Origin of the sequence: Streptomyces sp. CWNU-52B (genome assembly GCF_047444975.1) — a bacterium.
In the GTDB taxonomy this organism is placed as follows: domain Bacteria; phylum Actinomycetota; class Actinomycetes; order Streptomycetales; family Streptomycetaceae; genus Streptomyces.
In genome coordinates this window covers 56,028-113,423 of the sequence record NZ_JBLFJV010000023.1, presented here as the reverse complement: position 1 = coordinate 113,423, position 57,396 = coordinate 56,028, and the positions used below count along the sequence as shown (strand labels likewise).

At 72.2% G+C, this 57,396-nt stretch carries 47 protein-coding genes (2 of these 47 running past the window's edge); 19 read left to right on the top strand and 28 right to left on the bottom strand.

The annotated features are described in order from the left end of the window. The 6 genes from ACLVWQ_RS22870 to ACLVWQ_RS22845 form a co-directional block, all read right to left on the bottom strand. Window positions 1–312 carry the 5' portion of an MFS transporter gene (locus ACLVWQ_RS22870; protein ID WP_414110984.1) on the bottom strand. The gene continues 1,056 nt to the left of window position 1, outside the view, so 312 of the gene's 1,368 nt are visible here — the first part of the coding sequence; its start codon is at window positions 310–312; its stop codon lies off the left edge, out of view. A 268-nt stretch (window positions 313–580) separates the two neighbouring features. Continuing rightward, on the bottom strand, window positions 581–1,726 hold the full coding sequence (locus ACLVWQ_RS22865; RefSeq protein ID WP_414110983.1) for an LLM class flavin-dependent oxidoreductase: 1,146 nt from the start codon (window positions 1,724–1,726) through the stop codon (window positions 581–583). Window positions 1,727–1,777: 51 nt separating this feature from the next. Next, on the bottom strand, window positions 1,778–2,998 hold the full coding sequence (locus ACLVWQ_RS22860; RefSeq protein ID WP_414110982.1) for an SfnB family sulfur acquisition oxidoreductase: 1,221 nt from the start codon (window positions 2,996–2,998) through the stop codon (window positions 1,778–1,780). A 2-nt stretch (window positions 2,999–3,000) separates the two neighbouring features. After that, window positions 3,001–3,555: an NADPH-dependent FMN reductase gene (ssuE, locus tag ACLVWQ_RS22855; protein WP_414110981.1), complete on the bottom strand. Its 555-nt coding sequence runs from the start codon at window positions 3,553–3,555 to the stop codon at window positions 3,001–3,003. A gap of 56 nt (window positions 3,556–3,611) precedes the next feature. Beyond that, complete coding sequence (sfnG, locus tag ACLVWQ_RS22850; RefSeq protein ID WP_414110980.1) at window positions 3,612–4,787, bottom strand: dimethylsulfone monooxygenase SfnG; 1,176 nt, start codon at window positions 4,785–4,787, stop codon at window positions 3,612–3,614. Between the two features lie 224 nt (window positions 4,788–5,011). After that, window positions 5,012–5,092, bottom strand: a complete 81-nt coding sequence (locus ACLVWQ_RS22845; protein WP_414111052.1) for a putative leader peptide — start codon at window positions 5,090–5,092, stop codon at window positions 5,012–5,014. 139 nt (window positions 5,093–5,231) lie between these two features. Here ACLVWQ_RS22845 and ACLVWQ_RS22840 point away from each other — a divergent pair, with 139 nt between their 5' ends. Beyond that, window positions 5,232–6,152: a LysR family transcriptional regulator gene (locus tag ACLVWQ_RS22840; protein WP_414110979.1), complete on the top strand. Its 921-nt coding sequence runs from the start codon at window positions 5,232–5,234 to the stop codon at window positions 6,150–6,152. Between the two features lie 39 nt (window positions 6,153–6,191). Here the strand turns inward: ACLVWQ_RS22840 and ACLVWQ_RS22835 are convergent, their stop codons facing one another. Then, window positions 6,192–6,359 carry a hypothetical protein gene (locus tag ACLVWQ_RS22835; protein WP_414110978.1) on the bottom strand — a complete coding sequence of 56 codons (168 nt, stop codon included), beginning with the start codon at window positions 6,357–6,359 and terminating at the stop codon, window positions 6,192–6,194. Window positions 6,360–6,583: 224 nt separating this feature from the next. Between ACLVWQ_RS22835 and ACLVWQ_RS22830 the strand changes: the two genes are divergently transcribed. The 4 genes from ACLVWQ_RS22830 to ACLVWQ_RS22815 all read left to right on the top strand — a co-directional run bounded on the left by ACLVWQ_RS22830 (window position 6,584) and on the right by ACLVWQ_RS22815 (window position 11,087). After that, complete coding sequence (locus ACLVWQ_RS22830; RefSeq protein WP_414110977.1) at window positions 6,584–8,113, top strand: SDR family oxidoreductase; 1,530 nt, start codon at window positions 6,584–6,586, stop codon at window positions 8,111–8,113. 124 nt (window positions 8,114–8,237) lie between these two features. Continuing rightward, a complete protein-coding gene (locus tag ACLVWQ_RS22825) occupies window positions 8,238–9,611 on the top strand; it encodes a cryptochrome/photolyase family protein (RefSeq protein ID WP_414110976.1) in 1,374 nt (457 codons plus the stop codon). A gap of 142 nt (window positions 9,612–9,753) precedes the next feature. Continuing rightward, window positions 9,754–10,338, top strand: coding sequence for a sigma-70 family RNA polymerase sigma factor (locus ACLVWQ_RS22820; RefSeq protein ID WP_414110975.1), 585 nt, complete (start codon window positions 9,754–9,756; stop codon window positions 10,336–10,338). Beyond that, complete coding sequence (locus ACLVWQ_RS22815) at window positions 10,335–11,087, top strand: anti-sigma factor domain-containing protein (protein ID WP_414110974.1); 753 nt, start codon at window positions 10,335–10,337, stop codon at window positions 11,085–11,087. Before ACLVWQ_RS22820 ends, ACLVWQ_RS22815 begins: the two co-directional genes overlap by 4 nt. Before the next feature lie 103 nt (window positions 11,088–11,190). Here the strand turns inward: ACLVWQ_RS22815 and ACLVWQ_RS22810 are convergent, their stop codons facing one another. Genes ACLVWQ_RS22810 through ACLVWQ_RS22790 form a run of 5 tightly spaced genes read right to left on the bottom strand, consistent with a single transcriptional unit; the run spans window position 11,191 to window position 16,709 of the window. After that, window positions 11,191–12,006 (bottom strand): DUF1295 domain-containing protein, encoded by an 816-nt coding sequence (locus ACLVWQ_RS22810; protein ID WP_414110973.1) that lies wholly within the window; start codon window positions 12,004–12,006, stop codon window positions 11,191–11,193. Beyond that, window positions 12,003–13,313 (bottom strand): class I SAM-dependent methyltransferase, encoded by a 1,311-nt coding sequence (locus tag ACLVWQ_RS22805; protein WP_414110972.1) that lies wholly within the window; start codon window positions 13,311–13,313, stop codon window positions 12,003–12,005. Before ACLVWQ_RS22805 ends, ACLVWQ_RS22810 begins: the two co-directional genes overlap by 4 nt. After that, window positions 13,310–14,578, bottom strand: coding sequence for a class I SAM-dependent methyltransferase (locus ACLVWQ_RS22800; protein ID WP_414110971.1), 1,269 nt, complete (start codon window positions 14,576–14,578; stop codon window positions 13,310–13,312). Before ACLVWQ_RS22800 ends, ACLVWQ_RS22805 begins: the two co-directional genes overlap by 4 nt. After that, entirely contained in the window at window positions 14,575–15,342 is a 768-nt protein-coding gene (locus ACLVWQ_RS22795) for a DUF1365 domain-containing protein (RefSeq protein WP_414110970.1), read from the bottom strand. Before ACLVWQ_RS22795 ends, ACLVWQ_RS22800 begins: the two co-directional genes overlap by 4 nt. After that, window positions 15,339–16,709, bottom strand: a complete 1,371-nt coding sequence (locus ACLVWQ_RS22790) for an NAD(P)/FAD-dependent oxidoreductase (protein ID WP_414110969.1) — start codon at window positions 16,707–16,709, stop codon at window positions 15,339–15,341. Before ACLVWQ_RS22790 ends, ACLVWQ_RS22795 begins: the two co-directional genes overlap by 4 nt. A 211-nt stretch (window positions 16,710–16,920) precedes the next feature. On the opposite strand from ACLVWQ_RS22790, the gene ACLVWQ_RS22785 reads away from it, so the two are divergent. Further along, entirely contained in the window at window positions 16,921–17,187 is a 267-nt protein-coding gene (locus ACLVWQ_RS22785; protein ID WP_414110968.1) for a GlsB/YeaQ/YmgE family stress response membrane protein, read from the top strand. A gap of 150 nt (window positions 17,188–17,337) precedes the next feature. On the opposite strand, the gene ACLVWQ_RS22780 is transcribed toward ACLVWQ_RS22785, so the two are convergent. Then, a complete protein-coding gene (locus ACLVWQ_RS22780; protein ID WP_414110967.1) occupies window positions 17,338–18,117 on the bottom strand; it encodes a GNAT family N-acetyltransferase in 780 nt (259 codons plus the stop codon). Window positions 18,118–18,210: 93 nt separating this feature from the next. On the opposite strand from ACLVWQ_RS22780, the gene ACLVWQ_RS22775 reads away from it, so the two are divergent. Together ACLVWQ_RS22775 and ACLVWQ_RS22770 are read left to right on the top strand one after the other, a co-directional pair. Further along, window positions 18,211–19,452 (top strand): MFS transporter, encoded by a 1,242-nt coding sequence (locus ACLVWQ_RS22775; protein WP_414110966.1) that lies wholly within the window; start codon window positions 18,211–18,213, stop codon window positions 19,450–19,452. A gap of 61 nt (window positions 19,453–19,513) precedes the next feature. Next, window positions 19,514–20,638 carry an acyltransferase family protein gene (locus ACLVWQ_RS22770; RefSeq protein WP_414110965.1) on the top strand — a complete coding sequence of 375 codons (1,125 nt, stop codon included), beginning with the start codon at window positions 19,514–19,516 and terminating at the stop codon, window positions 20,636–20,638. Between the two features lie 163 nt (window positions 20,639–20,801). Here the strand turns inward: ACLVWQ_RS22770 and ACLVWQ_RS22765 are convergent, their stop codons facing one another. After that, on the bottom strand, window positions 20,802–21,509 hold the full coding sequence (locus ACLVWQ_RS22765; RefSeq protein ID WP_414110964.1) for a chaplin: 708 nt from the start codon (window positions 21,507–21,509) through the stop codon (window positions 20,802–20,804). Window positions 21,510–21,847: 338 nt separating this feature from the next. On the opposite strand from ACLVWQ_RS22765, the gene ACLVWQ_RS22760 reads away from it, so the two are divergent. The 3 genes from ACLVWQ_RS22760 (at window position 21,848) to ACLVWQ_RS22750 (ending at window position 26,135) form a co-directional block, all read left to right on the top strand. Beyond that, on the top strand, window positions 21,848–23,488 hold the full coding sequence (locus ACLVWQ_RS22760) for an alpha/beta hydrolase (protein ID WP_414110963.1): 1,641 nt from the start codon (window positions 21,848–21,850) through the stop codon (window positions 23,486–23,488). Between the two features lie 68 nt (window positions 23,489–23,556). After that, a complete protein-coding gene (locus ACLVWQ_RS22755) occupies window positions 23,557–24,357 on the top strand; it encodes an HAD family hydrolase (protein WP_414110962.1) in 801 nt (266 codons plus the stop codon). A 281-nt stretch (window positions 24,358–24,638) separates the two neighbouring features. Further along, window positions 24,639–26,135 carry a PP2C family protein-serine/threonine phosphatase gene (locus ACLVWQ_RS22750; protein ID WP_414110961.1) on the top strand — a complete coding sequence of 499 codons (1,497 nt, stop codon included), beginning with the start codon at window positions 24,639–24,641 and terminating at the stop codon, window positions 26,133–26,135. A gap of 18 nt (window positions 26,136–26,153) precedes the next feature. Here ACLVWQ_RS22750 and ACLVWQ_RS22745 read toward each other — a convergent pair whose 3' ends face one another. Continuing rightward, on the bottom strand, window positions 26,154–27,653 hold the full coding sequence (locus ACLVWQ_RS22745) for a hypothetical protein (RefSeq protein WP_414110960.1): 1,500 nt from the start codon (window positions 27,651–27,653) through the stop codon (window positions 26,154–26,156). 232 nt (window positions 27,654–27,885) lie between these two features. Here ACLVWQ_RS22745 and ACLVWQ_RS22740 point away from each other — a divergent pair, with 232 nt between their 5' ends. Continuing rightward, window positions 27,886–29,028 (top strand): aminoglycoside phosphotransferase family protein, encoded by a 1,143-nt coding sequence (locus tag ACLVWQ_RS22740; RefSeq protein ID WP_414110958.1) that lies wholly within the window; start codon window positions 27,886–27,888, stop codon window positions 29,026–29,028. A 247-nt stretch (window positions 29,029–29,275) separates the two neighbouring features. Beyond that, complete coding sequence (locus tag ACLVWQ_RS22735) at window positions 29,276–31,273, top strand: N-acetylmuramoyl-L-alanine amidase (RefSeq protein ID WP_414110956.1); 1,998 nt, start codon at window positions 29,276–29,278, stop codon at window positions 31,271–31,273. Window positions 31,274–31,435: 162 nt separating this feature from the next. On the opposite strand, the gene ACLVWQ_RS22730 is transcribed toward ACLVWQ_RS22735, so the two are convergent. Beyond that, window positions 31,436–32,326, bottom strand: a complete 891-nt coding sequence (locus tag ACLVWQ_RS22730; RefSeq protein ID WP_414110954.1) for a (2Fe-2S)-binding protein — start codon at window positions 32,324–32,326, stop codon at window positions 31,436–31,438. Between the two features lie 293 nt (window positions 32,327–32,619). Between ACLVWQ_RS22730 and ACLVWQ_RS22725 the strand changes: the two genes are divergently transcribed. From ACLVWQ_RS22725 to ACLVWQ_RS22710, 4 genes are all read left to right on the top strand, one after another. After that, window positions 32,620–33,813: an ATP-grasp domain-containing protein gene (locus ACLVWQ_RS22725; RefSeq protein WP_414110953.1), complete on the top strand. Its 1,194-nt coding sequence runs from the start codon at window positions 32,620–32,622 to the stop codon at window positions 33,811–33,813. Further along, a complete protein-coding gene (locus ACLVWQ_RS22720; protein ID WP_414110952.1) occupies window positions 33,810–35,636 on the top strand; it encodes an IucA/IucC family protein in 1,827 nt (608 codons plus the stop codon). The genes ACLVWQ_RS22725 and ACLVWQ_RS22720 overlap by 4 nt, the downstream gene beginning before the upstream one ends. Window positions 35,637–35,767: 131 nt before the next feature. Then, window positions 35,768–37,639, top strand: a complete 1,872-nt coding sequence (locus ACLVWQ_RS22715; RefSeq protein WP_414110951.1) for an IucA/IucC family protein — start codon at window positions 35,768–35,770, stop codon at window positions 37,637–37,639. Next, the gene (locus tag ACLVWQ_RS22710) at window positions 37,636–38,868 is read left to right on the top strand and encodes a type III PLP-dependent enzyme (protein ID WP_414110950.1); all 1,233 of its coding nucleotides are present in this window, start codon (window positions 37,636–37,638) and stop codon (window positions 38,866–38,868) included. Before ACLVWQ_RS22715 ends, ACLVWQ_RS22710 begins: the two co-directional genes overlap by 4 nt. Window positions 38,869–38,879: 11 nt before the next feature. Here the strand turns inward: ACLVWQ_RS22710 and ACLVWQ_RS22705 are convergent, their stop codons facing one another. The 8 genes from ACLVWQ_RS22705 to ACLVWQ_RS22670 form a co-directional block, all read right to left on the bottom strand. Then, window positions 38,880–41,294 carry a glycosyl hydrolase family 95 catalytic domain-containing protein gene (locus ACLVWQ_RS22705; RefSeq protein WP_414110949.1) on the bottom strand — a complete coding sequence of 805 codons (2,415 nt, stop codon included), beginning with the start codon at window positions 41,292–41,294 and terminating at the stop codon, window positions 38,880–38,882. A gap of 110 nt (window positions 41,295–41,404) precedes the next feature. After that, complete coding sequence (locus tag ACLVWQ_RS22700) at window positions 41,405–41,902, bottom strand: hypothetical protein (protein WP_414110946.1); 498 nt, start codon at window positions 41,900–41,902, stop codon at window positions 41,405–41,407. 414 nt (window positions 41,903–42,316) lie between these two features. After that, window positions 42,317–43,285, bottom strand: a complete 969-nt coding sequence (locus tag ACLVWQ_RS22695; protein ID WP_414111051.1) for a universal stress protein — start codon at window positions 43,283–43,285, stop codon at window positions 42,317–42,319. 147 nt (window positions 43,286–43,432) lie between these two features. Then, on the bottom strand, window positions 43,433–43,675 hold the full coding sequence (locus ACLVWQ_RS22690; RefSeq protein WP_414110944.1) for a DUF397 domain-containing protein: 243 nt from the start codon (window positions 43,673–43,675) through the stop codon (window positions 43,433–43,435). Window positions 43,676–43,757: 82 nt separating this feature from the next. Further along, window positions 43,758–44,948, bottom strand: a complete 1,191-nt coding sequence (locus ACLVWQ_RS22685; protein WP_414110942.1) for a thiolase domain-containing protein — start codon at window positions 44,946–44,948, stop codon at window positions 43,758–43,760. Beyond that, entirely contained in the window at window positions 44,945–46,009 is a 1,065-nt protein-coding gene (locus ACLVWQ_RS22680) for a thiolase domain-containing protein (protein WP_414110941.1), read from the bottom strand. Before ACLVWQ_RS22680 ends, ACLVWQ_RS22685 begins: the two co-directional genes overlap by 4 nt. Then, window positions 46,010–46,954 carry a Zn-ribbon domain-containing OB-fold protein gene (locus ACLVWQ_RS22675; RefSeq protein WP_414110940.1) on the bottom strand — a complete coding sequence of 315 codons (945 nt, stop codon included), beginning with the start codon at window positions 46,952–46,954 and terminating at the stop codon, window positions 46,010–46,012. A 144-nt stretch (window positions 46,955–47,098) separates the two neighbouring features. Beyond that, window positions 47,099–47,899, bottom strand: a complete 801-nt coding sequence (locus tag ACLVWQ_RS22670; RefSeq protein ID WP_414110939.1) for a crotonase/enoyl-CoA hydratase family protein — start codon at window positions 47,897–47,899, stop codon at window positions 47,099–47,101. A gap of 168 nt (window positions 47,900–48,067) precedes the next feature. Here ACLVWQ_RS22670 and ACLVWQ_RS22665 point away from each other — a divergent pair, with 168 nt between their 5' ends. Further along, window positions 48,068–49,696: an acyl-CoA synthetase gene (locus tag ACLVWQ_RS22665; RefSeq protein WP_414110938.1), complete on the top strand. Its 1,629-nt coding sequence runs from the start codon at window positions 48,068–48,070 to the stop codon at window positions 49,694–49,696. A 28-nt stretch (window positions 49,697–49,724) separates the two neighbouring features. Here ACLVWQ_RS22665 and ACLVWQ_RS22660 read toward each other — a convergent pair whose 3' ends face one another. Continuing rightward, window positions 49,725–50,228: a hypothetical protein gene (locus ACLVWQ_RS22660; protein WP_414110937.1), complete on the bottom strand. Its 504-nt coding sequence runs from the start codon at window positions 50,226–50,228 to the stop codon at window positions 49,725–49,727. A gap of 180 nt (window positions 50,229–50,408) precedes the next feature. Between ACLVWQ_RS22660 and paaK the strand changes: the two genes are divergently transcribed. Further along, window positions 50,409–51,713 carry a phenylacetate--CoA ligase PaaK gene (gene paaK / locus ACLVWQ_RS22655; protein ID WP_414110936.1) on the top strand — a complete coding sequence of 435 codons (1,305 nt, stop codon included), beginning with the start codon at window positions 50,409–50,411 and terminating at the stop codon, window positions 51,711–51,713. 70 nt (window positions 51,714–51,783) lie between these two features. On the opposite strand, the gene ACLVWQ_RS22650 is transcribed toward paaK, so the two are convergent. The 3 genes from ACLVWQ_RS22650 to ACLVWQ_RS22640 form a co-directional block, all read right to left on the bottom strand. Further along, the gene (locus ACLVWQ_RS22650) at window positions 51,784–54,009 is read right to left on the bottom strand and encodes a sulfatase (protein ID WP_414110934.1); all 2,226 of its coding nucleotides are present in this window, start codon (window positions 54,007–54,009) and stop codon (window positions 51,784–51,786) included. 176 nt (window positions 54,010–54,185) lie between these two features. After that, window positions 54,186–55,754 carry an acyl-CoA synthetase gene (locus ACLVWQ_RS22645; RefSeq protein ID WP_414110933.1) on the bottom strand — a complete coding sequence of 523 codons (1,569 nt, stop codon included), beginning with the start codon at window positions 55,752–55,754 and terminating at the stop codon, window positions 54,186–54,188. A gap of 160 nt (window positions 55,755–55,914) precedes the next feature. Continuing rightward, window positions 55,915–57,396 carry the 3' portion of an acyl-CoA synthetase gene (locus ACLVWQ_RS22640; RefSeq protein ID WP_414110932.1) on the bottom strand. Its footprint extends 69 nt past the window's final position, so only the last 1,482 of its 1,551 coding nucleotides appear in the window; the start codon falls outside the window, past its right edge; the stop codon is at window positions 55,915–55,917.

Sequence of the window (57,396 nt, the reverse complement as noted above, 5' to 3'; positions counted from 1 at the left end):
GACGCCCTGCAGCACCTGGCCGAGCAGCAGCACCGGCAGGTTCGGCGCCACACCGGCCAGCAGACCGCCGGCCGACACCACGGCCATCAGCCAGATCAGCACCCGCTTCCCGCCGTAGCGGTCGCCGAGTTTGCCCGCGACGGGTGTGACGACGGCGCCGGTGACGAGCAACGTGTTGCCGATCAGGGCCCCTTCGGCGGGGCTGACCGCCAACTCGCGTTGCAGCAGCGGGAGCGCGGGCTCCACCACGGACTGCAGGGCGCCGAGGGCGAGGGCCAGGACACCGAGAGCGCCGATCGACGCTCTCCCCATGCGGGCCGGGGACACCACCTCTCGGGAACCTCGGGGCGGGGACGTGGATGTCTTCTCCGACATCTGTTGATCACTCCAGACACCGCTGGGGAAAGGGGAACGCGCGGGATGCGCGCGTCTCCCACACTTCCCTCCGGTGTCCCGCCGGGCATCGTGCCCGGTTGCCGTCTTCCCTTGGTGCCCCCGGACCAGCCGCTCGTCCGGCCTGATGCCTACGCACCAGGCCGGGTGGGCGGGCGAGGCGAGCGGGCGGGGAGGACGGCGGGGCTCAGCTCGCGAACGGTACCTGGGCCGTCGGGGCGGCCCGGGGTGCGAACGGGTGCTGCCACAGGCCCTGCGCGGCGAGCCGGGGCAGGACTCCCTCGCCGAACCAGTACGCCTCCTCCAGGTGCGGGTAGCCGGAGAACACGAACTCGTCGATGCCCAGGCGGTGGTACTCGGTGATGCGCTCGGCGACCTCGTCGTGGCTGCCGACCAGGGCGGTGCCCGCGCCGCCGCGTACCAGGCCGATGCCCGCCCAGAGGTTGGGGTGGATCTCCAGTCCGTCCCGGTTCCCGCCGCCGTGCAGGGCGAGCATGCGCTGCTGGCCCTCGGACTCGCTACGGGCCAGTCCGGCCTGTACGGACTTCACGGTCTCCGGGTCGAAGCCGGCGAGCAGCCGCCGCGCCTCCGCCCAGGCCTGTTCGGAGGTGTCGCGGGTGATGACGTGCAGCCGGATGCCGAACCGGACGGTGCGGCCCTCCTTCTCCGCCAGGGCGCGCACCCAGGCGATCTTCTCGGCGACCTGTGCGGGCGGCTCGCCCCAGGTCAGGTAGACGTCCACGTGCTTGGCGGCGACCTCTCCCGCGATGGGCGAGGAGCCGCCGAAGTACACCTCGGGGACCGGGTCGGGCACACGCGCCAGCCGGGCGTCCTCGACCTTGAGGAACTCGCCGTCCAGGTCGACGGATCCGCCCTCCCACAGGCCCCGGACGATCTGGAGGAACTCGCCGGTACGGCGGTAGCGGGCGTCCTTGTCGAGGAAGTCGCCGTACGCGCGCTGCTCGTGGCTCTCGCCGCCGGTGACGACGTTGAGCAGCAGCCGTCCGCCGGACTGGCGCTGGAAGGTGGACGCCATCTGCGCGGCGAGGGTCGGTGAGACGAAGCCGGGCCGGAAGGCGACCAGGAACTTCAGCCGCTCGGTGTTCTGGCTGACCATCGCGGTGGTGAGCCAGGCGTCCTCGCACCACGCGCCGGTGGGTGTGAGGGCGCCGACGAAGCCGAGATCCTCGGCCGCGCGGGCGATCTGGCTCAGATAGGCCACCGTCGGCGGCCGGTCCCGGCCGGACACCGTGGCCGGGGTGCCGTGGCCGCCCCCGACGACATGCCGGCTGTCACCGTTGGTGGGCAGGAACCAGTGGAAGGTGAGGGACACGGGTGCGTTCTCCGATCGGGGCGCGGGGCGGACAGGGGTGGCCGGCCGGGCTCAGAGGAGTCCGTGGCGCGGCGGCAGGGTGCCGTTCAGTACGTACCGGCCGATGTGCTGGATCTTCCAGCGCGCCGGGTCGTGCAGGGTGTGGGTGCGGGCGTCACGCCAATGCCGGTGCAGATTGAGGGAGTTGAGGGCGGACCGGGTGCCGGACACCTCGAAGAGCGCGCCCGACACCTCCACGGCGGTGGCCGCCGCGTGCGCCTTCGCGGCGGCCACCGCGATGGACGCCTCGGCCGCCGACTCCTCCGTGAGACCGGCGCGGGCCCTGTCGACCTCGCGGGCCGCCACGCCGAGCAGGGCCTCGGTGGCCCGGACCTGGACGGCCAGTTCCCCGAAGCGCTGGATCAGCAGCGGGTCCTCGGCCGCGGTGTCCACACCGCTCTCGAACCACGGGCGGCTCTTGGTGCGGACGAACTCCACGGCCGCGCGGAGCGCGCCCGCCGCGATCCCGGCGTCGATGGCGGCGTGCAGCAACTGGGCCACCGCGCCGTGGAGTTGGGGTCCCGTGAAGGTGAGATGGTGCGGGAGGACCCGGTCGGCCGGTACGGGCACGGCGTCGAGCCGGACCGTACCGCTGGCGGTGGTGCGCTGGCCCATGCCGTCCCAGTCGTCGACGACGTCGAGGCCCTCGGCGTCCCGGGGCACGTACGCGACGTGCAGGGCGTCGTCCTGCGTACGGGCGAGGACGGGGATCCAGTCGGCGAACAGGGCGCCCGTGGAGTAGTGCTTGACGCCGGTGAGGAGGTACGAGCCGTCCGGCCGGCGCGCCAGGCGGGTGCGGATGTCCTGGACGTGTTTCGTGCCGGCCTCCGACTGGGCGTTGCCGAAACGGCGCCCGGCCAGCACCTCGCCGAAGAAGAACGCGCGCTGCTCCACGGTGCCCTGACGGCGGATCACGTTGACGTAGACGAAGTGGCTCTGCGGGATCTGGGCGAGGCTGGCGTCGGCGGACGCGAGGAGCCGGAAGATCTCGGCGAGCGTCTCCTGGCGTACGTCGGCGCCCCCGTGCTCGGCGGGCACGGTGACGGCGAGCAGCCCGGCGTCGGAGATCCGGTCCAACTCCGCGCGCGGGAGCCTGCGTTCCGCGTCCCGGTCGGCGGCCCCGGTGCGGAACTCGTCGGCCAGGGCGGCGGCCACGGCCAGCGCCTCGGCGTCGTCGGCGATGACCTTGGCGGCGCCCCGCGCGGGGGTCCCGGCGGAGGTTTCCGCGGACATGGTCAGCTCGCCGCGGCGAGGATCGGCCTGCGGCCCAGCGCCTCGGAGAACTGGTCGAGCACCTGGGTCAGCGCCTCGCCGGCCGCCGGTGCCACGGTGAGCGTGCCGTCCTGGCCGACCGTGATGTCCTTGTCGAGGGTGAACCAGCCCTGGACGATGTGCCGGGCACCCATGGAGCTGAGCACCGGGCGCAGGGCGTAGTCGATGGCCAGCACATGGGCCGTCGTACCCCCGGTGGCCAGGGGCAGCACGGTCTTGCCGGTGAGGGCGTACTGCGGGAGCAGGTCGAGCAGGGCCTTGAGCACTCCGGAGTAGGCGGCCTTGTAGACGGGTGTGCCGACGACGACGCCGTCGGCGCGGGCGAAGAGCGCGGTGGCCTCGACGATCGCCGGATGCCGGAAGTCGGCGCCGAGCAGGGCCTCGGCGGGGATCGTGCGGACGTCGAGCGGGATCACCTCGTGGCCCTGCGCGGTCAGCCGGTTGTCGAGGTGGCGCAGCAGGCGGTTGGTGCGGGAGGAGGCGGAGGGACTGCCGGAGACGGACAGGACGGTGGCCATGGGTCCTCTTTCGGGAGGGGGAACTCTCTCGTGGTGGGCTGCGCGGCAGGACGGACTCAGACGTGGGCCGCCACGGATCCAGGTGCGGTGTCCGGGAGTTGGGCCTCCAGCTCGCGGACGAGGGGCAGTACGCGGCGGCCGAAGTACTCGACCTCCTCGTGGTAGTGCAGGAAGCCCAGGAGGAGGAGGTCGACGCCGAGGCGCTTGTAGGCGACGATCCGCTCGGCGATCTGCTCCGGGGTGCCGATCAGCCCCGTACGGAAGCCGTCGTTGTACTGGACGAGGTCCTCGAAGGAGGAGTCCTGCCACATGCCCTTGCCGTCGGCGGTGGACTGTCCGGCCTGCTTGGCCGCGGCGCCGAATCCCTCGACGGCCTCGCGGTCGGCGTGGGCCACGATCTCGCGCAGGGTCTCGCGGGCCTCGGCCTCGGTGTCGCGGGCGATCAGGAAGCCGTTGAGGCCGAACTTCGGCGGGGTACGGCCCACTTCGGCGGCGGACGCCCGTACGTCGGCGAGCTGTTCGACGACTCCGTCGAAGTCCTTGCCGTTGGAGAAGTACCAGTCGGAGACCCGGCCGGCCATCGCGCGGGCCGCGGAGGAGTTGCCGCCCTGGAAGATCTCCGGGTGCGGGCGCTCGGGCGTGTTGAGGGGCTTGGGCTTGAGGGAGAAGTCGCGCAGCCGGTAGAAGTCACCGGCGAGTTCGGTGTGGTCCTCGGTCCAGATCTGGCGCAGGGCCTGGATGAACTCCTCGGAGCGGCGGATGGGGGTCCCTCCCGGTTCGAGCGCAGCCGAGAACTGGGGGAGTTCGTCGTGTTCGAGCCAGGGCTCGCCCAGGGCGGTGAACTCGCCCTTGAACCAGCCGCTGACGACGTTGACGGCGAAGCGGCCGTTCGACAGGTGGTCGGCGGTGGCGCCGAGTTTGGCGAGGACGCCCGGGTGCCACAGGCCCGGGTGGACCGCGGCGATGACCTTGAGGCGCTGGGTGGCGAGCAGCAGGGCGAGGCTGAAACTGGTCGACTCGTGCTGGAACTCGGCGCCGTAGCTGGCCATGTAGCGGACCTGGCTGAGGGCGTAGTCGAAGCCGTTGTTCTCGGCGAGGACGGCGAGTTCGCGGTTGTAGTCGTAACCCCAGTCGGTGCGCTGTTCGATCGTGCTGGTGACCAGGCCGCCGCTGACATTGGGCACCCAGTAGGCGAAGCGGACGGGGTCTGCGGAAAGGTTCTCGGCAGGCATGGGGAACTCCTGTTGCGGGAATTCGGACGGACCGAATTCGGCAGGGGTTCGACGAGTGGCCGAGGTGCCGAATTCGGGCAGCGGAATGCGATTCACGGCCGGAGAAGCCCGAGAAGGGCCGGATAAGGCCGGTTCCATGGCTGGGGACAGCCGGAGAGGGAAGGCGGTGGGGCGCGGCGGAACCGCTACGGCTCAGCCCACCGGACGGTGGCGGATCCGGCGGATCAGGCCACGGGGCAACAGGCGGCGCTGGAGACGCGCGCGAGGTCGACATGGCGTCGCCGCGTGAGGTCCAGTCGCTTCATCATGTGCTCGATCGTGGCAGCCACCGGTCGGGACCGTCAAGGAATACCCGATCGGTCTCGCATCCCGGACCGGCGAATTTCACGAAGGTGTGACAGGGCATCCCTTGAACAGGGCGGTGCGGGCCAGCATTCTGACGAGGTGCGAACAGAGCAGCTGGAATACATCACGGCGGTCACGCGGCTCGGGTCACTGCGCCGGGCGGCCGAGGAACTCCACCTCTCGCAGCCGGCGTTGAGCGAGACCGTACGCAATCTGGAGCGGGAACTCGGAGTCGATCTCCTGGAACGGAAACGCTCCGGGGCGAAGATGAGCGCGGAGGGGCGGGAGCTGCTCCCCCACATCGTCAATGTGCTGGACGCGGTGGACCGGCTGCGGGGCGCCGCGGGCGAGCAGCACAGCATCAGCCGCATGGTGCGGGTCGGCACGGTGAACGCGGCGACGGTCCCGCTCCTGTTCCCGGCCGTACGGGAGTTCCGGGCCTCGCATCCGGCGACGCAGGTGGAGGTGGTCGGTGCCCAGCAGTCGGACATCCACCGGACCCTGCTGGAGGGCGGCTTCGACCTGGGTCTGGTGAACCATCTGGAGGGCGACGACCGGGAGGCCGAGTTCGACCACACGGAGCTGCTGTGGGGGCGTCCGGTGGTATGCGTACGGCCGGACAGTCCGCTCGCGTCGCTGTCCGTGGTGACCGTGTCCGACCTGCTCGCGCAGCCGCTCATCGCCATGCGCTCCGGCTATGTGATGCACCGGTTCGTGCACCGGCTGCTGAGGGGCCGTGAGCCGTCCTTCTCCTACTCCACCGACGGCGCGGAGATGGGCAAGCTGATGGTCGCGGAGGGGCTGGGCGCCACGGTGCTGCCCGACTTCAGTGTGATCGACGATCCGCTGACCCGGCAGGGAGCGATCACCTGCCGTCCGCTGGCCGGCGACTCGCCCCGGGTGCTGCTGATGCTCCAGCGGCGCAGGGCCGACTCGGTGCCGCGGGCCGCGCACGACCTGCACGAGGTGTTCGTGCGTCGGGCGGCCGCGCTCGGGGGGACGATGACCGAAGCGCCCTGAGGCGGCCCGGGGCGTCCGGACCGATGCCTTCCCCCGGTGTCAGTCGTCTTCGTGCGCCGGGACCACGACGAGGAACGTGTCCGACTCCAGATGCATCACGACCACCGCGGGTTCCCCCGCGGCACGGCACCGCGCCGCGTACTCCTCCGCGGGCCACGAGCCACGCGGGGCTCCCGCCGGAAACCGCTCCAGCACCTTCGCACCCATGACGGCCGCCCTTCCCTGTCGCCCGACGACGCTCCGGACGTTCGTCTGCCCCCGATCGGCGCATCCATGTGCCCACGCGTGTACCCGCGCATCACGCGTCTGCCGCCGCGTTCTGGGCACGGCCGCCCCGTGTGGCCCACTCGGCGCATCCGGCAAGGGCTCCGGCGGGGAAGGGATCACCGGGAGGACGCCGACGGCGACGCCGAACAGAAGGGCTGAACACCATGAGCGGTGACACCACCGGACCCGGACCGCACTGCCTGGTGACGGGCGCGACGGGGTACATCGGAGGACGGCTGGTGACGGAGCTCCTCGCCGAGGGACACCGCGTACGCTGCGTGGCCCGCTCCCCCGGCGCGCTCCGGGACTATCCCTGGGCGGGTGACGTCGAGGTGGTGCGCGGTGACGTCACGGACACCGACTCGGTCGCCTCGGCGATGCGGGACATCGACGTCGCGTACTACCTGGTGCACTCGCTGGGCACGGGCAAGGGCTTCGAGAAGACCGACCGCGAGGCGGCGCGGATCTTCGGCGAGCAGGCCCGCGCGGCGGGCGTACGCCGGATCGTCTATCTGGGCGGACTCACGCCCGCCGGGGTGCCCGAGGAGGAGCTGTCGCCGCATCTGCGGTCCCGGGCCGAGGTCGGCCGGATCCTGCTGGCCTCCGGGGTCCCGACGACCGTGCTGCGGGCGGCGGTCATCATCGGTTCGGGCTCGGCCTCCTTCGAGATGCTGCGCTATCTCACCGAGCGGCTGCCCGTGATGGTCACCCCGAACTGGGTCCACACCCGGATCCAGCCCATCGCGGTACGGGACGTGCTGCGCACGCTCGTGGGCAGCGCGCGGATGCCGGAGGACGTCAGCAGGACCTTCGACATCGGCGGGCCGGAGATCCTGACGTACCGGGAGATGATGACCCGGTACGCGGACGTGGCCGGGCTCCCCCGGCGGCTGATCCTGCCCGTGCCCCTGCTGACCCCGCGGCTCTCCAGCCACTGGGTCGGCCTGATCACCCCCGTACCGCGGTCCATCGCGCGCCCGCTGACCGAGTCGCTGCGCCACGAGGTCGTCTGCCACGAGCACGACATCGCCCGGTACGTGCCCGATCCGCCGGGCAGCCCCCTCCCCTTCGACGAGTCGGTGCGCCTGGCCCTGCGCCGGATCCAGGACGCCCGGGTCACCACCCGCTGGTCGAACGCCTCCCTGCCCGGCGTCCCCAGCGACCCGCTGCCCACCGACCCCGACTGGGCGGGCGGCAGCCTCTACACGGACCGGCGCGAACGCACGGTCGACGCGTCGCCCGAGGCCCTGTGGCGGGTGATCGAGGGAATCGGCGGGGAGAACGGCTGGTACTCCTTCCCGCTCGCCTGGGCCACGCGGGGCCTCCTGGACCGGCTGATGGGCGGTGTGGGGCTGCGCCGGGGCCGCCGGGACGCCGCGCGACTGCGGGTGGGCGACTCGCTGGACTTCTGGCGGGTCGAGGAGATCGAGCCGGGACGCCTGCTGCGGCTGCGCGCCGAGATGCGGCTGCCGGGCCTGGCCTGGCTGGAGATGTACGCCGGCACGGACGACACCGGCCGCGTCCGCTACCGCCAGCGGGCCCTCTTCCACCCGCACGGGCTGCTCGGCCACCTCTACTGGTGGGGGGTGTCGCCGTTCCATGCCCTGGTGTTCGGCGGCATGGCCCGCAACATCGCGCGGACCGCCGCCAGGACGGCTCCCGCGGTGACGCCGGCGCGCACGCCGGCCGGTTGACGCCGGTCCTTGACGGCGGTGCGCAGGCCGTACCCTTTCGCCCTAGCCTGTCCCGACACGCCCCGTCACACCGTCACCGCACAACGTCGGCTCCCGCCGCGTCCCGGAGTTCCGGAGTCCCCGCATGAACGTCTCGGTCGTCCTGTTCACCTCCGATCTGCGCCTGCACGACCATCCGCCGCTGCGTGCGGCGCTCGACGGCTCGCGCGCGGTGGTGCCCCTCTTCGTACGTGACCGGGCCGTGGACCGGGCCGGCTTCGCCGCTCCCAACAGGCTGGCCTTCCTCGCCGACTGCCTGCGGGACCTGGACGCGGGCCTGCGCGAGCGCGGCGGCCGGCTCGTGCACCGCTCGGGCGACCTCGTCGACGAGGTGTGCGAGGTGGCGGCGGAGACGGACGCCGCCGAGGTGCACATGGCCGCCGGGGTCAGCGCCTACGCCCACCGGCGCGAGGAGCGGCTGCGCAGCGCCCTGGAGTCCGCGGGGCGGCGGCTGCAGGTGCACGACGAGGTGGTCACCGCGCTGGCGCCGGGCGCGGTGACGCCGGCCTCCTCGGACCACTTCGCCGTCTTCACCCCGTACTTCCGGCACTGGGAGCGGCATCGGCAGCGCACCGTCCTCGGCGCGCCCCGCACCGTGCGTGTACCGGAGGGCGTCGGTTCGCAGCCGCTTCCCGTGCGCGGGGAGATGTCCGGTCTCTCCGCGGGGCTCGCCGAGGGAGGCGAGAGGGAGGGCAGGAAGCAGCTCACGGCCTGGCTCCGGAGCGCGATCGACGGGTACGTGGACGGCCACGACGCTCTGGCCCAGGACGCCACCTCGCGCCTGTCCCCGCACCTCCACTTCGGCACGCTGTCCGCCGTGGAGGTCGTCCACCGGGCACGCGGGGCGGGCGGTCCCGGCGCCGACGCCTTCGTACGGCAGCTCGCGTGGCGGGACTTCCACCACCAGGTACTGGCCGCGCGGCCCGGCGCCGCCACGGCGGACTACCGCACCCGCAACGACCGGTGGCGGTCGCCGTCCTCGGCCGGGCAGGAGATCGAGGACTGGAAGGCGGGGCGGACCGGCTATCCCGTCGTCGACGCGGCCATGCGGCAGCTGCGGCACGAGGGCTGGATGCACAACCGGGGCCGGATGCTGACGGCGAGCTTCCTCACGAAGACGCTGTACGTCGACTGGCGTGTCGGCGCCCGCCACTTCCTCGACCTGCTCGTCGACGGCGATCTCGCCGACAACCAGCTCAACTGGCAGTGGGTGGCGGGAACGGGCACCGACACCCGGCCCAACCGTGTCCTCAACCCGGTCCTGCAGGCCAAGCGGTACGACCCCGACGGCGCGTACGTACGGCGGTGGGTGCCCGAACTCGAAGGGCTCGCCGGGGCCGCCGTGCACGAACCGTGGCGGCTGCCGGCCTCCGAACGCGCCGCCTACGACTATCCGGAGCCCGTCGTCGAGCTCTCCGAAGGACTGGCGCGTTTCCGACACGCCCGCGGGCGCGACTGAGCCGCCCGCCACGCATGGCCGGGCACGCAGCGGACAGGCGGGCACAGGACAGGCGGGCAGAGAACGCCGCCACCGACCAATCCGCCGGTGCTCCGGCAACGGATTCCAGCCGTACGAAGCTCGCCTCCCGGAGGACTCCCTCGTGAAAGAAGCCGTGCACATCGGCAACAACCCCTCGGCCGAACCGGATCTGCAGGACCTGATGGGCAGTGTCGCCCTCGGTGACCAGCAGGCCTTCGCCGGGCTCTACGACGTCGTGGCGGGTCCCGTCTTCGGCGTCGTGCGCGCCGTGCTGCGCGATCAGGCCCAGTCCGAGGAGGTGGCCCAGGAAGTGCTGGTCGAGGTGTGGCGGTCCGCCGCACGCTATCGGCGCGACCGCGGCTCAGTGATCAACTGGGTGCTCACCCTCGCCCATCAGCGCGCCGTCGACCGGGTCCGCTCGGTCGAGGCCTCGGCGGCACGTGAACACAAGGCGGCCCTGCTCGACCACGCCCCCGAGTACGACGAGGTGACGGAACAGGTGGAAGCCCGGCTGGAACGCGAACAAGTCCGACGCTGTCTGCGCACACTCACCGACCTGCAGCGTCAGTCCGTCAACCTCGCGTACTACCGCGGGATGACCTACCGCGAGGTGGCCGAGTCCCTGGCGCTGCCGCTCGGCACGGTCAAGACGCGGCTGCGCGACGGCCTGATCCGCCTGCGTGACTGCCTGGGGGTGACCGCATGAGCACCGTCGACCTGCACACACTGACGGGCGCGTACGCGCTGCACGCGCTCTCCGACGAGGAGCGGGGCCAGTTCGAGCGGCACGCGGCGGACTGCGAGGCCTGCGCGCAGGAGGCCCTCGAACTGAGCGAGACCGCGGCACGGCTCGGTCTCGCGGTCTCCACGCCCCCGTCCGCCGCGCTCAAGGAACGGGTCATGCGGCGGATCACGACCGTCCGCCAGGAGAGCCCGCGCGGGGCGGCTCCGACGCGCACCGTGGGCGGCTCCGCCCGTGCCCGCCGGCTGTCGCGGTGGACGCTCGCCGCCTGTCTCGCCGGGGTGGCCGCGTTCGGCGGCACCGCGGTGTGGCAGTACGACCGGGCCGAGGACGCGCAGCAGCAGGCGCGGCAGTCCGAGCGGCGTACGGACTCCGTCGCGGCGGTGCTGGCCGCCCCGGACGCCAAAACCCGCACCGCCGACCTGGCGGACGGGGCCCGCGGCACGGTCGTCGTGTCCAGGACCCGTGACGAGGCGGTCTTCATCGCCTCCGGCATGGCGAGCCCGCCGAGCGGCAAGGTCTACCAGCTGTGGTTCGACGACGGGGGCACGATGAGGTCCGCCGGCCTGATGGACTCGCGCCGCACGGCGGAGGCGGTCCTGCTGGACGGGGCCGTGGACCGGGCGTCGGGGATGGGTATCACCGTCGAACCGGCCGGTGGCTCGGACCAGCCGACGTCGGCGCCCCTGGCGCTGATGAAGCTCCCGGCCTGAACGCCTGCCCGGCGTGCCGTCCCCTCCTCGCCGGGGAGGGAGGGGACGGCACGCCGGGCAGGGGCGGTACCTCTGACCAGGGACGGTACGGGGGCCGGGAACGTCAGCCGCGCGGATCCGGCCGCCGCGGCGGCCGCGGGAAGAACCCGCTGGTCCTCGCCCGGTACGCGGCGAAGCCCGGACGCTCGGACATGTGCCGCTCCAGCATGGGCTTCCCGCTGCCGTTGACGAGCAGGAAGCTCATCACAAGAGGCGCCACGACAGTCGCCCCGGCCACCGCCCCGATGTCGCAGGCCAGCAGGAACAGGCCCCACCACACGCAGAAGTCACCGAAGTAGTTGGGGTGCCGCGTCCAGCTCCACAGACCGCGGTCCATGATGCGGCCCCGGTTCGCGGGATCGGCCTTGAAGCGGGCGAGCTGGAAGTCGCCGACGGTCTCGAAGAACATCCCGAGCGCCCACAGCGCCACCCCGGCCCACACGAGTCCGCTCAAGGGGCCCGGCACGTACTGCGCGGCCTGGACGGGCAGCGACACCAGCCAGACGAGCGCCCCTTGCAGCAGGTAGACCTTGCGCAGCGCGTAGAGGTCGCGGTTGCCGGGGGCCTTGGCGAGCATCGCGTCGTAGCGCGGGTCCTCGCCGTGGCCCCGGCCGCGCCACCCGATGTGCGCGGCGAGGCGCAGCCCCCACGCCGAGGTCAGTACGGTCACCAGCAGGCGTCGCCCGTCGTCCCCCTCCCCGGCGGACGCGGCGAACGACACGAGGGCGACGGCGGTGAAGCCGATGCCCCAGGCGACGTCCACGACGCGGTGCAGGCCCTTGCGTACGGCGACGGCGAAGGTGACGAGCATGACGGCGAGCGCGGCGGCGGCCGCGAGGGCGAGGTTCTGGGCGAAGGCCGCCCAGGGGAAGCCGCTCATCGCCTGTCCAGCGCGGTGTACCAGGTCGCCGGGGTGTCCGGCAGGCCGCTGGTTCCGCCCGGTGCGGGGCGGACGCCGACGATCTGGTCGACGCCCATCCGGCCCTCCTCGAACGCGAGGGCCGCGCCGACCAGGTACAGCCGCCACACCCGGGCGGTCTCCTCCCCCACGAGCCGGACGAATTCGTCCCAGCGGTCCTCCAGGGTGCGGTGCCAGCCGCCGATCGTCCGGACGTAGTGCTCACGCAGCGACTCCACGGACCGCACTTCGAGGCCGGCGTCCTCCAGCAGCCCGACGGTCTGCCCCATGGGTCTCATGTGCATGTCGGGCGCGATGTACGCCTCGATGAACTCGCCCCCGCCCGGCGCGTGGCTCCCCCGCGACATCTGCTGGACGAGGACACGGCCCATGGGCCGCACCAGGCGGTGCAGCGCCGCGGCGAACGCCGGGTACTCGGCGTCTCCCACGTGCTCGCCCATCTCGACCGTGGCGACCGCGTCGTAGGCGCCGCCGACGATGTCCCGGTAGTCCTGGCACACCACGTCGACCTGGTGCTGAAGACCGCGCTCGCGCACCTGCTCCCGGATGTACGCGGCCTGTTCGCGGGCCAGGGTGACCGCGGTGACCTGTGCCTTGTGCCGCTCGGCGGCGTACAGCGTGAGGGAGCCCCAGCCGCAGCCGATGTCGAGCAGCCGGGCGCCCGGCACGAGATCCAGCTTGCGGCAGATCAGCTCCAGCTTGGCCCGCTGGGCGTCGGCGCCGGTGAAGTCGGGCTCGTCGCTCGTCCAGTAGCCGCTGGAGTAGGCCATGGTGTCGTCGAGGAGCAGCCGGTAGAAGTCGTTCGACAGGTCGTAGTGGTGGCTGATGGCGGCCCGGTCGCGGGCCCTGCTGTGCAGTCCGCCCCGCAGGCGTGCCTGTGACCTGGGGGTGGCCGGGCGCGGGCCGACGGCTCCCAGTCCCAGGGCGGTCCGGGCCGCCCTGAGCCGGTCGGCCGGGGTGAAGCGGGGCGTGTCCTCGCCCCGCTCACGGACGGCTCCCCAGACCGCTCGCAGTCCCTGGGCGAGGTCGCCCTCGACGTCGAGTTCGCCGGTGACGTAGGCCTGGGCGAGGCCCAGTTCACCGGGCTGCCACAGCAGCCGGCGCAGGGCGCGCCGTGAGCGTACGACGATCACGGGGGTGTCGGCGGGGCCGGTCTCGCTGCCGTCCCAGGCGCGCAGCCGGACCGGCGGACGGCCGCCGAGCGCGTGCTCGGCCAGCTCGGCGAGCCGGTGGGCGGCCCCGGGCCTGGCGGGGCGGTCGGTACTCATCGGGGCGGGTTCTCCTTCGTGAACAGGTAGTGCTGGACGTCGAGGTAGCCGGAGCGGAACCCGGCTTCCGAGTAGGACAGGTAGAAGGTCCACATACGGCGGAAGGTCGCGTCGAAGCCGAGCGCGTCGACGTCGTCGGTGCGGGCGGTGAAACGTTCCCGCCACAGGCGCAGGGTCTCCGCGTAGTGCGCGCCGAAGGCCTCGCGGCGGGTGGTGCTCAGCCGGGTGTGGTCGCGGACGGTCCGGTCCACCGCCTCGACGGAGGGCAGCTGGCCGCCGGGGAAGATGTACTTGTCGATCCAGGTGAAGGTGGACCGGGCGGCCACCATCCGCTCGTGCGGCATGGTGATGGCCTGCAGCGCGGCGCGGCCGCCGGGGGCCAGGCGGGCGTCGATCGTGCGGAAGTAGACGGGCCAGAACTCCTCGCCGACCGCCTCGATCATCTCGACGCTGACCACCGCGTCGTACGTCCCGGTGGCCTCGCGGTAGTCGCACAGCTCGACGCGGACCCGGTCGGCGTGGCCGGCCGCGCGTACGCGCTCGCGGGCCAGGTCGCGCTGTTCGCGGGAGAGGGTCAGGGAGGTGACGTGGGCGCCGCGGGCGGCGGCGCGCAGCGCCAGTTCGCCCCAGCCGGTGCCGATCTCCAGCAGGCGGGTGCCCTCGCCGACCTCGGCGAGGTCCAGCATCCGGTCGATCTTCCGGCGCTGCGCGGTGGCCAGCAGCGAGCGGGTGGCGGGGAAGCCGCGGAACAGGGCGGCCGAGTAGCTGAGGGTCTCGTCGAGGAAGAGGGCGAACAGTTCGTTGGACAGGTCGTAGTGGCGGCTGATGTTGTCGCGGGCGGCGCCGGGTGTGTTGCGCTGGCTGCCCGGCTTCTTGGGGGCCCACAGGGCGCGCAGTCGCTGCAGCGGTGCAGGGACGAGGTTCGCCAGGTCGCCGGCGAGGACGGTGAGGGCGCCGACCAGGTCGGGGGCGTCCCACTCCCCCGCCATGTACGACTCGCCGAATCCGATCAGCCCCTGGGTGCCGATCCGGCGGTGGAACGCCTCCGCGTCGTGGATCTCGACCAGCGGTCCGCCGAGGCCGAGCTGGGTCCCGTCGGGGAACCGCACACGCAGCGGCAGGCGTTCCAGCGCTCGGCGCACCACCGCCCGGGTGAGGGCGGTCCGGGCGCGCGAGGCCGTCGGCCGGGCGACGACGTCCGGCCAGAGCTCGGGATCCACGTCCATGCGCCGTCCGGCGATGGAGCCGGGCTCCGCTGTCCTCATTCGGCACTCTCCTGGGGTCGGTGGCGGGGGCGGGGCTGTACGGGCAGTCCCCGCAGGAAAAGGCGTATGCCGTGGAAACGGATGGCGACCGAGACGGCCGCGGTGGACCAGGGGTGACGCAGCGCCTCGCGGACCAGCGCTCCCGCGGTGGCGGGGCGGCGGGTGCCCCGGACGGTCGCGGTGAACGGCCGGGCGCCGTCGCGTTCCAGCCGCACGGCGAGGTCGAGGCGGTCGTCCGGCGCGGGCAGCCGCATGCGGTAGGCGCCGTCGACGGGGAAGAACGGCGAGACGTAGAACTCCTTGTCGACGCGCGCCACCGCGGCCTCGTCCGGGGTCAGCAGATAGCTGTGCCGCTCCCCGTAGGTGTTGTGCACCTCGGCGACGACGCACCGCAGTTCACCCGTGGTGTCGTGGCACCAGTAGAGGGTGAGCGGGTTGAAGACGTGGCCCAGTACGCGGGCGTGGGCGAGCATCGTCACCGGGCCGCCGCCGAGGTGGACGCCGCGCGACGCGAGGAAACGGTCCAGGCCCGCGCGGATCGTCGGGTCGTCGCCGCCGAAGTGGTCCCGGGGGTCGAACCCGGCCAGCGGGCGCAGGGGCCACGGCAGCCGGGGCGGCCGGTCGGGGTCGATCAGCCACAGGTAGGTGCGGTGGTGGAAGGTGTAGGCGGTCGGCGCGGTACGGACATGGGTCACCGTGCAGGGGTAGAGCGCGGCGGTACGGGTGCGGGTACCGGGGCTGCTACCGGGGCTGTTGCCGGTCACCAGGTCACCCCCAGTGCCTCGGCCGCCGTCACGCCGGAGCGGCAGCCGTCCTCGTGGAAGCCCCAGCCGTGGTAGGCGCCGGCGTACGCGGTGACGGCGGTGTTCAGCGTGGGGAGCCGCCGCTGGGCGGCCACCGACTCGGGTGTGTAGACGGGGTGTTCGTAGACCATGCGGGCCAGCACCCGGTCCGGGTCGACGCGGTCCTCGCCGCCCAGGGTGACGACGTACGTCTCGGGTGCGTCGAGGCGTTGGAGCCGGCTCATGTCGTAGCTGACCCTGACCCGGTCGGCGCCCGCGTCGCACGACGGCATCAGGTAGTTCCACGAGGCTCGGGCTCGGCCGGCGCGCGGCAGCGGCGAGGTGTCGGTGTGCAGGAGCGTGGTGTTGCGGGAGTAGCGGAACGCGCCGAGCACGTCCCGCTCCCGGCGGGTGGGGTCGGCCAGCAGCCGCAGCGCCTGGTCGGGGTGGACGGCCAGCACGACCGAGTCGTACGTCTCGGTGGTGCCGTCCTCGGTGGTGATCTCGGCGCGGTCGTGGTGCCTGCGGACGGCGCGGACCGGGGTCGAGGTGTGCACCGCGTCGACGTGCTTGGCGACCCGGTCCACGTATGCCCGCGAGCCGCCGGTCACGGTGCGCCAGAGCGGTGAGTGCCCGACCGACAGCAGTCCGTGGTTCGCCAGGAACCGGAACAGGTAGACGGCCGGATAGCGCTGGGCCGTCGCGGCGTCGCAGGACCACACCGCCGACACCAGAGGGGTCATGAAGTGGGCGACGAAGTAGGCCGAGAAGCGCCGCCGGGCCAGGAACTCACCCAGCGTGAGGGTGACCTCCGCGCCCCCGGTACCGTCCGCTCCTCCGGTTCCCCCGCCCCCCGCGTCCGCCTCGGCCAGCAGTCGTCGAGCCGCGCGGTGGAAGACCGGCACCTCGGCGAGCATGCGCAGGTACGGCAGCCGCAGCGCGTTCCCGGGCTGGGCGAGGAGTCCCGCGAGGCCCCGCGCGCCCGCGTACTCGAGGCCGCAGCCGTCGCAGCGCACGGACATGCTCATCTCCGACTCCTGCGTGGGGACGTCGAGTTCGGCGAAGAGCCGGAGCAGGTTCGGATAGGTGCGGCGGTTGTGGACGATGAAGCCGGAGTCGACCCGGTGCACCCGGCCGTCCGACGAGGTCAGGTCATGGGTGTGCGCGTGCCCGCCGAGCCGCTCGTCCGCCTCGTACAGCGACACTCCGTGCTCACGGCCGAGGACGTACGCCGCGGTGAGTCCGGCCACGCCCGAGCCGACGACGGCGGTGCGCCGTCCGGCCCGCCCGGTGCGCCCCGGCACGGCCTGCCCGCTCCGTGCCGTGGCGTCGTGTGACGCTGATCCCATCGTGCTTCCTCCCAGCCGCCCCCACTCGGAGCCGTCATGGGTAGTCCGAAGCTGCGGCAATCACGGATTGGCCGCGACGCGGGAGAAGATCACCCTGCGGACGTGGGGCCCGGCACGGCGGGAAAACGGGGGAAACAACGGGAATGCGCCCGGATCCAGGGGGCACTCCTCTCCATAAGAAGCATGACGAAGAGGCCTAAGAGGGGCTGAGATGGAGATCTCGGGCATAGTCAGTGCCATCGTGATCGGTATTGTCATCGGCGTGCTGGGCAGGCTCGTGGTTCCGGGCCGTCAGCGCATCGGCATCCTGTGGACGATCGTGGTGGGCATCGTGGCCGCACTCGTCGGCTCGGTGCTCGCGAACGCGTTCGACGTGGCCGACACCGACGGGGTGGACTGGATCGAGTGGCTGATCCAGATCGGACTCGCGGCGCTCGGCGTCGCGGCGCTGGACCGTTCGAAGGCGGGCCGTCGCTGACGGAGCGGATCAACAGGTCCCCTCAAGTATCCGTCCGCGCCCGCACTCGCGCATCCGCGAGGAGAGCGCAACCCGGCCCGGCGGCAGAGGCGTGGCACCGCGCGGGCGGCCTTCGGACCGGGCGCGCGGACCCCGGGTCCGGTCCGCGGGCTACGGCGCCTCGTGGACGTACGGGGTGGTCGTGGTGAGCGGGGCGAAACCCAGTCGCTGGAGAATGGGGCGACTCCGGTCGGAGGCGTCGACCTGCAGATAGCGGTAGCCGCGGTCGGCGGCGATGCGGGCCCGATGGGCGACCAGCGCGCGATAGATGCCGCGGCCGCGCCAGGCCTCGACGGTGCCACCGCCCCACAGCCCCGCGAACCGCGTGCCCGGGATCAGCTCCATCCGGGCCGAGCTGACCGGGACGTCACCGGCGAGGGCCACGACCGCGACCACCGTGTCCGGGTCCTCGGCGAGCTGGGCGAGCAGCTGGTGGCGGAGCCGGGCACCGGACGTACCGAAGGCCTGCTCGTGGACGTCGACCACCAGGTCGATGCCGGCCGCGTCGGTGACGGGCCGCAGTACGACGCCCGGCGGTGGCTCGGCATCGGAATTCAGCTCGCCGGTCTCGACGACCATCAGGGTCTCCGCCGGCTCGGGTGTGAACCCGGCGGCCAGCAGGCGCTCCCCCAGGTCGTGGGGCCGGTCGTGCCCGTACACCTTCCACTCGAACTCGCGGCCCAGCGCGCCGAAGTGCCGTGTCTGCTCCACGATCGCGGCGTCCGCGTCGGAGTCCGTGAGGTCCGACCAGAGCACGCCGTTCCAGCCCTGCTCGGGACCCACGTGCCGGACCACCTGGCCGACGCGCTCCACGACGGAGCCGGGGCCGAAGGGCTGCGCGCCCTCACGCATCTCCCGGTCGAACAGTGCGAGTACCGCTTCGTGATCCATCCCGTCACTTCAGCACCCGCGGGACGACCGGGCAACGGAGTTTCCAGGGGCGGGCTTGCCTTCACACTGATGTGAATGTTTCAGCCTGGCCCGATGACGACCGCCTCGCTCTCCGACGGCCCCGGTACGCCCTCCCCCGCCCCGCCCGGCCTGCCGCTGTCCGGGCTGCTCGCGCTGTCCACGGCGGCCTTCACCGCCGTACTGACGGAACTTCTCCCCGCGGGACTGCTGCCGCGGATGGCTCCGGATCTCGGGGTCTCCGAGGCACGGGTGGGCTACCTGGTGACCGGGTACGCGCTCGCGTCGTTCCTCGCCGCGATCCCGCTCACCGCCGCGCTGCGCGGACTGCCCCGGCGCCGCGTACTCATCGGCGCGCTGCTCGGCTTCGCGGCCGCCGACACCGTCACCGCGCTCTCCTCGTCGTACGGGCTGACGTTCGCGGCGCGGCTGGCCGCCGGAGCCATGGGCGGCACGCTCTGGGCCATGCTCGCCGGGTACGCGGCCCGGATGGTGCCCCCGGAGCGGCGCGGCCGGGCCATCGCGATCGTGCTGGCGGGCATCACGCTCGCCCTCTCCCTGGGGCTTCCCGCGGGCACGGCGCTGGCGGACGCGCTCGGCTGGCGGGCCGCGTTCGCCGCGCCCGCGGTGACGGCCGTCCTGCTGGTCGGGTGGATACGGCACCGGGTGCCGGGCTTCCCCGGGGAACCGCCCGGGGAGCGCGTGCCGCTGCTCCGTGTCGCCGCGCTGCCCGGGATCGGCACGGTGCTGTCCGTCACCCTGACGCTGCTCGTCGGCCATCAGGTGATGTACACGTACGTCGCGCCCTTCGCCGAGGACGCGGGGTTCGGCCGGACGGGGCTGGTCCTGCTGGTGTTCGGTGCCTCGACGGTCGCCGGGATCTGGCTCACCGGCGCCCTGATCGACCGGCATCCGCGGTGGAGCCTGCTGGGCGCGCTCGCCGTGTTCGCGGCGGCGATGCTCGCGCTGGGCGCCTGGGCCGGGCAGGCCGTCGTCCTGCTGGTCGCGGTCGCCCTGTGGGGTGTGGCGTTCGGCGGGGCGCCGACGCTGATCCAGACCGCCCTGGTCAACGCCTCCGGTACCGCGAGCGCCGACGTGGCCACCTCGCTCCTGACCACGGTCTACAACGCGGGGATCGCGGTGGGTTCCCTCACCGGGGGCCTGGTGCTGGAGAGTTCGGGCTCCGCGGCGCTTCCCTGGACGGCGTTCCTGCTGATCACGGTGACCCTGGCCACCGTCGCGGCGGGCCGCCGACACGCCTTCCCGGCGCGGCGGGTGGGGGCGAGCGGGGCGGGAGCGAACACGGAGCAGGACTGAGCCGTACGTGACGGGGCAGACGGCAGGGATCGGCTCACCGCCACCGAGGCCAGGAGATGTGGTGTCGCACCCCTTGTCAGCCCCCGCTCCCGCCACGCCGCAGGCGCCCCCCGCGGGTACGTCGGCCAAGCCGGCGGCCGCGCGCAGGGACCCGTACTTCGACAACGCGAAGTACCTCACCATCGTGCTGGTGGCCTGTGGTCACGCCTGGGAGCCGCTGACTCACGGAAGCCGGGCCGCGACCGCCGCGTATCTGACCGTCTACGCCTTCCACATGCCCGCGTTCGCGCTCGTCTCCGGCTATTTCTCGCGGAGTTTCGACATGGCGCCGGGGCGGGTGCGCCGGCTGCTGACGAGCGTCGTCGTGCCGTACCTGGTCTTCGAGACCGCCTACACGTTGTTCTACCGGTGGGCGCAGGACGATCCGGGCTATCCGCTGAGTCTGCTGGACCCCTGGTACGTGATGTGGTTCCTGGTCGCGCTCTTCATCTGGCGGCTGACCACCCCGCTCTGGCTGACGCTGCGTCATCCGGTGCCGGTGGCACTGGGGTTCGCCGTCCTGGCCGCCGTCTCACCGGATCTGGGCGGGGACATCTCGATCCAACGCGTCCTGGGGTTCCTGCCGTTCTTCGTGCTCGGTCTGACGCTGCGCGCCGAGCACTTCGAGCGGCTGCGGACCTGGCGCGTACGGCTGTTCGCGCTGCCGGTGACCGCCGCGGCGCTGGTCACGGCATACGTGGTGGCGCCGTGGTTCAGCGCCGGGTGGTTCTACCACCGGGGCAGCGTCACGGGTCAGGGCGTGCCGAACTGGGTGGGGCTGTTCTCCACTCCGGTGCTGTTCTGCGGGGCGCTGGTGCTGACCGCCTGCTTCCTGTCCTGGATCCCCGGCCGGCAGCTGTGGTTCACGGCGCTGGGGGCGGGGACGATGTACGGCTATCTGCTGCACGGCTTCGTCATCAAGTCGTCCCGCTTCTGGGACTGGTACGACCGTCCCTGGCTGCACACCCCGCTCGGTGAACTGGCCGTCACGGCGGCCGCCGTGGGGCTCATCACCGTGCTGTGCACCGGGCCGGTCCGCACGGTGTTCCGGTTCGTCGTCGAGCCCCGGATGGAGTGGATGTTCCGCCGCCGCGACGAGACCGCGTCGACGGACGCCCGCCCTGACAAGTCCGCACCGAACGGCTGACCCGCGCCCGGACCGGTCCCGGCCGGACAGGCACTGGTCGAAGGCCTCGCCGGAGTCGTCGTTGGCTCCGGTGAGGCCCTTCCCCTCGGGGGCACCGCTCGGCTGGGAATCGGTGCGGCGCCCACGCTCGGCACCGATTCGGCGCGCCCCCGCAGGAGGCCGGTCAGTGTCCGCCCGTGTCCTCGGACCGTCGCACGGGGGCGGCGGTCCGGGACCGGCGGTACAACGCGGCGCCGCCCAGCAGCAGCGCGGCGCTCGCGGCGACCGCGGGGGCCACCAGGTCCGTACCGGTGTGCGCGAGGACCGCCCGGGTGCCCTCCTGCGGCCGGGTCCGCGGCGCCTCGGGGACCTCGGGCGCGGCCGGAGCGGCGGGCTCCACGGGATGCTCCGCGGGCGGGGCCGGCTTCGGGGCGGACGGCGTGGCCGGGGCGTCGGGCCGGTCCACGGACGTGTTCGTGGACTCGTTGCCGATGGCGGGGTTGCCGATGCCGACGACGTTCACCGAGTTGCCGGTGACGTTCACCGGGAGCTGGACCGGGAGCTGCACGCCGTTGCCGGAGATCAGCCCCGGTGAGCCCTTCTCGCCGCCCTCGGCGACCGCCCCCGAGGAGCCCTTGTGACCTCCGTCGCCGCCCACGTTGGCGCAGGTGTTGCCCGCCGCGGGGTTGAGGAGCCCAACCACGTTCACCGTGTTCCCGCACGCGTTCACCGGGACGTGGACCGGGAGCTGGATGGTGTTGCCGGAGATCACCCCGGGCGAACGGGCCGCTCCGCCGTCGGCGGTGGAGTCCGCGAACGCCGGCATCGTCACGGCCACGGCGCCGGAGGCGGCGGCCGCGATGATCAAACCATTTCGGGCAACCCGCTTCATAGGTTCCCTGCCTTCCAGACATGAGCGCGGGCAGGCGCCCGCACCGTCTAAACGCGGGCGGGGCGCACAGGTTATGGCCGTCCGTCGCCGACCACCCTTCGAGCGAACGTCGGGCGAACAGCGAGCGAAGAGCCGTTCGGGAGGTCCGGCACGGCGACGTGGCGGCGGAACGGACCGCGCCCGACACCCCCACGGTTCCCGGCGGGCGGGCCGGGCGAACGGCGCAGGATAAGCCCTGCGCGACGGTCCCGCTCGCGGGGAGGCGTGGCCGCGGGTGCCCCCTTATCGTGATCGAGGGGGAATCCCCGGCTGCGGGCCGGGGCGTCCCGGGAGGCCTGATGCTGTCGACGCACCAACGCCGAGCCTTCGTCTGCGCCATGACGCTGGTCCTGCTGGGAGCAGGGCTGCCGTCGGTGGCCGCGGCTGCCACCGACCGCTCCGAGGGGTCCGACCGGCCCGGCCTGTCCCGCTTCTACGACCAGCGGATCAAGTGGTCGGCATGTCCGGGCGACGGGCTGCCCGAGGGCCTGCAGTGCGGAAAGGTGACCGTCCCCCTCGATTACGCGAAACCGGGTGACGGGACGCTCGATCTGGCGATGGCGAGGTTCAGGGCGACGGGCAGGTCCAGGGGTTCGGTGCTGCTGAACTTCGGCGGGCCCGGCGGACCGGGCGTCAGCGAACTCTCCGGCGGCGGCAAGGACTTCATGGGTCTCACGAACGGCTACGACGTGGTGACCTTCGATCCGCGGGGCGTCGGCCGGAGTTCCCCGGTCAGCTGCGGCGAGGGCATGACCGAGCCGGGCGCGGAGCCGCAGCCGGAATCGCAGTCGCGGTCGCGGTCGGCAGAGCCGCAGGCCGACGCGAGCGACGACCCGCGGGCCGCTCTCGAGGTGCTCCGGAGGATCGCCGCGGAGTGCGCCGAGCACTCCGGACCGGTGCTGGCGCACATCGGCACGGTCGACGCCTCGCGCGACCTCGACGTGATGCGCGCGGCCGTGGGCGACAAGAAGCTCAACTACCTCGGCTTCTCGTACGGGACACGGCTGGGCGCCGTCTACGCGGCCCAGTTCCCCGAGAGGGCGGGCCGCATGGTCCTCGACGGTGTGGACACCCTCACCGAACCTCTGAGCGAGCAGGGCGTCATCGGCGCCCAGGGCCAGCAGACCGCCCTGGAGGACTTCCTCGACTGGTGCACGGAGGACATCAACTGCGCCTTCGGCCAGGATCCGCGTATGGCCCGGGAGCAGGTGGTCGGGCTGATCCGGTCGATGGACGAGGACCCGGTGCCGTCCGACTTCGGCATACCGTTCTCCGGCCAGGACCTGGTCGGCGCCATAGGGCAGGCCCTCTACAGCAAGGAACTGTGGCCGGCCCTCTCGCAGGCGCTCACGTCGCTCGTGCAGGACGGGGACACGCGGGGCATCATGGGGTTCCACAGCGGGAACGGCCAGTACGGCGAGAGCCGCGAGAGCCGCGAGAACGGCAGAAACCGCGGGGCCGACGGAGACGGCGGCCTGGTCGACGAGGGAGACATCCCCCTCGACAACCTCCCGGCCGCGCTGCTGGCCGTCAACTGCGCCGACGATCCCGACCGGCCCACCGCGGCCCAGATCACCGAGAACCTCGCCGAGCTGCGTGCCACGTACGAGAAGGCGTCGCCGGTCTTCGGCCGGTACCGGCTCGCCGAGGCCCTGATGTGCTTCGGCCGCCCCAAGGGCACCACGTACATCCGTGACGAGGTACGGGACGTCGACTCACCGAAGATGCTCCTCGTCGGCACTCGCGGCGACCCCGCGACCCCGTACCGCTGGACCACGGAGACCGCGGACCGGCTCGGCCCGTCGGCCGTCGTCCTCGACAACAAGGGCGAGGGCCACACCGGTTACGCCTCCTCGAAGTGCGTGCACCGCACTGTCGACGACTTCCTGCTGTACGGAGAACTGCCGCCCGACGGCAGCTCGTGCGGCTCGGAGAAGTGACCCGCTCCCGAGGCGGCCGCCGGGGTGCGGGGATTGCCCCGGCGGGGCGGAGCGGCTAGGAAGATCGGATGACCCGCCCGCCCCTCCCCCGGCCCCGCCCCCTGTCTCTCCCGCTCCCGGTCTGCGGCCCCGAAGGGCCCTTGCGCGCCACGCCCTCCGCGCAGGACCCGGCGCCCGTCCGTGCCGTGCTCTTCGACTTCGGCGGCACGCTCTTCCAGATGGGCACGTACGCGGACCGGATCCGCGCCGTGCTGCGGCGCCCCGTCGGCGAGCGTGAGATGGACCGGCTTCTGGACGGTCTGGAGGCGGGGCTCACCGACCCGGAGGTGGTCGAGGCGCAGCGCGGCCGCGACGTGTCCTCGCGGGCGCACCGGTACGCCTTCACCACGTGGTACGCGTCGGTGCCGGAGCTGACGCCTCACGCGGACGCCCTCTACACGCAGTTGCGGGCGCCCGAGCACTGGGTGCCGTACGCGGACACGGGGTCCACACTCGCGCGGCCGGCCGCCGGGGGGATCGCGCTCGGCGTGGTCAGTGACGTGGGCTGGGACCTGCGGGCGACCTTCGCGCACCACGGTCTCGATCAGTACGTCTCGTCGTGGGTCCACTCCTACGTCCACGAGACGGAGAAGCCCGATCCCGTGCTGTTCGGGCACGCCTGCCGTGAACTGGGCGTCGCCCCCGCCGAGACGCTGATGGTGGGCGACCATCCGGCCAAGGACGGCGGGGCGGCCGGTGCGGGACTCCGCGCCTATGTGCTGCCTGCCGGAGCCGCACCGGGTGCGCGCCGGGGTCTGGACGCGGTGCTGCGGCTGGCCGGGGTGGCCGGGACGACCTCCGGCGGTGTCGGTGAGACCGGCGGTCGCTGAAGCGAGCGAACACTCGCACATATGCCCCACGAACGTATGCTTGAGTAGTTCGATCAACGCGGTGGCCGGTCCGTCAACTCACCTGCGTGACGTGCGAATTGAGCGCCGTATCGCGTACTGGATTCGTCCCGGTCAGACCCTCCAAGAGGACTACGGCATATGCCATCGGCACCACCGAACCGTGTGTTGCCAAATCCCTTACAGCGCGTCGCAGGCTGTGCAACAGTCGTAACGGTCCTTCCCTCTGCCTTGGTCGTACCGGGCCTGTATCGGAGTACGTCATGCCGTCCCATCTCTCGGCGGACCACCCTGCCGCTCAGCCGCCTCCGCGCGGCTCGGTCGACGCGCTCATCTCACAGACACGCCGGCTGCGGGGCGACATGGACGCCGTACGACGCGACGCCCCGGCGCACGGCACGGACCACGAGGGACGCTGGCAGCGCGCCCTGTGCGACCTGGCGATGCACCAGATCGACGATCTCGACGCACACCTGGCGCAACTGCGCGACGGCCCCCCGCCCGTGCCCGTCGAGCCCGGTGCGGAACCCCCCGCCCTCCGAGCCGCGCCGGCCGCGTCTCCCCGGCACGGCTCGCTGATCAGCCGGGTCGGCAGCGCCGAGTGGAACCTGCTGACGGACGAGGCGACCTGGTCCGGTGAGCTCTACCGGATCCTCGGCCGGGACCCCGCCGCTCCCCCGCTCACCCTCGACGAACTGCCCTCCGTCGTCCTCGACGAGGACCGCCCGAGGCTGACCGCCATGGTCACGGACTGCCTGATCGACGCCAAGCCGATCGACGGGGAGTTCCGTATGCTCCGGCCCGACGGAGGCGTACGGACCGTGCACATGATGGGCGAGCCCGTGCTCGACGCGGACGGCGGCACCGCCTCGATGTGGGCCGTGCTGCGCGACGTCAGCGAGCTGCGGCGCAGCCAGCGGACCGTCAGCGAGACCCACGACTCGCTCCAGCGTCAACGGCAGGTCGCGCAGACCGAGCGCCGTCTCGCGGTCGAACTGCAGGAAGCCGTACTGCCACCGTGGCCCGGATCGCTGCTGCTCCCGCAGCGGGGCCCGGGAACACTGGACCTGGCCGCCCGCTATCTGCCCTCCTCGGCCGGCGCGCTGATCGGCGGCGACTGGTACGACGCCCTGGAACTGCCCGACGGGGACACCCTGCTGAGCGTGGGTGACCTCACCGGGCACGGGGTCACCGTCACCTCGGGCATGGCGATGCTGCTCGGCGCGCTGCGCGGTATGGCCGTGGCGGGCACCGAGCCCGGCCGGCTCATGGCCTGGCTCAACCAACTGCTCGACGCCTCGGCCCAGCCGGCCCTGGGCAGCGCGGTGTGCTGCCGCTACCGGCCCGAGAGCCGGACCCTCGTCTGGGCCCAGGCGGGACACCCCGCCCCGCTGCTGTTCCGCAACGGGACGGGGCGCGCGCTGACTCCACCGGACGGGGTCCTGCTCGGCGCCACCTCGGGTGCCGTCTACGGGCAGGCCGAAGAGCTGCTCGAACCGGGCGACCTGCTGCTCCTGCACACCGACGGACTGGTCCCCCTGCGAGGGAGGCCCACCCGCCCGGACACGGCCGACACCGGCGCTTCCGCCGGGGCCGACACCGGAGAGGGCGCCACGGCCGTCAGCCGTCTCCTCGGCCTGGCCCCCCGCTTCCGGGAGGCCCGCACCGCACAGGACTGCGTACGGACCGTGGTGGAGGAGTTCGGCCAGCTGGAACGCGAGGACGACGCGTGCGTACTGGTGGCCCGGGTCTCCGCCTGAGCCACGGTCCCGGCCCCCTCATGCCCGTGCGTTGTTGGTGCCCCTCGGCTTCAACGAACCCTTGGGGAGCGACAGTTTGATCTCCTCACGCAGATCGTGGATCTTCGGGTAGCTGGAGTACTGGCCCGTCAGGCGGTACATCTCACGGAGCCGGTCCCAGGTGCGATGGGACGAGTTCGACCCCATCGACGTCAGGGCCAGCCGTGCGTACCGGTCGGCCTGTTCCGGATCGTCGGCGATGAAGCAGGCCGAGGCGAGCGAGATGTGGTCGAAGATCTTCGACCGGTCCCGGCCCTTCTCCCGGAGCGCCAGGGCCTCCTTCGCGTGGCGCTGCGCCACGGCCGCCGCGGACGGTTCGTGCTCCGCGAGCGTCCGGTAGGCCAGGGCCTGCATCCCGTGCATGTCCGCCTCGTCGAACAGCTGCATCCAGCTCGGCGGCGGCACGTCGCCGTCGTCCGAGACGAAGAGTTCCTCCGCCTCGCCCAGAGTGCGCCGCATCGCCTGGCCCTTGCCCAGCGACGCCTGCGCCCACGCCTCGATGGTGTGGAGCATGGCCTGCGTACGGGGCAGCATCTCGTCGCCGGATCCCGACCTGGCGAGCTTCATGAGGTCGAGCGCGTCGTCGGGCCGCCCGAGATGCACCATCTGGCGAGCCGCCCTGGAGAGCGCCTCGCCCGCGCGGGGCCGGTCACCGCCTTCGCGGGCCGCGTGCACGGCGATGATGAAGTACTTCTGCGCCGTGGGCTCCAGGCCGATGTCGTGCGACATCCAGCCCGCGAGGACGGCGAGGTTGGCGGCGACGCCCCACAGGCGCCGCTGCAGATGGTCGGGATGTCGGTAGGAGAGCATGCCTCCCACCTCATTGAGCTGTCCTACGACAGCCTTTCGTTGCAGGCCGCCACCACGGGCCGCGTCCCAGGCCCGGAACACCTCGACCGAGCGCTCCAGCTCCTCGATCTCCTGCGATCCGATGGGGGCGGCCTCGTAGCGGTCGAACCCAGCGGGGTCGGCATGCAGGGGATGGTCGGTTTCCGGGGCGTCGGCCGCGAGGGCCGGGTCGGAGTGCAGCCACTCGTGCATGGAGCTGCTGATTGCGGATCCTGCGGCGAGCGCGGCGCCCGCACCCACCAAGCCGCGTCGGTTGAGCATGAGGTCCATTCCCGTGAATTCGGTGAGGACCGCGGCAGTCCGCTCGGGCGCCCACGGCATGTCGTCGGGATGTTCCGCACTCCCGCCGCCCTGCCGTTTCCCCGTGCGCCCGTGCCGGACCAGACCGAGATCCTCGATGGTCACGACACGGCCGAGACGCTCGGTGAACAGTGCTGCCAGCACCCGCGGCACCGGATCGCGGGGGATCTCCCCCATGTCGATCCACCGCCGCACCCTGGAAGTGTCGGTCGCCAGCTGGGGGTGGCCCATGGCCGCCGCCTGCCGGTTGACCATCCTCGCGAGTTCGCCCTTGGACCAGCCGGCCAGGCCGAACAGGTCCGACAGTCGGGTATTGGGTTGTCCGCTCACGTCAAGCCCCCAGGTTCTCGGCTGAGTTGACAGTAACCGCCTGTCAGTTGCTGAGCGACTATTCGCCAGGGTTCGCCAGGGCACGCCAGATGGTGTGCCAGTGGGCGCCGGGTGTCAGGTAGGAACGCGCCACCCCGACCCGGTCGCCGAGGGACATTCCCCAGGGTGTACCGGTGCGACCGGGGCGGGTGACGCGGCAACTCGTCGGCACACGAAGGGATCTGTCTCGCCCATGTACACAGCATCGTCCTCCGTGTCCGCCCCACCCCGGTCGCTGCACGCCCGTCCGGTCGGCGGTGGCCCCTACCTCGACCCGACCCGGCCCACGGCGCCCGCCGTCCTCGGCGCCGGCCGGCCGCGGCGCGCCCCGGGGCTCGGTTCGCAGCCCCTCAGCGGGAGACTCGACTTGTCCGGCCCCCAGGGCGCCCAGTTGCGTACGGCGATCGCGTCGGTGCACCGGATCTGCCCGGAGTTCGCTCCGGTGCAGGTGCTGCGCCGCAGCGGACGCTCCGTGCTCCTGATCGGTACGACCGGACGCAGCACCGCCGTGGCGAAGTGTTTACTGGACCACTCCCCGGTGTGGACCGAGCGGATCCGGCATGAAATAGCGGCATACCGCTCGTTCGTGCGACACCGGCCGCCCGTGCGGGTGCCTCGCCTGATCGCAGCGGACCCGGACAACTGCACCTTGGTCATCGAGCGGATGCCGGGACGGGTGGCGGCGCTCAACCGCCATCCCGTGGAGGCTCCGCCTCGTGCGGACATCAGGGCGGCGCTCGGCGCGATCTGCCGGCTCAACACGTGGCGGCCGCCCGCGGGGACGTTCCAGGCCCCGCTGGACTACGCGGCGCGGATCTCCCGCTACCACGAGCTGGGGCTGCTCACCGACCGGGACATGGGCGACCTGCAGAAACTGGTGCACGGCATCGCGCACTCGGCCGGGCGACAGGGCATGGGCCAGTTCTGCCACGGCGATGCCCTCCTGTCGAACATGCTCCTGTCACCGGCCGGTCCGGTGCTGGTGGACTGGGAGCACGCGGGCTGGTACCTGCCGGGTTACGACCTGGCGACGCTGTGGGCGGTCCTCGGCGAAGCACCGGTCGCCCGTCGGCAGATCAGCCAGCTCGCCCAGTCGGCGGGACCCACGGCACGTGACGCGTTCCTGGTGAACCTGATGCTCGTCCTGACCAGGGAGATCCGGACGTACGAGACGGCCGTGCAGCGTTCGATGCAGGACACGACCCCGGCAGCACCGGGCCCGGCACACCCGGGCGCTGCGCCGTCCGGCGAGGAACAGCGGCTGCTGCTGAGGCGGCTGCACGACGACTGCCAGATGGCCCGCAAGGCCGTTCGCGCGGCGGTCGGTACTCGCTGACGGGGATGGTGGCCCGCGGCGCGCCCAGGACAGGGGCGCACCGCGGGCCCCTTCGCGTGTCGGCGGCCACCTCACCGACGCCGCGCAGGCCGGGTCGCCACCGCGTCGAAACCGGTGAAGCTCCGCCGCTGACGTGGGAAATCCTCTGCTGCTGGGAATGATTGACGGATCGTGGGAGAGCCGGTACCACTGACGCACGCCCGCCCTCGTACGCCCCGTCACTCTCGAACGTCCCAGGAGGCCCGTCTTGCGAGGATCCCCCACCGAGCCCAGCCCCGCCGCCCGGCACAGACGTGCCCGCCGGACCACGGTCGCCGTCGCCTCGGCCGCGCTCCTGCTGCCCCTGCTCGGCGCGGCCCCTTATGACAGCGGCGGTGACGGGCAGGCGTCCCTGTCCTCCTCCGCGTCTCTGCAGAATGCTTTCGCCGGCGCGGCCGACACGTACGGCGTACCGCGGAGCGTCCTCCTCGCCGTCTCCTATCTGCAGTCCCGCTGGGACACGCACGACGGCGCGCCGAGTGTCACGGGCGGCTACGGCCCGATGCATCTCACCGACGCCCGCACGGCGCTGGCCCGGACCGTGGCACCGCACCACAGCGACGGCAGGGAGGACGCCCGGGGCGACGAGTCTCGCGGTCCCCTCCTCCCCGACACGTCGGTCCCGCGGAGCGCCGAGCTGCCGGCCCGCCTCAAGACGCTGCCGAAGGCCGCCGAGCTGAGCGGCATCCCGGCGGAGCGGCTGCGTACGGACGCCAACGCGAACGTGGCGGGCGGCGCCGCCTTGCTGGCCGCGGCCCAGAAGCAGCTCGGTGAGCCGCTCAGCGCCGACCCGGCCGACTGGTACGGCGCGGTGGCCCGTTACTCCGGCGCCGACGACACGGCGACGGCGGCTTCGTACGCCGACGACGTCTTCGACGTGATCCGGCGGGGCGAGACGCGCACGACGGACACCGGGCAGCGGATCACGCTCGCCGCACGGCCGCGGCTTAGCCCGGCGACGGCGCAGGTGGGGCAGGCAGGGCTGCGAGCGCCTGCCGCGGGTGCCACCGAGTGTCCGGCGAGCGTGTCCTGCGAGTGGATCCCGGCTCCGTACGAGGAGTTCGGCGACGGCGACTACGGCAATCACGACCTGGGCGACCGGCCGGCGTCGCAGAGCATCAAGTACATCGTCGTGCACGACACCGAGGGCGCCTGGAACGGCGTGCTCAACATGGTGCAGGACCCGACCTACGTCTCGTGGCAGTACACCCTGCGCTCCACCGACGGGCACATCGCCCAGCACGTGAAGGCCAAGGACGTGGCCTGGCACGCGGGCAACTGGTACATCAACGCCAAGTCGATCGGCCTGGAGCACGAGGGATTCCTGACCGCGCCCGACACCTGGTACACGGAGGCGATGTACCGGTCGTCGGCGCGCCTGGTGAAGTACCTGTCCGCGAAGTACGGGATCCCGCTGGACCGGCAGCACATCCTCGGCCACGACACCGTGCCCGGTACGACGACCGCGACCATCCCGTCGATGCACACGGACCCCGGCCCGTACTGGGACTGGCAGCACTACTTCGCCCTGCTCGGCAAGCCGCTGCGGGCCGAGCCCGGTACGAAGGGCGGGCTGGTGACCGTGCTGCCGCGGTTCGCCGGGAACCGGCCGGAGTTCACCGGCTGCGTCACCCAGGGCGAGCCCTGTGCGGCGCACGGTTCGAGCGCCGTACGCCTCCGCACCCAGCCGCGCTCCGACGCGCCCCTCGTCAAGGACATCGGTCTGCGGCCCGGCGGCGACGACTCCACGACCGACGTGAACGACGTGGCCTCCCGTGTGTCCACCGGCCAGCGGTACGCGGTCGCCGGACGCGAGGGCGACTGGACCGCGATCTGGTACCTGGGCCAGAAGGCCTGGTTCGAGAACCCGAAGAAGCAGCCGACGGCGGTGAACGCGACCGGCGCCGTCATCACCCCGAAGGCCGGCCTGAGCGAGATCCCGGTCTACGGACGCGCGTACCCGGAGAAGGAGGCCTATCCGGCGGGAGTCCCCGTCCAGTCGGTGTCCCCGCTGCCGTACAAGCTGCTCGCGGGCCAGAAGTACACGGCCGGTGACAAGGTCCCGGGTGAGTACTTCTACGCGCCGACCTTCGACACGGCGCCGCACCGGGTGGTGCGTGGATCGGACATGTACTACGAGATCCAGTTCGGGCACCGGGTGGCTTTCGTACGGGCCGCCGATGTGACGGTGACGCCGTCCGCGTAGGGGCCACGGGCGTCCGCGGAGGAGCCGGCGGCGTCGGGATCGTCTCCTGAGAACACGTCAGGGGGCAGGCCCGGCGCCGCTGTTCGGTGTCCGGCCCTCGGCGTTCGGACGTCGGGCTTCGGACGTCGGCCCCGGTGCGGTGTGGGACGAGGTGCGGCGGGCTCAGGACTCGATGCGGCGCAGTCGCTCGGCGTCGCAGGTGCGCGGGCAGGTGGCGCAGGCCTCGGCGGGGCGGATCGTGTAGTAGAGGCAGCAGCCCACGCGGGTGCGGGTCGGGTGCCGTCTGCCGTCCGTGCCGGTGAGGTGGCGGAAGTCCGCCCCGCCGGGGAAGGGCGCGACGGCGGTCGGCAGCAGCGCGGTGGCGGCCCGCACGGCGTCCTGCTCCCGGCCGAGCACGCGTCCGAGATACCAGATGCCGGAGACGAGGTCGTCGGCCACCAGGCCCCACAGCGCCCGCGGGCCGCGCCGGACGTACGGGGCGATCGCGGAGAGCAGCGGCTCCATGTGGTCGGCGACCGCGATCCGCAACTCCGCCCGCAGGGCCCCCTCATGAGGCACCGTCAGCACGCCGGGGAGCATGGCGGCCGGGTCGTGCGGCAGGCAGGCCAGGTCCGTCCCGGGGCTGATCTCGAACGCGCCCGACGTCAGGTCGATCCGTACGCCCTCGGGCCGGACACGGGGCACCCGGCCCGTGAGGTACCAGACCCCGCTCATCAGCAGGCCCACCGACCACGCGTAGTCGTGGAGGGCTCGGGAGGCGGCGACATCGCGGCGCGGGACATGGTCGTAGCGCTCCCGGATGCGGGTGTCCTCGGCCGACAGGAACGCCTCCAGGGCTTCCTGATCCTTCGCCAGCTCCGCACCGCTCACACCCGTTCGGGTGAACCTCGCCACCGAGTACGCCGGACTCACCGGATCGGCCGTGTCCACCGGGTCGGCCACGCGCACCGTCAACGCCTCGCACACCTGGGCCAGTTGCCGGTACGCGCCCGAGAGCAGGCCGGACACGGTCGTGGCCGCGCCGGTCGACACGGCCTCCGGGGCCACGGTCATCGGTACTCCTGTGCATGGGGGGCAAAGCGAGAAAAGCAGGTAAGCCTTACCTTAGTATAGAGATCGCCAACAGCAGTGCGTGACCGCGCCCCCGGCGAAAAGATCAAGGGAGGCGCACGTCGCAGCGGATCCAAGCCGGTTGAGAAGACGAACATGCCTGACCTGATCTCACTCAATGTGATGGCGACCGAACAGGCCGCATCCACGCGGGCCGCACCCACAGGTGCGCTCTCGTGCACATCCCGGCGCCTGTCCTCAACCGGCCTCCCACGAGTGGAAGTTGTTCCCTCGCCATGCGTATGTACCTGCTCGCCCTCAACCCCACCGACTCCGTCACCGAGGGGTTCCTGCCCGCCGCGGCACGGCTGGGCATCGACATGACGGTCCTCACCGACCAGCCGGAGGCCCACCGGCGCGCGTATCAGCCACGTCCCGGGACCGAGATCCTGGAGTGCGACGTACGTGACGTCCGGTCCGTCGTCGGCCGGATCTCGGCACTCGGCCGCCCCGACGCGGTCTTCACCAACAGCGATCACCTGCAGACCCAGGCCGCCCTGGCCGCCGACTACTTCGGCCTGCCCGGCAAGGACTGGCGGGTCGCCCTGCGCACCAAGGACAAGGCACAGATGCGGCGCCATCTCGCCGCCGCCGGCGCGGACACGGTGTGGTCGGCGGAAGTCACCGCCACCACCGACGTGAGCTGCCTCGACGCGCCGTACCCCTGCGTCGTCAAACCGCGCGAGGGCGTGGCCAGCGAGGACGTCGTACTCGTCAGGACTCCGCAGGACCTCGTGACGCGCTGCGCGGAGATCCTGCGCCGCCGGGGCCCCGGGTCCGCGCTGGTCGTCGAGGAGTATCTGCCCGGGGAGCTCTACACCCTTGAGACCCTCGGTGACGGCCGGGTCCGCCATGTCCTGGGCGGTTTCCACACCGTGCTGTCCCCGCCTCCGTACTTCATCGAGGAGCGGCTGACCTTCGTCCCGGCCCATCCCGAGCCGGTCGTCGCTCAGGTACTGGGCCAACTCGACGCGCTCGGCGTCGGATTCGGCGCCTGCCACACCGAGTTCGTGGTCCACGAGGGCCGGGCGAGGATCATCGAGGTCAACTACCGGGCCATCGGCGACCAGTGCGATCTGCTGCTGGCCCACCTGCTGGAGATTCCGCTCTTCGAACACATCCTGCGTACGCATCTGGGTGAGCCGCTGCCGGCCCGGCTCGACGCCCGGCACGACGGCGTGGCTCGGCTGGAGTACCCGTGTGCCGAACGCGCGGGCACCCTGGTCGCCGCGCCGACCGCCACCGAACTGTCCGTGGACGGAGTGCGGTTGACCTACCGCCCCCTGCGCGAGATCGGCGAGCGGCACGAGGTGTATGGCACCAACCGCGACTTCCTCGGCGTGGTCCGGGCCACCGGAACCGACCAGCGAGCCGTGGACGGCGCGGTGGCACAGTTCCTGGCCGGACAGCGGTGGGAGATCCAGCCGTGACGGCGGACACCTTCCCGGTCACCGACGCCGCCCACCGTGACCTGGTGATCCGGGTGCTCGGCGCGCTGTTGCGCGAGGACGTGGTCGGGCTGCGCTCGGCCGGCAGGCTGGTGCGCCGGCCGGACGGCCCCTGGCTGCGACGGGCCGCCGGAGAAGGTGAGTTCCTCCTCCTGCCCGTCGTGGCGGACGGCTTCCAGTGCGAGTACGCGGCCCGGCTGCCGTTGCTCGTACGGGAATCCGAAGGACCACCCGCCCCCACGCCCACCGGCGCACCCGCACCCGCACCCGCACCCGCACCCGCACCGGTGTACTACGCGACGTGCGACACGATCCTCGCCGCCCTGCGCGGCCTCGCCGATCCCGTCGACCGGCAGGGGTTCGACGCCTTCGCCGAGGAGTGCCGGCAGACGCTCACCACCATGCGGCTGCACACCGCCGTCCGCGGCGAGGTGATGCGGAGACTGACCGACCGTCATGGCCCCGCGGCGACCGGGTGGCCGGGACTGCGCGGAGGGCTGGCGCACGACACCCTCGCCGCCCACCTCGACCATCCCGTCTACCCGACCGCACGCGGCCGATCCGGGCTGGACGCCGACCAACTTCTGGCGTACGCACCGGAGTTACATCCCACCTTCGCGCTGCGCTGGCTCGCCGTGCCCCGGGGCTCGGTCACCGGGGCGTTCCCCGAGCACTGGCCCACGCCCGCGCTGGTCGGCCTCTCGGAGCTCGACGGGACGCATGTGGCACTGCCCGTCCACCCGTTGGTCGTCGGCGCCCCGCTGGAGGGCGCCCTGCGCGCCACCGGTCTGACGGACCGGGCCGTGCTCGCCGAGCGCGCCCGTCTCGACGTCGTACCGACCCTGTCGATGCGCACCGTGGCCCTCACCGCGGAGCCGTCCCTGCACGTCAAACTCCCCCTGGCCACGGCCAGCCTGGGACTGCTCAACCGGCGGACCATCAAACCCGGCACCCTTGTCGACGGGGCCGCGGGGCAGCGGCTGATCGAGCAGGTCGTCGCCCGCGAGCCCCGGTTCCGGAACACGATCCTGCACGCCGACGAGACGGTGTACGCGCACGCCGGGCACGAACTGCTCGCCGCGCTGTTCCGGCGGTACCCCGACGGCCTCCAGGACTCCGTCGTCGTGCCGCTGGCCGCGCTGCTCGCCGAAGCGCCCGGCGGGCGGCTGGTCGTCGATCACCTGGCCGACCGGTTCTACGGCGGCGAGCCGCTCGCGCTGTTCGACGCCTGCCTGACCCTGCTCTTCGACTGGCAGACCACACTGTTCGCGTACGGGATCGCGCTCGAATCGCATCAGCAGAACATCTCCATGGTCCTCGACCGACCGGACGACGGCCGTACCCGGCTGCGTCTGCTGCTGAAGGACAACGACGGGCCGCGCATCAACAGCACACGGCTGACGGAGCGGTTGGGGGACGCGGCGCCTGGCGCCGGGGACTTCGCCGACCGCCGGACCTTCGGCCGGAGCGACGGGCCGGTCGTCGACCTGTTCACGACCATCACGGTCCATCTGTGCGCGGGCGCCCCCGCCTTCGGGCTGGCCCGGCACGGTCGTGCGCCGCTGCCCGTGCTGCTGCGGCTCGTGCGCGACCGGCTCACCGAGGCGATCGACCGGCTCGGTACGGGAGCGGGTGAGCCCGGTGCCGTACTGCGGGCCCACGTGCTGGAGGCGCCACGGCTGCCGGTCAAGGCGATGGTCACCGCCGGGACGCTCCTCACCAAGGAACGTTCGGGCGCTGCGGACATCAACAAGCATTACACCACCGGGCCCAACTACCTGTTGCGGACGGGAGCTTCGGCATGAGCGCCGAGGGCCGCCGCTGCCGGCCGCCGCCCCGCCCCGACCGGCGCCGCCGCCCCTGACGCCGTCGTCGTCGCCCCGATCACCGTACGCACGACCGTTCTTCGCTCTCTTTGCACCTGCTGGAGCCACCCATGCCCCCGCTGACCGAGTCCCTCGGTAGCACCGCCGTCCCCGTCTCCACCGCCGTTCCCGCAGCCGCCGCGGGCCTCGGTCCCGCTCCGGGGCCCACCGCGCGCGTTCACCTTCCTTCCGCGGACGAGGCCGTGGCGCACACCCTCCTCAACTGTCTGTTGCGCGAGGTGTCGGCGCCCGAGCAGCAGACGGCCCACACCGACGGCCGGCTGCTGCTGCGGCTGCCCCGCCGAGGCGTGCTGCTGCGGGTCGCGCTGCGGCGCACGTCGATGCTCGGCGCTCACCGCTTCACCGGCCCGGTGAGCGAACAGACGGCTGACGGCGGCTGGCGGGAGACCGGCTGGCGGCGGCTGGCGGAACTCACACAGGACGAGCTGTTCCTGCGTACCGGGGTGCGCAACGAGGAGTTCCTGGAGCAGATCGACTCCAGCCATCGGACCGTGGCCACGCTCCTCGCCGAACGGACGGGGGCCGGACGAACCGGATCGGTCCCCGGGCAGGCGCGGCCGGTCCCCGCGTCGGCGGACACGCCCGTCGCCGCCTATCTCGCCTCCGAGCAGTCCCTGCTGTTCGGGCACCGCTTCCATCCCACGCCCAAGGCACGCACCGGGGACCTGGCCGCCTGGCTCGCCCACGCGCCGGAGGCGGCCGCGGTCTTCCCCCTGCGCCACCTCGCCGTACGGAACCAGCTGATCGCGGAGGAGTCCGCGGAGCCGAACGCCCTGGACGCGTTCGACCGGCCGGGCGGGCACGATGCGCGGGACGGGCAGGACGGTGCCGCCGTCCCCGAGGGCTACCGGCTGCTGCCCGCGCACCCCTGGCAGTACGCGATGCTCCGCGAACACCCCACGCTGCGCGCGGCGCTCGCCCGCGGGGACGTCCTCGACCTCGGGCCGGGCGGCAGGCCGTTCGCCGCCACCGCCTCCGTCCGGACCCTCTACGACGGCGAGTCGTTCCTCAAGTTCAGCCTGAACGTCCGGATCACCAACTGCCTGCGTAAGAACGCCCGTTACGAGCTGTCCGGTGCCGTCGCGCTCACCCGTGTGCTGGGCCCGGTGCTCGCCGGCCTGGCCGACCGGTTCCCCGGCAGCGCGGTTCTGCGCGAACCCGCGTACCGCAGCCTCGCCCTGCCGGGCCCCGACGGAGCACCGGACCGCGAACTGCTCGAAGGTTTCGGCGTCATCGTCCGCGAGGGCCTGGCCCGGCGTCTGCTGCCCGGTACCACCCCGCTGCTCGCGGCGGCCGTCGCGGACGAGTACCCCACCAGTGACGCCCACGTCTCCCGTCTCCTCGACGGCGCGGGGCCACGACGAGCGCTCGACTGGTGGGCCGCCTACCTCAGGCTGCTCGTACCGCCCGTCCTCGCCGCCTACTTCGACCACGGGGTGGTGCTGGAACCCCATCTGCAGAACGTGCTGATCTGCGTCGACGGCGACGGCATGCCCGCGCAGGTCCTCTTCCGGGACCTGGAGGGCACCAAGCTCGTGCCCGAGCACCACACCGAGACCCTCGCCTCGCTGCCGCCCGAGGTGGCGGGACCGCTGACGTACGACGCGCAGCGCGGCTGGGACCGGGTCGTCTACTGCCTGCTCGTGAACCACGTCGCCGAACTGCTCGCCGCCCTCGCGGATCTGCACCCGCACACCGAGGCCGCGCTGTGGGCGGAGGTCCGCGGCACCCTGCGGACGTACGCCGACCGGTACGGCTGTCCGCCGCCGCTGGCCGCGCTGCTCGCGGGGGTGCCCCTGCCCGCCAAGGCGAACCTCCTCACCCGCTGGGGGCGCAAGGCGGACCGCGAGGCCGGTTACGTCCGACTGCCCTCACCCCTCGGCGAGGGCATCCCGCGCCGCACGACCGGGAGCACCCGATGACCTGCCTCACCGACGCCGTACGGGATCACGCGCTCGCCCTGCCCTCCGGCGAACTGCCTGCCTACGTCTACGACATGGCGGCGCTGAGGGAGCACGCCTCGGCCGTCCGGGACGCGCTGCCCGAGTGCGTCGAGCTCTACTACGCGGCGAAGGCCAACCCGGAGCCGGAGATCCTGGCCGCGCTCGACCCGTACGTGGACGGCTTCGAGGTCGCGTCGGGCGGTGAACTCGCCCATGTCGCCAAGGCGGTCCCGGGCCGGCCGCTGGCCTTCGGCGGGCCCGGCAAGACCCCCGACGAGATCGTGTCCGCGCTGGAGCTGGGCGTGGCGCGCTTCCACGTGGAGAGCGAGCACGAGCTGCGCATGCTGGCCGAACTGGCGCGCCAGGTCGTGCCGGACGGCCGGGTGGCGGTGCTGCCGCGCTTCAACCTGCCGGTGGAGCCGGGCTCGCTGGCGACCGGTGCTCTCACGATGGGCGGGCGCCCCACGCCCTTCGGGCTCGACCCGGCTCAGGCGGACACGGTCGTGGGTCTGCTCACCGACGGCACCTTTCCGCACCTCGAACTCCGGGGTGTGCACGCGCACTTGGCGAGCGGACTCCAGGCCCAGGAGCAGCTCGCGGTGGCCGGGTCGGTGGTGGGCTGGGCCGTGCGACTGGCCGAGCGGCACGGCGTGCGGCTCGCCGAGGTGAACGTCGGCGGGGGCATGACGGTCGACTACGCGGCCCCCGAGGAGCGGTTCGACTGGGCCGCGTACGGGGCCGGGCTCGCCCGGCTCGGCGCCCGGCACCCGGAGCTGACGCTGCGCGTGGAACCCGGGCGCGCGCTGACGGCGTACTGCGGCTGGTACGCGACCGAGGTGCTGGACGTGAAGCCCAGCCACGGCGAGGAGTTCGCCGTGGTGCGCGGTGGCACCCACCATCTGCGTACCCCGGCGACCAAGGGGCACGACCAGCCCTGCACCCTGCTCCCGGTGGCGGACTGGCCGCATCCGTGGCCCCGGCCGGCGGCGCGCGGCGAACGCGTCACGCTGACCGGCCAGTTGTGCACACCGAAGGACGTCCTGGCCCGGCACGTCCGCGCGCCGGAGCTGCGGGCGGGCGACCGGGTGGCGTTCGCGCTCGCGGGTGCCTACGCGTGGAACATCTCCCACCACGACTTCCTCATGCACCCACGCCCCGGCTTCCACTTCCTGGACCACCCGGTCGCTCACCCGGAGCTGCTCTCCTAGGGCTGCTCCTCCTAGGGCTGCCCGCCCCAGACGTACCTCCGTCCCGCCGTGGCCTTGAACGTGGTCTCGCCGTCCGGCAGCAGGTCGCTGCGGACGGTGAGGCGCCGGGTGCGGGACGCGGTCAGTGCGACGCGGGTGGCTCGCCCGTCGGCCCAGTCGATGTCGACGGTGGCGCCGCCGCGGGCGCGCAGGCCGCGTACCGAGCCGTCCCGCCAGGCGGCGGGCAGGGCGGGGAGGATCTCGATCGCGTCGTACTGGCTCTGCAGCAGCATCTCGACGATTCCGGCCGTCGCTCCGAAGTTGCCGTCGATCTGGAAGGGCGGGTGCGTGTCCCAGAGGTTCGGCAGGGTCGAGGACTTGAGCTGTTCGCCGAGCATCCGGTGCGCGTGGTCGCCGTCGCGCAGCCGGGCCCAGAAGTTGATCTTCCAGGCCTTGGACCAGCCGGTGCCGCCGTCGCCGCGCGCGCCGAGCGACACCTTCGCGGCGTCGGCCCACGCGCTGCCGGGCTCGATCTGCCGGCCGGGGTGCAGCGCGTAGAGGTGGGAGGCGTGCCGGTGGTCGTCCTGCGGGTCGTCCAGATCCACCTTCCACTCCTGGAGCTGCCCCCAGGAGCCGATCCGCAGGCCCGGGTCCAGGCCGGCCAGGGTCTTCTCCAGTTCGCCGCGGAACGCGGGGCTGTCGCCCAGGGTGCGGGCCGCCTCCAGGGTGTCGGTCAGCAGGTCGTGCACGATCTGCTGGGACATGGCGGCACCCGCGGTGAAGTCCCCGTGTTCCGGCGAGTAGCTGGGCGTGACGACGAGGGTGCCGTCGCGCGGATCGGTGCGCAGGTTGTCGAGCCAGAACTCGGCGGCCTCCTTCATCACCGGGTACGCGGTCGAGCGCAGGTACTCCACGGACTGACCGAACCGGTAGTGCTCGTAGAGCTGTCGGGTCAGCCACGCGGCCGCCTCGGGGAACCAGAAGGCGGTCGCCCAGTCGTGCACGCCGGTGAAGCCGTACGGGTTGGTCTCGTTGTGCACGACCCAGCCCCGTGAGCCGAACATCTCCGCCGCCGTACGGCGTCCCGGTGCGCGCAGCGCCTCGACGAAGCGGTCGTAGGGCGCGGTGGTCTCGGGGAGGTTCGCCGCCTCGGCGGGCCAGTAGTTCATCTGCAGGTTGATGTTGACGTGGTAGTCCGCGGACCAGGGCGGAGCGGTGCTGTTGTTCCAGACGCCCTGGAGGTTGGCGGGCAGTGAGCCGGGGCGCGAGGAGGCGATGAGGAGGTAGCGGCCGTACTGGAAGTAGAGGGCCTCCAGGGCGCGGTCCGTGGCCGTGGTGCCGCCGGTGTACTCCGCCAGCAGCCGGTCCGTGGGGAGGTTGGGGACCTCGGCGGCGCGAATGTCCAGCGCCACACGGCTGAACAGGGCACGGTGGTCCCGTACATGACGGGTCATCAGCACGTCGTGGCGTCCGCCGGCGCGGTCGAGGGCACGGTCGGCGGCGCGGGTGACGGCGGCGTGCGGGTCCTCGCCGCGGTAGTCGGGGTAGGTGTCGGCGTAGTCGGTGCCGGCGGCCAGCACGAACCAGGCGCTGTCGGCGCCGGTCACGGTGACGGTGCCGTCGGCGTTCGAGGTGACGGTGCCGCCTTCGGCGCGTACCCGGACCTGTGCCTCGAAGCGCAGCCCGTTGTCGGCGAGCGTGCCGCGCACGGTCAGGGTGCCGTCGGCGGCGGTGGCGGTGAAGTCGTCGCGGGGCGAGGTGTGGCGGAGCGTGCAGGTGACGCTGCCGGGCCGGTCCGCGCTCAGCCGTCCCACGATCACACCGTCGGGGTACGAGGCGAAGAACTCCCTCCGGTGGCGCACCTCCCGGTGGGTGTACACGACGGTCGCCACGGCGTCGGCGATGTCGAGTGCGCGGCGGTAGGTGTCCGGGGGCGTCGCCGGTGCGTCAGGGACGTCCACGCGGAGGTCGCCGAACGCCTGGTGGGCGCCGTATCCGGCCTTCGGCTGACCGAGTTCGCCGGCCACCGCCTCGGGGTCGAGACGGGTCTCGGCGTCGATGCGGTCCTGCACGCCGGTGATCGCGCCGGGACGGGCTTCGCGCCAGTTGCCGTGGTCGTACCCCTCGGCCGTACCGGGGCCGCCGGTCCAGAGGCTCTTCTCGTTGAACTGAAGCCGCTCGGAGGCGAGCGTGCCGAACACGGTGGCGCCGAGGGCGCCGTTGCCGATGGGCAGCGCCTCACGTTCCCAGTCGGCTGCCGGGGTGGAGTACCAGAGAGACGAGGGCCCCTGTGAGAGAGGCGGTGACTGGACCGAGCCCGGCGATACATCCGATGTATCAGCAGCCCTCGCCTCGACCGGGTCAAGGGCTTCAGCACCCAGGGCGAGGGCGGCGGCCCCACCAACTGCGGTTCTCAGGGTGGCTCTTCGGGAGATCTCCTGAGCCACGTGCGGATCGTGCACTTCGTGTGACGGAGACGACATGACCCTTGACGCTAGAGGTCCGATCACCTGAGCGGCAAGGGTCATGACAAAGAGAACGGCCGTGGCAGTGGGGCTCAGCCCTGCTGGAACAGCTCCGCGGGCAGCGGCTTCAGGAGCGCGTACAGGTCGTCGGTGATGGGGCGGTCCCAGGCGGCGATCGTCACCAGGACCTTGTCGCTGCGGTCGAACTGCACGCAGGAGATGCGCGTCTCGGAGAGCTTGAGGCGGCGCACGATGAGGAGGTTGTCGCCCTGCATCACCGGCATGTCCTCGGCACCGAGGACGGTGACCTCTTCGTCGTTCTCCAGCGCCAGCAGCAGCTGGGCGACCTCGAAGGGGACCTCCCCCTCGGGGACGTCCCGGGCCGGGGAGCCCTCCGGCAGATTGCCGATGATCATCGCGGGGCCGCGGCCGCCGAACAGGTCGTAGCGCAGGAACACACCCTGACAGCTGCCATCGGGTGCGGGCAGCAGGCCCGCGCCGAGATTGCCCGGCCAGTCGCCCGGATCCATGGCCAGAACGTCGAAGTCTGGCCCGGCGGGAGCGGCGCTGCGGCGGCGGAGGAAGGACATGCCGCAATGGTACGGGTACCGAGGGCCGAACCGCCGTGGGGTCGCCGGCTGCCGACGCGGGCGTACAGGACGAAACGCCGGACTCCAGGCCCTTCCGGCACCACCGGGTTCCGGGCCGACGACGCCGAACTGACGGCGGTGCGCGAGGGGGGCGCTGCCGTGCGGGCCCTGTTCGCGCACGCCGCGCGGCCAGGTGAGCCGAGCCCGGCCGACGCGACCCGGCCGACGCCTCCGCCGCTACCGCCGCCTCCGTGTCTGCCTCTGCCGCTCGGTGAGGGGCGCGCCCGGCCTTCGCGCCCGCCGGGTCTCGCCGGGGTCCGCCGGACCCGGTGGTGTCCGGCGGGCCCTCGCCCCCAGGGCTCCGCTCAGCCCTGAGCCATGGTCCCTGGGGTTCGGGCGTTGAACCCTCAGCTTTCAGCCCCTCGCCCCGCCCGTCCCGTCCACCTCGTCCCACCCGTCCACCCCGTCCGTCACATCGGACCCATCGGCCCCGTCCGCCCCGGCCGGCGGGATCACCGCCACCGGGCTCGCCGCGTGCAGCAGCACCGCCTGCGTGACCGACCCCATCATGCGGGCGGGGGCGAGCAGGCGCCGCCGGTGGCGGCCCACCACCACGAGGTCGGCGCCCTGGGAGGCCGCGACCAGCCGGCCCGCGGCGTCACCGGGCAGCACGTAGAGATCCACTCCGACGCCGGGGTGCCGCTCGGCGTGCGGAGCGACGAAGCCCGCGGCGAGGGCCCTCGTCTCCGACTCGATCGCGTCCTCGTCGACGACCGGCGCCGCGACGAGTTCACCGAACTGCACCGGCCAGGGGAACACGGCGGCCACCTGGACGCGTGCCTCGCGCCGGGCGGCCTCGGCGAACGCGAAGGCGAGCGCCTCGTCGTTCGGGCTGTCCACGTGCAGGCCGACGACCACTCGCGGTCCCGGCGTGACGAGTTCGGATTCGGGCACCTCGCGTCCGGGCCTGGGCACCACGACCACGGGGCACTCCGCGTCGCGCGCGGCGGCCGTACCGTTCGAGCCGAGCAGCAGGCTGGCGAACCCGCCGCGGCCTCGGGAGCCGAAGACCATCAGCTGCGCCTCGGCGCCGAGGCCGGGCAGCAGGGCCGCGGGAGCGCCGTCCAGCGCGAGGTACTCCGTGACCGGCGCGTCCTGCGCCAGGTTCTTCAGCCGGTCGCGGACCAGGTCGAGTACCTGGTCGGTGTCCGGCTCCGGCTGCACGGCGGTGAGTGTCTCGGGCCGCAGCAAGGGGCCGAACTCCCGCACGTGGACCACACGCAGGGGCGCCTCGCGCCGACGGGCCGCGTCGAGCGCCCAGTCGAGGGCGCGCAGACTGTCGTCCGATCCGTCGACCGCGGCGATGACCGGCAGGGTGTCGATGACCGGCTGGGTGTTCATGGAATTCTCGCCTCCGGAACGTCTTCATCCGCTTCCTGGGACAGCCTCGCTCAGGCGGGCCCCAGGAAGAGGTCGAAGATCGCGTGTCCGGAAAAAGGGACGGGAAACCCTCCCCCTCCCACCGGCTCCTCAGGTGAGGTCGAACTCCCCCTCCCGCGCCCCCGACACGAACGCGCCCCACTCCGCGGGCGTGAAGATCAAGGAGGGGCTTTCCGGGCGGCCACTGTTGCGCATCGCGATGAATCCCTCGACGAAGGCGATCTGGACATCCCCCAGACCCCTGCTGCTCGAGTGCCAGTCGGCGTTGCTGAGGTCAAGCTCCGGCTTGTCCCAGCCCGCGAGCGGGTACTGCTGGATGGTGCTCTCGGCCACGTCCGTGCTCCTCCCGGTCTCGTCGTCCGCGGCCAGCCTAGCTTTCGGTCACTGCCGCGCACAGGCCACGTAAGGGGGACTTTCAGGAGGTGGGCGGCTCGGCCGCGACCAGCCACATCGAGAAGAACTGGGAGCCGCCGCCGTAGGCGTGCCCGAGCACCCGCCGGGCGCCGTCGACCTGGTGTTCTCCGGCCTGGCCGCGCACCTGGAGCGCCGCTTCGGCGAACCGGATCATCCCGGAGGCGCCGATCGGATTGGTGGAGAGCACCCCGCCCGACATGTTCACCGGCAGGTCGCCGTCCAGTTCGGTGACGCCGGACTCGGTGAGTTTCCAGCCCTCGCCCTCGTCGGCGAAGCCGAGGTTCTCCAGCCACATGGGCTCGTACCAGGAGAACGGGACGTACATCTCGACCGCGTCGATGTCGCGGCGGGGGTCGGCGATGCCCGCCTGCCGGTACACGTCGGCCGCGCAGTCCTTGCCGGCCTGCGGGGAGACGAAGTCCTTGCCGGCGAAGAGGGTCGGCTCGCTTCGCATCGCCCCGCCGTGCATCCAGGCGGGCGGGCGCGGTGAACGGGCGGCCCCCGCGCGGTCGGTGAGGATCATCGCGCAGGCGCCGTCGGAGGACGGGCAGGTCTCGGAGTAGCGGATCGGGTCCCAGAGCATGGGCGAGGCCTGGACCTTCTCCAGCGTGATCTCGTGCTCGTGCAGATGCGCGTACGGGTTCTTGAGCGCGTTGCGGCGGTCCTTGTACGCGACCAGGGAGCCCACCGTGTCGGGGGCGCCGGTGCGCCGCATGTAGGCGCGTACGTGCGGGGCGAAGAAGCCGCCCGCGCCGGCGAGCAGGGGCTGCTGGAAGGGGATCGGCAGGGACAGGCCCCACATGGCGTTCGACTCGGACTGCTTCTCGTAGGCGAGGGTCAGCACGGTGCCGTGGACGCGGCCCGCGATCAGGTTCGTGGCGACGAGCGCGGTGGAGCCGCCGACGGAGCCCGCGGTGTGGACGCGCAGCATCGGTTTGCCGACCGCGCCGAGCGCGTCGGCGAGATACAGCTCCGGCATCATGACGCCCTCGAAGAAGTCGGGGGCCTTGCCGATGACGACGGCGTCGATGTCCGCCCACATCAACTCCGCGTCCGCGAGAGCGCGTCGGGCCGCCTCCCGGACGAGCCCCGCGATCGACACGTCCCGCCGGGCCGCGACGTGCTTGGTCTGGCCGATGCCGACGACGGCCACGGGCTCCTTGCCCGTCGCGGTACTCATCACGGTACTCATCGCGGGTCTCCTTCCAGTACGGCGACCAGGTTCTGTTGCAGACAGGGGCCCGAAGTGGCGTGCGCCAGCGCCCGGTCGGAGTCACCGCGTCCGATCCGGGCGGCCGCCTCACCGATGCGGATGAGGCCCGCGGCCATGACGGGGTTGGCGGCGAGCGCTCCCCCCGACGGGTTGACGTCGACCCCGTCGTCCAGGCGCAGGGCCCTGCGCAGCACCACTTCCTGGGAGCTGAACGGAGCGTGCAACTCGGCGGTGTCCAGGGGCCCTTCGAAGGCGCCGGCCCGTTCCGCAGCCAGGCGCGCCGACGGCGAGTCCGTCAGGTCCCGTACGCCCAGGCCGTGTGCCTCGATGCGGTGGTCGATGCCCCGTATCCACGCGGGCCGCTCGCACAGTTCGCGGGCCCGCTCCCCCGCGGCGAGGATCACCGCGGCGGCGCCGTCCCCGACGGGCGGGCAGTCGCCGGTGCGCAGGGGGCGTACGGCGTAGTCGCCCTGCGGCACCGAACCGCGCAGCTGGGCATGGGAGTTGTCCGTGGCGGCGGCGCGGCTGCGGGAGGCGACCGCGGCGAGCGCCGGTTCGTCCGTGGCGCCCGCGTCGATGAGCGCCTGGGCCTGGAGGGCGGCCAGGGCGACGGAGTCGGGCCACAGGGGCGCGACGTAGTACGGGTCGAGCTGCCGGGTCAGTACGTCGCGCACGGAACCGGGGGACGACTTGCCGTACGCGTACACGAGCGCGGTGTCCGCGTCGCCGGTCAGGAGCTTCGTCCACGCCTCGTACAGCGCCCACGCGCCGTCCATCTCCACATGCGACTCGGAGATCGGCGGCCAGGCTCCGACCCCGTCGAGTGCCATGGTGAAGGAGAAGGCCCGGCCCGCGAGATAGTCCGTGGAGCCGGAGCAGGTGAATCCGATGTCGCTGGTCCGCAGCCCGGTCCGGGCCAGGACCTGGTGCAGGACCGGCATGAGCATCTCCACCTCGGAGAGCTCGTCGCTGGTGCGCCGGTGGTCGGTCTGCGCGAATGCGACGACGGCGATGTCCCTGAGCGGCCTCGGCGCGGCCATCTACACCAGCTCCTTGTACGTCTCGTAGTCCGCGTCGGGTTCGCCGGTGGGCCGGTAGTGGTCGGGATGCCCGCCCTGGTCCGACCAGACCGGCTCGACCCGAAGTCCCATGCGCACCTGGTCGTAGGGGATGCCGCCGATCCGGCCGTGCAGGGCGAGGTCGGCGCCGTCGAGGGCGATGTGCGCGTAGACGTACGGCACTTCGATGTCGAGGTTCTTCGCCTTGATGTTGACGATGCAGTACGTCGTGACGGTCCCGCGCGGGCCCACCTCGACCTCTTCGGCGGTGGCCACCCCGCAGGTGGGGCAGGCGCCCCTCGGCGGGACGTACACCTTGCGGCACGAGGGGCAGCGTTCCCCGACGACCCGGCGTCCGGCGAGCGACTGGATGTAGGCGGACTGGGCGCGGCCGGGCGAGTAGGTGTAGTCGAGCCGGGCGGGCGTGACGATGCCCGTCACCAGGTCCTCGAACCGGCCGTCGCTGCCGGTGAGTTCAGCGGCACCGCCGTCGTACGGTTCGAAGCAGGCGATGTCCGTGACGGCGCCGGAGCGTTCCTCGGCCCAGCGGGCACGGACACGCATCCCGGTGGTCACGGACTCGGGTCCGCCGGGCGCGTCGAGGGCGTGCAGAAGGGCGGTGTCGGCTCCGTCCAGCCGCACCAGCACCCATGCGAACGGCGCGTCGAGGGGCTGGCCCCGGCGGGGTGCGTGGTTCCAGGCCCAGGTGGTGACGGTCCCGGTGGGCGCGACCTCGACGAGTTCGCCGATCTCCTCGGAGGTGACGGGGTCGTACTCGACGGGCGGCACCAGCGTCCGCCCGTCGGCGGTCCTCACCCCCAGCACGACGCGCTCGCGCAGCCCGGTGAGAAACGCGCTCTGGACCGGCCCGAGGGACCGGGTGAAGGGAAACTCGACGACAAGGGGGGCCTTCAGCACTTCGGGCACGGGGATCTCCTCACCCACGGGGAACTTTCGACCCCGGTCAGGGACACCCCTGACCGGGGCGGGGCTGTATCTGTGTGCGGCTCCGCCGCGTGGGCGCGACCGGCCACAACGGCGCCGCGGCCACGCACCGGCCTCCGGCGGGGCTCACTCCCGCCGATACACCGCCGGGCGCCGCTCCGCGAAAGCCCGCGCCCCCTCCTTCGCATCGGCCGTGTCGAAGATCGGCCACCCCCGCTTCAGCTCGGCGGCGAGCCCGTCCGACTCACCCAGCTCGGCGGTCTCGTACACCGAGGCCTTGACCGCCTCGACGGCGAGCGGCCCGCACGCGTTGACCTGCTCGGCGATGGCCAGGGCCTTCTCCAGGGCGGTGCCGTCGGGCACGACATGGCCGATCAGCCCGATGCCGGCCGCCTCCCGCGCCGAGTAGGGACGCCCGGTCAGCAGCATCTCCAGCGCGTGCGTACGCGGGATCTGCCGCTGGAGCCGCACGGTGGAGCCGCCGATGGGAAACAGCCCGCGCCGCACCTCGAACAGCCCGAACGTGGCGGACTCCCCCGCGACCCGGATGTCGGTGCCCTGGAGGATCTCGGTGCCGCCGGCCACGCAGTGGCCCTCGACCGCGGCGATCACGGGTTTGCGCGGCCGGTGATGGCGCAGCATCGCCTTCCAGTGCAGATCGGGGTCGGCCGTGAGGCGGTCCCGGTGCTGCTGCCCCGCCATCCCCTTGCCCGCGAGGGCCTTGAGGTCCATACCGGCGCAGAACGCGCCGCCCGCGCCGGTCAGGACGATCGAGCGGACGGCGTCGTCCTCGTCGGCCTCCACCCAGCCGTCGTACAGGCCGACCAGCATCGGCAGCGAGAGCGCGTTCTTGGCCTCGGGCCTGTTGAGCGTGAGCACCAGTGTGGCGCCTTCGCGCCGCACGGTGAGGTGTTCCGTGCCACCCATGACCGTCCTCCCGTCTCAGGAACGAGAACAGGTTGCAGGAGGCGAGGTGGCAGTTCAAGGGTTTTCTGACAGTCAGTCAGATTTCTTCTGCGCGGGCCCTTCACAGTTGTGGCTCGCTTTGCTCTGATGACCGGCGAAGCGGGACGCCTGCCGGGGTCTGGAGGAGCGGTGGAGTACAACCTTGCCGACCTGTTCGAGTCGGTCGTCGACGTGGTCCCCGACCGCGAGGCACTCGTGTACATCGACCATCCCGGTACGGGAGCCGAGCGACGCCTCACCTACGCGGAGCTGGACGCGGCGGCCAACCGGATCGCCCACCATCTGATCGACAGCGGTGTCCGCCCCGGTGAGCACCTCGGACTGCACCTCTACAACAGCGTCGAGTACCTGCAGACCGTCCTGGGGTGCCTGAAGGCGCGGATCGTGCCGGTCAACGTCAACTACCGCTACGTGGAAGAGGAGTTGGTCTACCTCTACCGGGACGCGGATCTGGTGGCGCTGGTCTTCGACGCGGAGTTCACCGAGCGGGTCGCCGGGGCCCTGCCGCGCGCCCCGGCGTTACGGCACCTCGTACGGGTGGGCGCCCCGGCACCGGACGCGCCCTCCGCGCCGTCCGTGCCCGCGGTGGACTTCACGGACGCCGAGGCCGCCGGATCCCCCGGGCGGGGCTTCCCGGCGCGCTCGGCCGACGACCAGTTCATCATCTACACGGGCGGCACGACCGGCATGCCCAAGGGCGTGATGTGGCGTCAGGAGGACCTGTTCTTCGCCGGGCTGGGCGGCGGCGCCCCGACCGGTGAGCCGGTGAAGACGCCGGAGGAGCTCGCCGAACGGGTCGCGGCCGGTGGCGACGGGATCACCTTCTTCCCCACTCCCCCGCTGATGCACGGCACGTCGACGCTCACCGCGTTCATCGGCTTCCACTTCGGCCAACGCATCGTGATCCACCGCAAGTTCGTGCCGGAGGAGGTGCTGCGGACCATCGAGAAGGAGAAGGTCACCAGCATGTCGCTGGTCGGCGACGCGATGCTGCGACCGCTGATCGACGCGCTGAGCGGGCCGCTGAAGGACACCGACTGCTCCTCCATGTTCAGCGTTTCCTCGTCCGGCGCGATCATGTCGGAGACGGTCCGCGCGCAGTTCCAGGCCCTCGTGCCGAACGTCCTGCTGCTCAACAACTTCGGATCCTCGGAGTCCGGCTTCAACGGCACGGCGACGGCCGACTCGGGCCCGGACCGCGGTTTCCGCATCCAGGTCAACTCCCGTACGCAGGTGGTGGATCCGGTCACGCACGAGCCGGTCGCCGTGGGCGAGCCGGGCCGTGTCGCCCAGCGCGGACACGTGCCCCTCGGCTACTACAACGACCCGGGGAAAACCGCCGAGACCTTCTTCGAGAAGGACGGCGAGCGGTGGGTGCTGCTCGGCGACATGGCCACCGTCGACGAGGAGGGCGTCGTCACCGTCCTGGGGCGCGGCTCGCAGTGCATCAACACCGGCGGGGAGAAGGTGTACCCGGAGGAGGTCGAGCAGGCGCTCAAGTCGCACCCCGACGTGTACGACGCGCTGGTGGCCGGGGTGCCCGACGAGAGGTGGGGCAACCATGTGGCGGCCGTGGTGCAGTTGCGCGCAGGCGCGGGGCGGCCCTCCCTGGACGACATCCAGGCGCACTGCCGCACGCGGCTGGCGGGCTACAAGGTCCCGCGACAGTTGGTGATCGCCGAGTCCATCCAGCGGTCTCCGAGCGGCAAGGCGGACTACCGCTGGGCACGGTCGGTGGCGGCGGAGGGCGCGCGCTAGCCGCTTCGGCCTCGGCTTCGGCTTCGGGTCACATGTCGAAGGGCCTGAGGTGTACGAGTTCCCGGCCGTCGCTCTCGTGCCGCACGGTCAGCTCCACGGCGACGGCGCCTCCTTCGGCATAGGGCTCCAGGGTCAGGTTCCCGCAGCGGTCGATGTCGTCCTCGACGCAGTCGGAGCGCACCTCCATGTCGGGGTAGGTGTCGGTCAGCCAGGCGTCGAGGCCGGTCCTGGCGATGCGGAACTCGATGTCGTACAGCGTGTCGATGCCGCGCTGCATCACGCAGACCGCGTCCTGGGCGCCGGCCGGCAGCCGCTCCTGGTCCGCGAACCGCAACGCCTCCCGGCACGGCACCTTCGCGCCCGCGGTCCTCGCGTCCTCCGCGTTCCCGGACCGGCCGTCCCCGTTCCGCGCGCCCTCGCCGTCGTCGCGCCCGGCGGAGGCCGTCGCCCAGACCGCCCAGCCGAGACAGGCCAGCACCAGTGCGGCGACCAGCCCGCCCACCCCGGCGGCCCTCTTCCCAGTACCTGACACCCGTGTCCCTCCGCCTCCCGGACCGTGATCGTCCGTCCGGAAGGGAAGAGGGGTGAACGGGGGATCCGGTTCCCGCCGCACGCCTTGACGACCGCCCGTACGGCTGGATTACTTGATCTCCGACGGCACGACCGAATGATCGGTCGTCCGTGATGGCGCATGGGTGAGGGAGAGGGGCCTGTGGCGAACTCGACGGACCTGCTGGACGCGGGTGAACGACTCGATGCGGACGGTCTGCGCGCACTCCAGCTGGAGCGGCTGAGGGCCTCCCTGCGGCACGCGTACGCGAACGTGCCGTTCTACCGCGCCGCCTTCGACAAGGCGGGTCTGCGGCCCGAGGACTGCCGCTCGCTCGGCGATCTGGCCCGCTTCCCCTTCACCACGAAGGCGGACCTGCGCGACAACTACCCGTACGGGATGTTCGCCGTACCGAGGGACCGTATCCGCCGTATCCACGCCTCCAGCGGCACCACGGGACTGCCCACGGTCGTCGGATACACCGAGAACGACCTGTCCATGTGGTCCGACATGGTGGCCCGCTCGATCCGCGCGGCGGGCGGCCGGCCCGGTGACACGGCCCAGGTGGCGTACGGCTACGGCCTGTTCACCGGCGGGCTCGGCGCCCACTACGGCGCCGAACGGCTCGGCTGTACGGTCATCCCCGCGTCGGGCGGCATGACCGCTCGCCAGGTCCAGCTGATCCAGGACCTGCGCCCCGGGATCATCATGGTGACGCCCTCCTACATGCTGACCATCCTCGACGAGTTCGAGCGCCGAGGCGTGGACCCGCGTCACACCTCGCTCCGTGTGGGCATCTTCGGTGCCGAGCCCTGGACGGAGGAGATGCGCCGGGAGATCGAGGAGCGGTTCGCCATCGACGCGGTCGACATATACGGGCTGTCCGAGGTGATCGGCCCCGGGGTGGCCCAGGAGTGCGTGGAGACGAAGGACGGGCTGCACATCTGGGAGGACCACTTCTACCCGGAGGTCGTCGACCCCCTCACCGGCGAGGTGCTGCCGGACGGCGAGGAGGGCGAGCTGGTGTTCACCTCCCTCACCAAGGAGGCCATGCCGGTGATCCGTTACCGGACCCGGGACCTGACCCGGCTGATGCCCGGTACGGCCCGGGTCTTCCGCCGGATGCAGAAGGTCACCGGCCGCAGCGACGACCTGGTCATCGTGCGCGGTGTGAACCTCTTCCCCACCCAGGTCGAGGAGATCGTCCTGCGCACACCGGGCGTGGCCCCGCACTTCCAGCTGCGGCTGACCCGGGAGGGGCGCCTCGACTCGCTCACCGTGCGGGCCGAGGCGCGGGCCGGTGCCACACCGGAGATCCGCGACGCGGCCGCGCGCGCCATCGCGGCGGCCGTGAAGGACGGCATCGGCGTCTCGGCGCGGGTCGAGATCGTCGAACCGGAGTCGCTGGAACGCTCGGTGGGCAAGATCAAGCGCATCGTGGACCTGCGGGACCTGCGCCCGCGATAGCCCGTCTCCCGGCCCTCCCCCGGCCCCCCGGTCCTCTCCCGGGAGGTCTCAGGGGACTCGCAGGGGACTTTCAGGGCCGGGGTGTCGAGCCGTACGCGGTCAGGAAGCGGTCGCGGAAGGAGTCCATCCGCCAGACCGGGGCCGTGTCGTCGGGCTTGAGCCCCTCGGTCCAGCCCCAGTCGTCGATCTTGTCGAGCACGGACTTGTCGTGGGCGACGATCGAGATCGGCACGTCCCGGCTGGCGTGGTTGCCGCTGACCCTGGCCAGGGGCTGGTGGTCGCCCAGGAAGACCAGCACGGTGTTCTTGTCGCCGTACTTGACGACGTAGTCGATGAGGCTGGTCACCGAGTACTGGATGGACTTGCCGTACTCCTCCTTGACCTTGGTCGAGTCGTAGAAGACGTCCGAGGCCTTCTTGCCGTCCTTCTGGATGTCCTCGTAGACCGAGCCGTCGCCGACCTCGTCCCAGGGGATGGTCTTGGGGATCGGCGCCCAGGGCTGGTGGCTGGAGGTCAGGATGATCTCCGACATCAGCGGCTTGTCGCGCTTCTTGCCGTGCTCCAGTCGCTGGTAGGCGCTCAGGGCGTACTGGTCCGGCATGGTCGACCAGCTGAACTTGGGGCCCTCGTACCCGAGTTCCCGCGAGTCGTAGACGTTGTCCAGGCCGTAGAACGACGCCTCGGGCCAGTTCTTCTGGACACCCGGCATGATGCCGACGGTCCGCCAGGCGCCGGTGCGCCGGAAGGCACCGGTGAGCGTCAGGTGCTCGCCGGCGGTGACGGTGCGGTAGCGGGCCTGGTTGCTGATCCAGAGCCCGGACAGGAAGGTGGAGTGGCCGAGCCAGCTGCTGCCGCCGTACGTCGCCGAGGTGAGCCAGCCGCTCTTGGCCGCGTACCCGGCCTTGGTCAGCTCCGCGGTCTTGTCGTCGAGCGTGGCGTCGACTCCGGGTGCCATGACCGGGTCCTCGATGGCGCTGCGGCCGTAGCTCTCGATGAAGCCGAAGATGACGTCCTTGCCGCGCAGATCGGTCAGGAGCTGGTCGCCCGGCGTCTTGGCGAAGGTGTCCTTCTTGGCCTCCTTGGCGAACTCCGCCTCGTCCTTCAGGGTCGCCTGCACCCGGTCCACCCGGTTCTGGACGGCCCCCGCGGTGCTGCGGGCCGCGAACTGCACCCCCGCGAACTGCACACCGAGCGCCGAGCAGGCCACCCACACGGTGCCAGCGACCAGCGTGGCGCGGGTCGCGCGACCACTGTGTCGGCCCAGCAGGTTGGCGAGCCGGACGACGGAGAGGATCATCAGCGCGAACACGCCGACGACGAGCGCGACGACCGCGATCACCACGCCGACCGCGCCCGCCTTGCCCATCGAGTCCTCGAGGTACGTCCGGGCGTCGTCGAACAGGACCCAGTCCAGTACGACGTTGAAGCCGCGTCCGAGGAATTCGTTGAAGCCGAGGTCGAGGAGGTTCAGGACGGTCAGCGCGCCCAGGCCCAGACCGGCGAGGATCGCCGCCACCAGCCGCGGTGTCCTCGGCAGGACCATGAGGACGGCCGCGCCGAAGATCGCTTCCACCGGCAGCCGGATGAACGTGCCGGGCCGGAAGCGGTCGATCTCGTTCGGCATGAGAAGCGCGAAGAGCACGAGGACGGCGGCGAGACCGGTGACGGTGAAGGTCACGCTCCGGGCCGCGGCGGGGTACTTGGCACGCCAGCCACGGGGTGCCTGCGGCGCCTCGGCCGTCGCGCCCTCCTCGGCCGGCGACGCCTCGGCCGGCCCTGCCGCCTGGCCCGCGGCTGCCTGCGCGGTGGTGGGCGTGCCCTCGTCGACGGGTACGGGCTCGCCGCCATCGGCCGCCGCGTCCGACGTGGCCGGGCCTTTGTCCAGGGGCTTGTCGGGGGTCGTCGCGGGGGTCGCGGTCCGGTCGGGATCCGCGGTCTTCTCGGGGACGGCGGGGTCGCCAGTTCCCTCGATGTCCTCGCCGTCCGCGACGTCCGCGGAGGCCCCGGCGACCACCTCGGTCTCCGTGGTCTCCGTGGTCTCCTCGGTCTCCACGTCCTCGGTTCCCGTCCCGGCCGCGGAGTCCTCCGGCCCCTCGGCCGGTGCGGGCTCGTCCTCGGTTTCAGCCGGCGTGGCCGCACCGGCCTCCCCGGCGGACGCGTCCGCCGCCTCCGCGCGCGTGCCCGGTATCCCGGCAGCCGCGCTCTCCGCCGGAGGCAACGGCTCCGGTGACTCGGGTTTCTTCGGGGTTGCCCGGTCGATGTCCGGCAACTGGTCTGAGTTCGTGGTGCTAGACAACCCGAAGGTCCTTCCGTACGAAACCCGGTGGTGACTGGGCGGGCCCGGCTCGGGTAGTCGGGCCGCCGTAACTGGTACGGCTCACCGGCGGATTCAGTTCAACCCGGCGGGAATCCGGTCACCGCCGATTCGGCAATCGGGTTCGCCCGATTCCGCAACCGGGTCCGGCCGCTGCTTCAGGCGCCGGGGCCGCCCGCGGAGGAATCCTTCGCGAAGCGGGCTCTCAGTTCCCGCTTCAGGATCTTCCCACTGGCGTTGCGTGGCAGTTCGTCCACGAACAGCACCCGCTTCGGCGCCTTGAAGTGAGCGAGCTTCTCTCGTGCGTGGGCGAGCAGTTCGTCCTCCGTGACGACACCGGCCTCGCCGCCCTCACCGCCCTCGCCGCCTTCACCGGCCTCGCCGCGGGGGACGACCACCGCGGTGACCGCCTCGATCCACCGCTCGTCCGGCAGGCCGATCACCGCGACCTCGGCCACCTCAGGATGGGTGTAGAGCGCGTCCTCGACCTGCCGTGAAGCGACCAGCACGCCACCGGAGTTGATGACGTCCTTCACCCGGTCTACGACGGTGAAGTATCCGTGGGCGTCCCGCACCACGAGGTCACCGGAGTGGAACCAGCCGTCCCGGAAGGCCTCGGCGGTCTCCTCGGGCTTGTCCCAGTAGCCCTCGCACAGCTGCGGCGACCGGTAGACGACCTCGCCCGAGGTGCCGTCGGGCACCTCCTTGCCGTCCTCGTCGACCACCTTGGCGTCCACGAACAGCACGGGACGCCCGCAGGAGTCCATCCGGCCCTTGTGCTCGTGCGGCCCGAGGACCATGGACAGCGGACCGACCTCGCTCTGGCCGAAGCAGTTGTAGAAGGCCAGCTTCGGCAGCCGGGCCCGCAGCCGCTCCAGTACGGGCACCGGCATGATCGACGCCCCGTAGTACGCCTTGCGCAGTCCGCTCAGGTCACGAGTCGCGAAGTCGGGCCGGTTCGACAGGCCGATCCACACGGTGGGCGGCGCGAAGAGGCTGTCCGCGCGGCCGGTCTCGACGAGGTCGAAGAGCTGGTCGGCGTCGGGCGCGTCGAGGATCGTGTTGCGCGCGCCGACCGCCAGGTAGGGCAGCAGGAACACATGCATCTGCGCCGAGTGGTAGAGCGGCAGCGAGTGCACCGGCAGGTCGCCCGCGCTCAGGTCGAGAGCGGTGATCGCGCTCAGGTACTCGTGCACCAGGGCGCGGTGGGTGAGCATCGCGCCCTTCGGGAGTGCCGTGGTGCCCGAGGTGTAGAGCAGTTGCACCAGGTCCTCGGTGCGCGGCTCGGGGCCGTCGTACGCGGGTGTCGACTCGAGCCGCGCCAGCAGCGAGTCCTCGGCGTCGCGCAGCGGCAGCACCCGGACGCCGTCGGGCAGCCGGTCCGCCAGGTCCGGGTCGGCCAGGACCAGCGCGCTGCCCGACTGGCCGACGATGTACGCGAGGTCGTCGCCGGTCAGGTTCTGGTTGACCGGCACATGGACGAGTCCGGCGCGGGCGCAGGCCAGGAACCCGATGAGGTACGCGTCCGAGTTGTGCCCGTAGGAGCCGACCCGGTCGCCCGGCGCGAGCCCCGAGGAGCGCAGCACCTGGGCCGCGCGGGACACGGCCTCGTCCAGTTCCGCGTACGTCCAGGTGCGTTCGCGGTAGGTGACCGCGACGCGTGCCGGGGTGCGCCGGGCGCTGCGCCGCAGCACCCCGTCGACCGTGCTGCCGTGTCCAGGCGTCATGGGACCTGATCCTGGGTCCGTCCGGGCAGCAGGTCAAGCCGGGCGGCACGGGGCCCGGAACAGGCGTGGCGCACGACCAGCCCGCCGGCGGACCTCACACGCACCGCGACGACACCACACCACACGGCACGGCACGGCACGGCACCGGAGGCAGGGGGCGTCACACCGGACGCGTACGGCCCTCCCAGTACGGCTCCCTCAGCCGCCGCTTGTACAGCTTGCCGTTGGGGTCGCGCGGCATCGCCTCGATGAAGTCGACGCTCCTCGGTCGCTTGTACCCGGCCAGTTGCCGTGCGCAGTGCCCGAGGATCTCCGCGGCCAGTGCCTCGCCCGCTGTGAAGCCGGGGGCGGGCTCGACGACCGCCTTCACCGCCTCGCCCCAGTCGTCGTGCGGAATCCCGAAGGCGGCCGCGTCGGCGACGGCGGGGTGGGTGAGCAGCGCGGCCTCGATCTCGGCGGGGTAGATGTTGACCCCGCCCGAGATGATCATGTCGATCTTGCGGTCGCGGAGGAAGAGATAGCCGTCCTCGTCGAGGTATCCCAGGTCGCCGACGGTGAAGAAGTCCCCGATCCGGTTCTTCCTCGTCTTGGTCTCGTCCTTGTGGTACGAGAATCCGCCGGTGCTCATCTTCATGTACACCGTGCCGAGTTGACCGGCCGGCACCTTGTTCCCTTCGTCGTCGAAGACGGCGAGTTCACTGATGGGCCACGCCTTGCCGACCGTGCCTGGCTTCTTCAGCCAGTCCTCGGCGGTGGCGAAGGCGCCGCCGCCCTCGCTGGCCGCGTAGTACTCCTCGACGCTGTGGCCCCACCACTCGATCATGGCCCGTTTCACATGGTCCGGGCACGGCGCGGCGCCGTGGATGGCGTGCCGCATGGACGACACGTCGTACGCCGCCCTCGTACGGTCCGGCAGTGCGAGCAGCCGGTGGAACTGGGTCGGGACCATATGGGTGTGCGTGCACCGGTGGGTGTCGATGAGCCGGAGCATCTCCTCGGGCGTCCACTTGTCCATCAGCACCAGCCGGTGCCCGATGTGCAGGGACGCGCCCGCGAACTGGAGCACCGCCGTGTGGTAGAGCGGCGAGCACACCAGGTGGACGTTGTCGTCGAAGGGCCTGATGCCGAAGATGCCGAGGAAGCCTCCGAGGTACGTCTCCTCGGGGAGCTTGCCGGGCAGCGGGCGGCGGATGCCGCGTGGGCGCCCCGTGGTGCCGGAGGTGTAGTTCATGACCCAGCCGAGCGTCCGGTCCCCGGGCACGGAACCGGGCTGCCCGTCGAGGAGTTCGGCGTACGGCCTGAAGCCCTCGACCGAACCGACCGCGTACCGCCGGTCCGCGGGGAGCTTCGCCTCGTCGGCCGCCCGGCGTGCGGCGTCGCCGAACCGCTCGTGCGCGATGAGCACCTCGGCCCCGGAGTCGGCGACGATCCAGGCGATCTCGGGCCCCACCAGATGGTGGTTGACGGGCACGAGGTAGAAACCGGCCTGGGAGGCGGCGAGATAGGCGGTGAGGAACTCGACGCCGTTGGGCAGCACGACGGCGAAGGAGTCACCGCGCCGGAGCCCGGCGGCGCGCAGGGCGTGCACCAGCCGGTTGGCCTCGGCGTGCAGCCGTCCGGCGGTCCACTCCTCGCCGTCGGT

Excerpts from the sequence above, each read along its gene's own strand:
- ACLVWQ_RS22860 (WP_414110982.1), bottom strand. The coding sequence starts at position 2,998 with ATGTCCGCGGAAACCTCCGCCGGGACCCCCGCGCGGGGCGCCGCCAAG.
- ssuE (WP_414110981.1), bottom strand. The coding sequence starts at position 3,555 with ATGGCCACCGTCCTGTCCGTCTCCGGCAGTCCCTCCGCCTCCTCCCGC.
- sfnG (WP_414110980.1), bottom strand. The coding sequence starts at position 4,787 with ATGCCTGCCGAGAACCTTTCCGCAGACCCCGTCCGCTTCGCCTACTGG.
- ACLVWQ_RS22845 (WP_414111052.1), bottom strand. The coding sequence starts at position 5,092 with ATGAAGCGACTGGACCTCACGCGGCGACGCCATGTCGACCTCGCGCGC.
- ACLVWQ_RS22835 (WP_414110978.1), bottom strand. The coding sequence starts at position 6,359 with ATGGGTGCGAAGGTGCTGGAGCGGTTTCCGGCGGGAGCCCCGCGTGGC.
- ACLVWQ_RS22830 (WP_414110977.1), top strand. The coding sequence starts at position 6,584 with ATGAGCGGTGACACCACCGGACCCGGACCGCACTGCCTGGTGACGGGC.
- ACLVWQ_RS22825 (WP_414110976.1), top strand. The coding sequence starts at position 8,238 with ATGAACGTCTCGGTCGTCCTGTTCACCTCCGATCTGCGCCTGCACGAC.
- ACLVWQ_RS22815 (WP_414110974.1), top strand. The coding sequence starts at position 10,335 with ATGAGCACCGTCGACCTGCACACACTGACGGGCGCGTACGCGCTGCAC.
- ACLVWQ_RS22810 (WP_414110973.1), bottom strand. The coding sequence starts at position 12,006 with ATGAGCGGCTTCCCCTGGGCGGCCTTCGCCCAGAACCTCGCCCTCGCG.
- ACLVWQ_RS22805 (WP_414110972.1), bottom strand. The coding sequence starts at position 13,313 with ATGAGTACCGACCGCCCCGCCAGGCCCGGGGCCGCCCACCGGCTCGCC.
- ACLVWQ_RS22800 (WP_414110971.1), bottom strand. The coding sequence starts at position 14,578 with ATGAGGACAGCGGAGCCCGGCTCCATCGCCGGACGGCGCATGGACGTG.
- ACLVWQ_RS22790 (WP_414110969.1), bottom strand. The coding sequence starts at position 16,709 with ATGGGATCAGCGTCACACGACGCCACGGCACGGAGCGGGCAGGCCGTG.
- ACLVWQ_RS22785 (WP_414110968.1), top strand. The coding sequence starts at position 16,921 with ATGGAGATCTCGGGCATAGTCAGTGCCATCGTGATCGGTATTGTCATC.
- ACLVWQ_RS22780 (WP_414110967.1), bottom strand. The coding sequence starts at position 18,117 with ATGGATCACGAAGCGGTACTCGCACTGTTCGACCGGGAGATGCGTGAG.
- ACLVWQ_RS22775 (WP_414110966.1), top strand. The coding sequence starts at position 18,211 with ATGACGACCGCCTCGCTCTCCGACGGCCCCGGTACGCCCTCCCCCGCC.
- ACLVWQ_RS22765 (WP_414110964.1), bottom strand. The coding sequence starts at position 21,509 with ATGAAGCGGGTTGCCCGAAATGGTTTGATCATCGCGGCCGCCGCCTCC.
- ACLVWQ_RS22760 (WP_414110963.1), top strand. The coding sequence starts at position 21,848 with ATGCTGTCGACGCACCAACGCCGAGCCTTCGTCTGCGCCATGACGCTG.
- ACLVWQ_RS22755 (WP_414110962.1), top strand. The coding sequence starts at position 23,557 with ATGACCCGCCCGCCCCTCCCCCGGCCCCGCCCCCTGTCTCTCCCGCTC.
- ACLVWQ_RS22750 (WP_414110961.1), top strand. The coding sequence starts at position 24,639 with ATGCCGTCCCATCTCTCGGCGGACCACCCTGCCGCTCAGCCGCCTCCG.
- ACLVWQ_RS22740 (WP_414110958.1), top strand. The coding sequence starts at position 27,886 with ATGTACACAGCATCGTCCTCCGTGTCCGCCCCACCCCGGTCGCTGCAC.
- ACLVWQ_RS22730 (WP_414110954.1), bottom strand. The coding sequence starts at position 32,326 with ATGACCGTGGCCCCGGAGGCCGTGTCGACCGGCGCGGCCACGACCGTG.
- ACLVWQ_RS22725 (WP_414110953.1), top strand. The coding sequence starts at position 32,620 with ATGCGTATGTACCTGCTCGCCCTCAACCCCACCGACTCCGTCACCGAG.
- ACLVWQ_RS22715 (WP_414110951.1), top strand. The coding sequence starts at position 35,768 with ATGCCCCCGCTGACCGAGTCCCTCGGTAGCACCGCCGTCCCCGTCTCC.
- ACLVWQ_RS22710 (WP_414110950.1), top strand. The coding sequence starts at position 37,636 with ATGACCTGCCTCACCGACGCCGTACGGGATCACGCGCTCGCCCTGCCC.
- ACLVWQ_RS22700 (WP_414110946.1), bottom strand. The coding sequence starts at position 41,902 with ATGTCCTTCCTCCGCCGCCGCAGCGCCGCTCCCGCCGGGCCAGACTTC.
- ACLVWQ_RS22685 (WP_414110942.1), bottom strand. The coding sequence starts at position 44,948 with ATGAGTACCGTGATGAGTACCGCGACGGGCAAGGAGCCCGTGGCCGTC.
- ACLVWQ_RS22680 (WP_414110941.1), bottom strand. The coding sequence starts at position 46,009 with ATGGCCGCGCCGAGGCCGCTCAGGGACATCGCCGTCGTCGCATTCGCG.
- ACLVWQ_RS22670 (WP_414110939.1), bottom strand. The coding sequence starts at position 47,899 with ATGGGTGGCACGGAACACCTCACCGTGCGGCGCGAAGGCGCCACACTG.
- ACLVWQ_RS22645 (WP_414110933.1), bottom strand. The coding sequence starts at position 55,754 with ATGACGCCTGGACACGGCAGCACGGTCGACGGGGTGCTGCGGCGCAGC.